Annotated in this window: 63 protein-coding genes and 1 tRNA gene (2 of these 64 running past the window's edge); 34 read left to right on the top strand and 30 right to left on the bottom strand. The window is 64.4% G+C overall.

From position 1 onward, the window contains the following. From BMI89_RS09640 to dxs, 9 genes are all read left to right on the top strand, one after another. On the top strand, positions 1-462 hold the 3' portion of the coding sequence (locus BMI89_RS09640; RefSeq protein ID WP_078570750.1) for an acyl-CoA thioesterase. 72 nt of this gene lie to the left of the window's left edge; 462 of the gene's 534 nt are visible here — the last part of the coding sequence; the start codon falls outside the window, past its left edge; the stop codon is at positions 460-462. Between the two features lie 103 nt (positions 463-565). Beyond that, positions 566-1921 (top strand): MFS transporter, encoded by a 1356-nt coding sequence (locus tag BMI89_RS09635; protein WP_078570749.1) that lies wholly within the window; start codon positions 566-568, stop codon positions 1919-1921. Beyond that, complete coding sequence (gene mepA, locus BMI89_RS09630) at positions 1918-2814, top strand: penicillin-insensitive murein endopeptidase (RefSeq protein ID WP_078550882.1); 897 nt, start codon at positions 1918-1920, stop codon at positions 2812-2814. Before BMI89_RS09635 ends, mepA begins: the two co-directional genes overlap by 4 nt. Then, positions 2787-3716, top strand: coding sequence for an esterase-like activity of phytase family protein (locus BMI89_RS09625; RefSeq protein WP_078570748.1), 930 nt, complete (start codon positions 2787-2789; stop codon positions 3714-3716). The genes mepA and BMI89_RS09625 overlap by 28 nt, the downstream gene beginning before the upstream one ends. An 87-nt stretch (positions 3717-3803) precedes the next feature. Continuing rightward, the gene (locus tag BMI89_RS09620; protein ID WP_078570843.1) at positions 3804-4436 is read left to right on the top strand and encodes a queuosine precursor transporter; all 633 of its coding nucleotides are present in this window, start codon (positions 3804-3806) and stop codon (positions 4434-4436) included. A 349-nt stretch (positions 4437-4785) separates the two neighbouring features. Then, positions 4786-5181 carry a c-type cytochrome gene (locus tag BMI89_RS09615; RefSeq protein ID WP_078522294.1) on the top strand — a complete coding sequence of 132 codons (396 nt, stop codon included), beginning with the start codon at positions 4786-4788 and terminating at the stop codon, positions 5179-5181. A 125-nt stretch (positions 5182-5306) separates the two neighbouring features. Then, positions 5307-5543 carry an exodeoxyribonuclease VII small subunit gene (locus BMI89_RS09610; RefSeq protein ID WP_078522293.1) on the top strand — a complete coding sequence of 79 codons (237 nt, stop codon included), beginning with the start codon at positions 5307-5309 and terminating at the stop codon, positions 5541-5543. Continuing rightward, on the top strand, positions 5544-6410 hold the full coding sequence (locus tag BMI89_RS09605; protein ID WP_078570747.1) for a polyprenyl synthetase family protein: 867 nt from the start codon (positions 5544-5546) through the stop codon (positions 6408-6410). A gap of 19 nt (positions 6411-6429) precedes the next feature. Further along, entirely contained in the window at positions 6430-8352 is a 1923-nt protein-coding gene (gene dxs, locus BMI89_RS09600) for a 1-deoxy-D-xylulose-5-phosphate synthase (protein WP_078570746.1), read from the top strand. Positions 8353-8394: 42 nt separating this feature from the next. Here dxs and BMI89_RS09595 read toward each other — a convergent pair whose 3' ends face one another. The 5 genes from BMI89_RS09595 to mbfA all read right to left on the bottom strand — a co-directional run bounded on the left by BMI89_RS09595 (position 8395) and on the right by mbfA (position 12323). Further along, positions 8395-9012: an HAD family phosphatase gene (locus tag BMI89_RS09595; protein ID WP_078570745.1), complete on the bottom strand. Its 618-nt coding sequence runs from the start codon at positions 9010-9012 to the stop codon at positions 8395-8397. Next, positions 9005-9463: a YaiI/YqxD family protein gene (locus tag BMI89_RS09590; protein WP_078522289.1), complete on the bottom strand. Its 459-nt coding sequence runs from the start codon at positions 9461-9463 to the stop codon at positions 9005-9007. The genes BMI89_RS09595 and BMI89_RS09590 overlap by 8 nt, the downstream gene beginning before the upstream one ends. After that, on the bottom strand, positions 9460-10290 hold the full coding sequence (fghA, locus tag BMI89_RS09585; RefSeq protein WP_078570744.1) for an S-formylglutathione hydrolase: 831 nt from the start codon (positions 10288-10290) through the stop codon (positions 9460-9462). The genes BMI89_RS09590 and fghA overlap by 4 nt, the downstream gene beginning before the upstream one ends. A gap of 10 nt (positions 10291-10300) precedes the next feature. After that, positions 10301-11218 carry an AEC family transporter gene (locus BMI89_RS09580; protein WP_078550887.1) on the bottom strand — a complete coding sequence of 306 codons (918 nt, stop codon included), beginning with the start codon at positions 11216-11218 and terminating at the stop codon, positions 10301-10303. A 127-nt stretch (positions 11219-11345) separates the two neighbouring features. Then, positions 11346-12323, bottom strand: a complete 978-nt coding sequence (mbfA, locus tag BMI89_RS09575; protein WP_078550888.1) for an iron exporter MbfA — start codon at positions 12321-12323, stop codon at positions 11346-11348. 155 nt (positions 12324-12478) lie between these two features. On the opposite strand from mbfA, the gene BMI89_RS20840 reads away from it, so the two are divergent. Then, on the top strand, positions 12479-12643 hold the full coding sequence (locus tag BMI89_RS20840) for a hypothetical protein (RefSeq protein ID WP_157771528.1): 165 nt from the start codon (positions 12479-12481) through the stop codon (positions 12641-12643). Here BMI89_RS20840 and BMI89_RS09570 read toward each other — a convergent pair. Further along, positions 12640-13545: a rhodanese-related sulfurtransferase gene (locus tag BMI89_RS09570; RefSeq protein WP_078570743.1), complete on the bottom strand. Its 906-nt coding sequence runs from the start codon at positions 13543-13545 to the stop codon at positions 12640-12642. The genes BMI89_RS20840 and BMI89_RS09570 overlap by 4 nt on opposite strands. Positions 13546-13660: 115 nt before the next feature. On the opposite strand from BMI89_RS09570, the gene pncA reads away from it, so the two are divergent. Together pncA and pncB are read left to right on the top strand one after the other, a co-directional pair. Further along, a complete protein-coding gene (gene pncA, locus BMI89_RS09565) occupies positions 13661-14260 on the top strand; it encodes a bifunctional nicotinamidase/pyrazinamidase (RefSeq protein WP_078570742.1) in 600 nt (199 codons plus the stop codon). Between the two features lie 3 nt (positions 14261-14263). Beyond that, on the top strand, positions 14264-15571 hold the full coding sequence (gene pncB / locus BMI89_RS09560; RefSeq protein ID WP_078570741.1) for a nicotinate phosphoribosyltransferase: 1308 nt from the start codon (positions 14264-14266) through the stop codon (positions 15569-15571). Between the two features lie 4 nt (positions 15572-15575). Here the strand turns inward: pncB and BMI89_RS09555 are convergent, their stop codons facing one another. From BMI89_RS09555 to dapF, 7 genes are all read right to left on the bottom strand, one after another. After that, positions 15576-17057, bottom strand: coding sequence for an inorganic phosphate transporter (locus tag BMI89_RS09555; RefSeq protein WP_246832006.1), 1482 nt, complete (start codon positions 17055-17057; stop codon positions 15576-15578). A gap of 90 nt (positions 17058-17147) precedes the next feature. Next, positions 17148-17591: an NUDIX hydrolase gene (locus BMI89_RS09550; protein WP_143593872.1), complete on the bottom strand. Its 444-nt coding sequence runs from the start codon at positions 17589-17591 to the stop codon at positions 17148-17150. Then, complete coding sequence (locus BMI89_RS09545; RefSeq protein WP_078570739.1) at positions 17588-18565, bottom strand: phosphotransferase; 978 nt, start codon at positions 18563-18565, stop codon at positions 17588-17590. Before BMI89_RS09545 ends, BMI89_RS09550 begins: the two co-directional genes overlap by 4 nt. Further along, a complete protein-coding gene (locus BMI89_RS09540) occupies positions 18562-19824 on the bottom strand; it encodes an aminotransferase class III-fold pyridoxal phosphate-dependent enzyme (protein ID WP_078570738.1) in 1263 nt (420 codons plus the stop codon). Before BMI89_RS09540 ends, BMI89_RS09545 begins: the two co-directional genes overlap by 4 nt. Further along, positions 19814-20236 carry an alternative ribosome rescue aminoacyl-tRNA hydrolase ArfB gene (gene arfB / locus BMI89_RS09535; protein ID WP_078570737.1) on the bottom strand — a complete coding sequence of 141 codons (423 nt, stop codon included), beginning with the start codon at positions 20234-20236 and terminating at the stop codon, positions 19814-19816. The genes BMI89_RS09540 and arfB overlap by 11 nt, the downstream gene beginning before the upstream one ends. Before the next feature lie 41 nt (positions 20237-20277). After that, positions 20278-21540: a tRNA (N(6)-L-threonylcarbamoyladenosine(37)-C(2))-methylthiotransferase MtaB gene (gene mtaB / locus BMI89_RS09530; RefSeq protein WP_078570736.1), complete on the bottom strand. Its 1263-nt coding sequence runs from the start codon at positions 21538-21540 to the stop codon at positions 20278-20280. Next, on the bottom strand, positions 21537-22337 hold the full coding sequence (dapF, locus tag BMI89_RS09525; RefSeq protein WP_246832005.1) for a diaminopimelate epimerase: 801 nt from the start codon (positions 22335-22337) through the stop codon (positions 21537-21539). Before dapF ends, mtaB begins: the two co-directional genes overlap by 4 nt. 142 nt (positions 22338-22479) lie before the next feature. On the opposite strand from dapF, the gene BMI89_RS09520 reads away from it, so the two are divergent. Next, positions 22480-22555: transfer RNA gene (locus BMI89_RS09520), tRNA-Lys, on the top strand. A 76-nt stretch (positions 22556-22631) separates the two neighbouring features. Here BMI89_RS09520 and fliP read toward each other — a convergent pair. From fliP to fliF, 4 genes are read right to left on the bottom strand one after another with little or no spacing between them, the layout of a single operon-like run. Continuing rightward, the gene (gene fliP, locus BMI89_RS09515; RefSeq protein ID WP_078570841.1) at positions 22632-23372 is read right to left on the bottom strand and encodes a flagellar type III secretion system pore protein FliP; all 741 of its coding nucleotides are present in this window, start codon (positions 23370-23372) and stop codon (positions 22632-22634) included. 37 nt (positions 23373-23409) lie between these two features. Then, entirely contained in the window at positions 23410-23688 is a 279-nt protein-coding gene (locus BMI89_RS09510; protein ID WP_078522277.1) for a FliM/FliN family flagellar motor C-terminal domain-containing protein, read from the bottom strand. After that, a complete protein-coding gene (locus BMI89_RS09505; protein WP_078570734.1) occupies positions 23681-24277 on the bottom strand; it encodes a hypothetical protein in 597 nt (198 codons plus the stop codon). Before BMI89_RS09505 ends, BMI89_RS09510 begins: the two co-directional genes overlap by 8 nt. Continuing rightward, on the bottom strand, positions 24277-25902 hold the full coding sequence (fliF, locus tag BMI89_RS09500) for a flagellar basal-body MS-ring/collar protein FliF (RefSeq protein ID WP_078570733.1): 1626 nt from the start codon (positions 25900-25902) through the stop codon (positions 24277-24279). Before fliF ends, BMI89_RS09505 begins: the two co-directional genes overlap by 1 nt. Before the next feature lie 122 nt (positions 25903-26024). Between fliF and BMI89_RS09495 the strand changes: the two genes are divergently transcribed. The 10 genes from BMI89_RS09495 (at position 26025) to BMI89_RS09450 (ending at position 35877) form a co-directional block, all read left to right on the top strand. Continuing rightward, on the top strand, positions 26025-26516 hold the full coding sequence (locus tag BMI89_RS09495) for a flagellar basal body-associated FliL family protein (protein ID WP_078570732.1): 492 nt from the start codon (positions 26025-26027) through the stop codon (positions 26514-26516). A gap of 11 nt (positions 26517-26527) precedes the next feature. Further along, positions 26528-26881 (top strand): hypothetical protein, encoded by a 354-nt coding sequence (locus BMI89_RS09490; protein WP_078570731.1) that lies wholly within the window; start codon positions 26528-26530, stop codon positions 26879-26881. Further along, positions 26878-27480 carry a hypothetical protein gene (locus BMI89_RS09485; RefSeq protein ID WP_078570730.1) on the top strand — a complete coding sequence of 201 codons (603 nt, stop codon included), beginning with the start codon at positions 26878-26880 and terminating at the stop codon, positions 27478-27480. The genes BMI89_RS09490 and BMI89_RS09485 overlap by 4 nt, the downstream gene beginning before the upstream one ends. Positions 27481-27557: 77 nt before the next feature. Continuing rightward, positions 27558-28427 carry a flagellar motor stator protein MotA gene (motA, locus tag BMI89_RS09480; RefSeq protein ID WP_078570729.1) on the top strand — a complete coding sequence of 290 codons (870 nt, stop codon included), beginning with the start codon at positions 27558-27560 and terminating at the stop codon, positions 28425-28427. Continuing rightward, a complete protein-coding gene (locus tag BMI89_RS09475) occupies positions 28424-30733 on the top strand; it encodes a hypothetical protein (RefSeq protein ID WP_078570728.1) in 2310 nt (769 codons plus the stop codon). The genes motA and BMI89_RS09475 overlap by 4 nt, the downstream gene beginning before the upstream one ends. An 84-nt stretch (positions 30734-30817) precedes the next feature. Then, positions 30818-31564, top strand: coding sequence for a transglycosylase SLT domain-containing protein (locus BMI89_RS09470; RefSeq protein WP_078570727.1), 747 nt, complete (start codon positions 30818-30820; stop codon positions 31562-31564). Continuing rightward, entirely contained in the window at positions 31564-33648 is a 2085-nt protein-coding gene (gene flhA, locus BMI89_RS09465) for a flagellar biosynthesis protein FlhA (protein ID WP_078570726.1), read from the top strand. Before BMI89_RS09470 ends, flhA begins: the two co-directional genes overlap by 1 nt. Further along, positions 33645-34433, top strand: a complete 789-nt coding sequence (locus BMI89_RS09460; RefSeq protein WP_078570725.1) for a flagellar biosynthetic protein FliR — start codon at positions 33645-33647, stop codon at positions 34431-34433. The genes flhA and BMI89_RS09460 overlap by 4 nt, the downstream gene beginning before the upstream one ends. Further along, on the top strand, positions 34430-35521 hold the full coding sequence (locus tag BMI89_RS09455) for a flagellar type III secretion system protein FlhB (protein ID WP_078570724.1): 1092 nt from the start codon (positions 34430-34432) through the stop codon (positions 35519-35521). Before BMI89_RS09460 ends, BMI89_RS09455 begins: the two co-directional genes overlap by 4 nt. Further along, complete coding sequence (locus BMI89_RS09450; protein WP_078570723.1) at positions 35509-35877, top strand: hypothetical protein; 369 nt, start codon at positions 35509-35511, stop codon at positions 35875-35877. Before BMI89_RS09455 ends, BMI89_RS09450 begins: the two co-directional genes overlap by 13 nt. Before the next feature lie 42 nt (positions 35878-35919). On the opposite strand, the gene BMI89_RS09445 is transcribed toward BMI89_RS09450, so the two are convergent. Genes BMI89_RS09445 through BMI89_RS09405 form a run of 9 tightly spaced genes read right to left on the bottom strand, consistent with a single transcriptional unit; the run spans position 35920 to position 40499 of the window. Then, complete coding sequence (locus BMI89_RS09445) at positions 35920-36453, bottom strand: flagellar basal body-associated FliL family protein (RefSeq protein WP_078570722.1); 534 nt, start codon at positions 36451-36453, stop codon at positions 35920-35922. 9 nt (positions 36454-36462) lie between these two features. Then, complete coding sequence (flgH, locus tag BMI89_RS09440) at positions 36463-37188, bottom strand: flagellar basal body L-ring protein FlgH (protein WP_078570840.1); 726 nt, start codon at positions 37186-37188, stop codon at positions 36463-36465. Positions 37189-37198: 10 nt separating this feature from the next. Beyond that, positions 37199-37624 carry a flagellar basal body P-ring formation chaperone FlgA gene (flgA, locus tag BMI89_RS09435; protein WP_078550909.1) on the bottom strand — a complete coding sequence of 142 codons (426 nt, stop codon included), beginning with the start codon at positions 37622-37624 and terminating at the stop codon, positions 37199-37201. Next, a complete protein-coding gene (gene flgG / locus BMI89_RS09430; protein WP_078570721.1) occupies positions 37624-38409 on the bottom strand; it encodes a flagellar basal-body rod protein FlgG in 786 nt (261 codons plus the stop codon). The genes flgA and flgG overlap by 1 nt, the downstream gene beginning before the upstream one ends. Before the next feature lie 15 nt (positions 38410-38424). Next, complete coding sequence (locus tag BMI89_RS09425) at positions 38425-39141, bottom strand: flagellar hook-basal body complex protein (protein ID WP_078570720.1); 717 nt, start codon at positions 39139-39141, stop codon at positions 38425-38427. A 1-nt stretch (position 39142) separates the two neighbouring features. Continuing rightward, entirely contained in the window at positions 39143-39409 is a 267-nt protein-coding gene (locus BMI89_RS09420; RefSeq protein WP_078522260.1) for a flagellar biosynthetic protein FliQ, read from the bottom strand. Further along, a complete protein-coding gene (fliE, locus tag BMI89_RS09415) occupies positions 39409-39699 on the bottom strand; it encodes a flagellar hook-basal body complex protein FliE (RefSeq protein ID WP_078570719.1) in 291 nt (96 codons plus the stop codon). The genes BMI89_RS09420 and fliE overlap by 1 nt, the downstream gene beginning before the upstream one ends. An 18-nt stretch (positions 39700-39717) precedes the next feature. Then, complete coding sequence (flgC, locus tag BMI89_RS09410; protein ID WP_078570718.1) at positions 39718-40110, bottom strand: flagellar basal body rod protein FlgC; 393 nt, start codon at positions 40108-40110, stop codon at positions 39718-39720. Between the two features lie 2 nt (positions 40111-40112). Further along, complete coding sequence (locus tag BMI89_RS09405; RefSeq protein ID WP_078522259.1) at positions 40113-40499, bottom strand: FlgB family protein; 387 nt, start codon at positions 40497-40499, stop codon at positions 40113-40115. An 80-nt stretch (positions 40500-40579) separates the two neighbouring features. Between BMI89_RS09405 and BMI89_RS09400 the strand changes: the two genes are divergently transcribed. After that, on the top strand, positions 40580-41905 hold the full coding sequence (locus BMI89_RS09400) for a FliI/YscN family ATPase (RefSeq protein ID WP_078570717.1): 1326 nt from the start codon (positions 40580-40582) through the stop codon (positions 41903-41905). Between the two features lie 3 nt (positions 41906-41908). Here the strand turns inward: BMI89_RS09400 and BMI89_RS09395 are convergent, their stop codons facing one another. After that, on the bottom strand, positions 41909-42667 hold the full coding sequence (locus BMI89_RS09395; RefSeq protein WP_075775250.1) for a TSUP family transporter: 759 nt from the start codon (positions 42665-42667) through the stop codon (positions 41909-41911). A 168-nt stretch (positions 42668-42835) separates the two neighbouring features. On the opposite strand from BMI89_RS09395, the gene BMI89_RS09390 reads away from it, so the two are divergent. From BMI89_RS09390 to BMI89_RS09375, 4 genes are all read left to right on the top strand, one after another. Next, complete coding sequence (locus BMI89_RS09390; RefSeq protein ID WP_078570716.1) at positions 42836-43729, top strand: type II CAAX endopeptidase family protein; 894 nt, start codon at positions 42836-42838, stop codon at positions 43727-43729. Positions 43730-43795: 66 nt separating this feature from the next. Beyond that, entirely contained in the window at positions 43796-44740 is a 945-nt protein-coding gene (gene accD / locus BMI89_RS09385; protein ID WP_078570715.1) for an acetyl-CoA carboxylase, carboxyltransferase subunit beta, read from the top strand. Positions 44741-44831: 91 nt separating this feature from the next. After that, a complete protein-coding gene (locus BMI89_RS09380; RefSeq protein ID WP_078570714.1) occupies positions 44832-46103 on the top strand; it encodes a folylpolyglutamate synthase/dihydrofolate synthase family protein in 1272 nt (423 codons plus the stop codon). Between the two features lie 92 nt (positions 46104-46195). Then, positions 46196-47218 (top strand): LLM class flavin-dependent oxidoreductase, encoded by a 1023-nt coding sequence (locus BMI89_RS09375; RefSeq protein ID WP_078522254.1) that lies wholly within the window; start codon positions 46196-46198, stop codon positions 47216-47218. Here BMI89_RS09375 and zapE read toward each other — a convergent pair. Further along, positions 47215-48306: a cell division protein ZapE gene (zapE, locus tag BMI89_RS09370; RefSeq protein WP_078570839.1), complete on the bottom strand. Its 1092-nt coding sequence runs from the start codon at positions 48304-48306 to the stop codon at positions 47215-47217. The two genes, BMI89_RS09375 and zapE, sit on opposite strands and share 4 nt — an antisense overlap. Before the next feature lie 77 nt (positions 48307-48383). Between zapE and BMI89_RS09365 the strand changes: the two genes are divergently transcribed. The 4 genes from BMI89_RS09365 to lpxK all read left to right on the top strand — a co-directional run bounded on the left by BMI89_RS09365 (position 48384) and on the right by lpxK (position 51785). After that, positions 48384-49205 carry a sugar phosphate isomerase/epimerase family protein gene (locus BMI89_RS09365; RefSeq protein ID WP_078570713.1) on the top strand — a complete coding sequence of 274 codons (822 nt, stop codon included), beginning with the start codon at positions 48384-48386 and terminating at the stop codon, positions 49203-49205. A gap of 87 nt (positions 49206-49292) precedes the next feature. Beyond that, entirely contained in the window at positions 49293-49550 is a 258-nt protein-coding gene (locus tag BMI89_RS09360) for a DUF4170 domain-containing protein (protein WP_078522252.1), read from the top strand. A 7-nt stretch (positions 49551-49557) separates the two neighbouring features. Next, positions 49558-50796: a glycosyltransferase N-terminal domain-containing protein gene (locus tag BMI89_RS09355; protein WP_078570712.1), complete on the top strand. Its 1239-nt coding sequence runs from the start codon at positions 49558-49560 to the stop codon at positions 50794-50796. Beyond that, positions 50796-51785 (top strand): tetraacyldisaccharide 4'-kinase, encoded by a 990-nt coding sequence (gene lpxK / locus BMI89_RS09350; RefSeq protein WP_078570711.1) that lies wholly within the window; start codon positions 50796-50798, stop codon positions 51783-51785. Before BMI89_RS09355 ends, lpxK begins: the two co-directional genes overlap by 1 nt. A 48-nt stretch (positions 51786-51833) precedes the next feature. On the opposite strand, the gene BMI89_RS09345 is transcribed toward lpxK, so the two are convergent. Beyond that, on the bottom strand, positions 51834-52511 hold the full coding sequence (locus BMI89_RS09345; protein ID WP_078522249.1) for a DsbA family protein: 678 nt from the start codon (positions 52509-52511) through the stop codon (positions 51834-51836). Next, entirely contained in the window at positions 52512-53060 is a 549-nt protein-coding gene (locus tag BMI89_RS09340) for a DUF721 domain-containing protein (RefSeq protein WP_143593871.1), read from the bottom strand. Positions 53061-53144: 84 nt separating this feature from the next. Between BMI89_RS09340 and mutY the strand changes: the two genes are divergently transcribed. Together mutY and BMI89_RS09330 are read left to right on the top strand one after the other, a co-directional pair. Next, a complete protein-coding gene (mutY, locus tag BMI89_RS09335; protein WP_078570710.1) occupies positions 53145-54197 on the top strand; it encodes an A/G-specific adenine glycosylase in 1053 nt (350 codons plus the stop codon). Between the two features lie 58 nt (positions 54198-54255). After that, positions 54256-54436, top strand: partial view of an alkane 1-monooxygenase gene (locus BMI89_RS09330; RefSeq protein WP_078570709.1) — the start only. Its footprint extends 962 nt past the window's final position; the window shows 181 of its 1143 coding nt (coding positions 1-181); it begins with the start codon at positions 54256-54258; its stop codon lies off the right edge, out of view.

Genomic DNA, 54436 nt, shown 5'->3' with positions numbered 1-54436 from the left:
ACCCATGTCAGCCAGCATATCTGCTGGCCGTGGGACATCGACCTGTGGATGGAGCTCAACAACGGGCGCACGCTGACGCTTTTTGATCTGGGGCGGATCCCGCTCGCGATCCGTACCGGGCTCTGGAATGCGCTCAAGCGCAACAAATGGGGCATCGTGGTCGCCGGTAACACCACGCGCTATCGCCGCCGGGTGCAGGCGTTTCAGAAATTCGAGATGCGCTCGCGTTGCCTCGGCTGGGACGATCGCTGGATCTGGCTCGAGCATGCGATGTTCACGAAGGACGGAGATTGCACCTCGCATGTGCTGATCCGCGGCGCGGTGACCTCCAAGAAAGGTATGATCCCGCCCGCGCAGGTTCTGGCCGAGATGGGGCAGGACGCGACTTCGCCGCAGCTTCCCGAATTCGTGACCGCCTGGGCCGAAGCCGATCACAAGCGCCCCTGGCCGCCGCAGATGTAACACTGCCGCCAGCGCGGCATGGCTAACCCGTCGAAACCCTTGCCAGATCGTCCCTTTTCGGGCTTGATCGCCGCAATTAATGGCGCGGCGGGGAGAGGGCGACATGATCACGGCGAAGAAACGCATCTGGGGCTGGTGGTTCTTCGACTGGGCGAGCCAACCCTATAACACGCTGCTGGTCACCTTCATCTTCGCTCCCTTCGTGAAAGACCTGATGGGCTCGGGCACGGCGGCGCAGACCGTCTGGGGCTATGGCGTCGGCATCGCCGGGATCCTGATCGCGCTCGGCTCGCCCTTCCTCGGCGCGGTCGCGGACCGCTCGGGACGGCGGATGCCGTTCATCTGGGTCTTCTCGGTGATGTATGTGCTGGGCGCATGGGGCCTGTGGTACGCGGTGCCGGGCGATTTCAAGCTGATGGCGATCATGATCAGCTTCGCCATCGGCATGATCGGCATGGAATTCGCGACCACCTTCACCAATGCGATCCTGCCTGACCTCGGGCCCCGCGAGGAAATCGGGCGCATCTCCGGCTCGGGATGGGCGTTCGGCTATATCGGCGGGATGATCACGCTGTTCATCATGCTTCTGCTGCTGCAGGCGAGCCCGACGACCGGCAAGACGATGCTGGGGATCGACCCGCTCTTCGGTCTCGACGTCGCCACGCGCGAGGATACCCGTGCGGTCGGGCCGCTCACCGCAATCTGGTATGCGGTCTTCATGATCCCCTTCTTCTTCTGGGTGCGCGAGCCGCGCAAACCCGACGCGCTGCCCATCGGCACGGCACTGCGCGGCGCTTGGCCCGAACTGCGCGCGACGCTGAAGGCGCTGCCGCGCCGGCGCTCGCTGACCTCGTTCCTGCTCAGCTCGATGTTCTACCGCGACGCGCTCAACGGCATCTACACCTTCGGCGGGCTCTATGCGGCGGGCGTGTTGAACTGGTCGATCACGCTGATCGGCCTGTTCGGCATCCTCGGCACGATCACCGGGGCGACCTTCGCATGGCTCGGCGGCAAGGCCGATGACCGCTGGGGGCCGCGCACGGTCATCATCACCTCGCTTGTGATCCTGACGCTGGTCGTGATCGGCATCGTGATGATCTCGCGCGAAAGCGTCTTCGGCATGGCCGTCACCCCCGACAGCAAACTGCCCGACATCGCCTTCATGGTGCTGGGCGGGATGATCGGGGCCTGCGGCGGGGCGCTGCAATCGGCCTCGCGCACGATGATGGTGCGTCAGGCCGACCCGGAAAAGATCACCGAGCATTTCGGCCTCTACGCGCTTTCGGGCAAGGCCACCGCCTTCATCGCCCCGCTCGCCATCGGGATCACGACGCAGATAAGCGGAAATCAGTCGACGGGCATCACACCGATCATCGTTCTTTTGCTTTTGGGGCTGGTCCTGCTAGGATTCGTGAGAAGTCACGGAGACCCTGCGCCCGAAGGACCCCCCACATCATGATCGCGAAATTTCTCGTCGCCGCTCTTTCTTTCAGCCTTATTTCTGCGCCCACATTCGCCGAACCGCTCGCCCGCCAACTTTTCGGCTCCAAGGCGAACGCTTCGGCGCAGGCGCCTTCGGCCATCGGGTTTTACTCGCGCGGCTGCGCCGCAGGCCTGCAGCGCATGCCCGAGAGCGGACCGACCTGGCAGGCGATGCGCCTGTCGCGCAACCGCAACTGGGGCCAACCCGCGATGCTGACCTACCTGCAGGACCTGTCGCGCTATGCCGCGTCGCTGCCGGGGTGGAACGGGCTCTATATCGGTGACATTTCCCAGCCGCGCGGCGGTCCGATGACCGGCGGCCATGCGAGCCACCAGATCGGGCTGGATGCAGATATCTGGATGCTGCCCGCGACGAACCTGAATCTCAGCCGCACCCAGCGGGAGAAAATCTCCTCGATTTCGGTGCGCACCGCCGATCAGCGCCACACCAATTCCAACTGGACGCCGCAGCATCTCGCGCTGATGCGCCACGCCGCTGCCGATCCGCGCGTCGACCGTATCTTCGTGGCCGCCGCCGTGAAGATCGCGATGTGCAACACGGTGCCGCGCAACGATCGCGCATGGCTGCAGAAGATCCGTCCGATGTATGGCCACAACACGCATTTCCACGTCCGCCTGAAATGCCCGCCCGGTGCGCGCTATTGCGAGACGCAGAAACCGACCGTGGCGCAGCTCTCGAAGGGAGGCGATGGCTGTGACGACACGCTGAACTGGTGGGTGACCGATTACCTCAACCCGCCGAAGACCGCGGCCAAGCCCAAGCCGAAAGGGCCGCCGAAGAAAAACGCGAAAACCTACGTCATGTCGGACCTGCCCAACCAATGCCGCGCCGTTCTTACCTCGCGCTGATTGCAGGTGCGGGGCTGGCCATTCTCGGAGGGCTCGCGCCCGCCGGGCCGCATCCTCGCGCGCAATTCCTGCAAAGCTATCACTGGACCATGCCGGGCGTGTTCGTCTTCGGCGGGTTTTCAGGGCTTGAGCTGGGGCCGGACGGAGGCGATTTCGTCACCCAGTCGGACCGCACGACCATCTGGCGCGGGCATCTCGATCGCGACGCAGCTGGCCAGATCAAGGACGTGAGGGTCACCCAAGGGCCGAACTGGCTGCACAGCTCCAAGGGCGCGGCGCTGACCCGTCATCTGGGTGACAGCGAAGGCTTGGCGCTGGCCCCGGACGGCTCTGTCTATATCTCCTTCGAGGGGCTCGCGCGGGTGTCGCATTTCCCGACCGATGGCGGTCCGGCCGAATTGCTGCCGCGCCCGGATGCCTTTGCGAAGATGCAGAACAACTCCTCGCTCGAGGCGCTGGCGATCGACGATCAGGGCACGCTCTACACGATGCCCGAACGCTCGGGCGCGAAAGACAGGCCCTACCCGGTCTGGCGCTATCGCGACGGGAAATGGGATCAACCCTTCGCCATCCCGCGCTCCGAGAACTGGCTGCCGGTCGGTGCGGATTTCGGCCCCGATGGCCGCTTCTACCTGCTGGAGCGCGACTTCTGGGGGCTACTGGGCTTTCGGACGCGCGTTCAGGTCTTCGACATCAACGGCGACTCGATCTCGGGCGGCGAGGTTCTTCTGGAAACCGGCGCCGGGCGTCACGACAATCTCGAAGGCCTCGCGGTCTGGCGCGACGACAGCGGCGCGATCCGTCTGACGATGATTTCCGACGATAATTTCCGGTTCCTGCAGCGCACCGAGATCGTGGAATACGTCCTGCCTGAGACGCGCCGCACCGCCAAAAAGGATTGACGCAACGCGTTCGAGCGCGTATCGCGCGCCCTTGCCCGGAGGGTTCCGGGCCATGTCTCCGCTACCATGTAAAAACGGTTGAACATCATGACCCGCTATATTCCTGGCATCATTGCCATGGCCATCATCGTCGTGGCCTCGAACATCCTGGTGCAATTCCTCGTCGGCGACTGGCTGACCTGGGGCGCCTTCACCTACCCCTTCGCCTTCCTCGTCAATGACGTGATGAACCGCGTCTACGGCCCGGGCGCCGCGCGCCGCGTGGTCGCCGCCGGCTTCGTCGTGGGCGTGATCTGCTCGCTCATCGGCAGCCAGATCATGCTGCAGGGCGACGGCTACACCTATCCCGCCGTCACGCTGCGCATCGCGCTCGGCTCCGGCGCGGCCTTCCTCGTGGCGCAGATGACCGACATCTTCGTCTTCGACAAGCTGCGCGACGGCGTGTGGTGGCGTGCCCCCGCGATCTCGACCCTGATTGGCGCTTCGCTCGATACGCTGATCTTCTTCTCGATCGCCTTCTCGAGCGCGCTGATCTTCCTCGAGCCGTCGAATGACGTGTCCTGGGCGAACGAAACCCTGCCCCTGTTGGGCTTCGGGCCGACGGTGCCGCTCTGGGTGTCGCTGGCCACCGCAGACTGGCTTGTAAAACTTGCCCTGACTTTGATCGCACTGCTGCCTTTCAAGGCACTTGTTACGAAACTTTCTCCAAGACTTGCGTAATTTTTCTTGCCACACACAAAATCTGTGGCACGCTGTGGATAACGGCAACGCATGAAAGGAGGTGGTCCAGTGTCTAGAGTGATAGTGGAGAGAGGTGTCGGGACAGTGAGGGGGGCCGTGGCCTGAGGGCAAACCCTGGGGCAAAGAACCCTGACTGGGACGGCTGGATCCTTCGGACCCTAACCGGACCATCTCCGTAGATCTCGGAGGGCCATCTCGAACAGAGATGGCCCTTTTCGTGGGGCGTTCCTTAGCAAAAAGGAGCGCCCTTCGTCATTGACGTCGATCATCGACTCGGCCTCATTTCGCGCCCAACCTTCCTATGCGTCAACTTGTGTGGGAGGACACTATGCGCTTCACTTACCTCATCGCTGCGGCCTGTCTCGCCGCGACCCCGGCCATCGCTCAGGACGGCGATGTCGGCAAAGCTCTCTACGGCCAGTATTGCGCCAGTTGTCATGGCGACGATGGCACGGGCACCGGGCCGATGGCCGAATATCTGAACGTGAAACCCGCCGATCTGACCGGCCTTGCCGCCGCGAATGATGGCGAGTTCCCGATGCTCAAGGCGATCCACATCATCGACGGACGCACGGGCGTGCGGGCGCATGGCGGGCCGATGCCGGTCTTCGGCGATGTCTTCATGGAACAGGGCGGACACGGTGCGCCGTATTACACCGACGTTCTGGCCACCCGCGGGCGCGTCCTTTCACTCGCGACATATCTCGAGTCGCTTCAGAAATAGGCGATAAGACGTTCACGATAGCACCGGTCTCGCGGGGTGATCTCGACTCCGCGAGCCGGATATGGTTTGCAGGAAACCGGGCGTCAGAGCCTTATTGGACGACATATCACCGGGAATGCAGATTGATGAGCGATATTGACGCGTTGAGCTTCGAAGAGGCGATGAAGGCTCTCGAGGAAGTCGTGGGCAAACTGGAACATGGCGACGTGCCCCTGGACGAGTCGATCAAACTCTATGAGCGCGGCGCCAAGCTGAAAGAGCATTGCGCCAAGCTTCTGAAAGAGGCCGAGGCGCGCGTGGAGAAAATCACGCTCAATGCCGACGGCGCTCCGAAAGGCACGACCCCCGCCGAAGGTCTGTAAATGTTCGCGCCCCGCTTGAAAGAGGTGCAGACGACCGTTCAGGTCGCGCTCGATGCCGCTGTGGCGCGCCAGCCCGAGGGGCCGCTGCGCGCCCCGATGCATTACGCGCTGCAGGGCGGCAAACGCCTGCGCGCCTTCCTCGCAATCGAAAGCGCCGCGATCTTCGGCATCCCGGAGGCGCAGGCGATGCCCGCCGCCGCCGCGGTCGAGGCGCTGCACGCCTATAGCCTCGTGCATGACGACCTGCCCTGCATGGATGACGACGATCTGCGCCGCGGCCAGCCGACGATCCACGTGAAATGGGACGAGGCCACCGCCGTGCTGACCGGCGACGTGTTGCAGACGCTTGCGTTTGAGCTTTGCGCCGACCCCGTCCTCGGCCCGGCAGAGCGGCGCATCGCGCTGAGCCTCGCGCTTGCGAAAGCCTCCGGCGCGGCTGGGATGGGCCACGGTCAGGCGCTCGACATCGCGGCGGAAAGTGCCACCGATCCGCTCTCGCTCAGCCAGATCACCGCGCTGCAGGCGGGCAAGACCGGGGCGCTGATCTCATTCGCCTCGCGCACCGGCGCGATCCTCGCGGGCGAGGACGAGGGCCCCCTCAGCGATTTCGCCGATGCGGTCGGTCTGGCCTTTCAAATTCACGATGACATCCTAGATGTGACGGGTTGCGAAAAGGCCGCCGGGAAACGGGTCGGCAAGGATGCCGAGGCCGGAAAAGCCACCTTCGTTTCGCTGCTCGGCCTCGCCGGTGCGCGGCTTCGGGAGGGCGAGCTGATCGAGCAAGCCATAGACGCGCTTTCGCCTTACGGCGAGGAAGCGGAAAACTTGCGGGCCGCTGCGCGTTTCGTTATCTCCCGCGAGATGTAGCGCGCCTGGGGGGCAGCCAATGAGCGATAACCCGAACGACCAAACGGCCACACCGCTCCTCGACAAGGTGCGACTGCCGTCCGATCTGAAAGGCCTTTCCGATCCCGAGCTGAAAACGCTCGCCACCGAGTTGCGCGCTGAGACCATCTCGGCCGTGTCGCAAACCGGCGGGCATCTGGGGGCAGGTCTGGGCGTGGTCGAGTTGACGGTCGCGCTACATGCCGTGTTCGACGCGCCGCGCGACAAGATCGTCTGGGATGTCGGCCACCAGTGCTACCCCCACAAGATCCTGACCGGGCGCCGCGACCGCATCCGTACGCTGCGCACCAAGGGCGGGCTGTCGGGTTTCACCAAACGCTCGGAGTCGCCTTACGACCCGTTCGGCGCGGGCCATAGCTCCACTTCGATTTCGGCCGCGACCGGCTTCACGATGGGCCGCGAGCTGGGCGCCGAAACGGGCGACGCGATTGCCGTGATCGGTGACGGCGCGATGTCGGGCGGCATGGCTTTCGAGGCGATGAACCACGCGGGCCACTTGGGCAAACGCATGTTCGTCGTGCTCAACGATAACGAGATGTCGATCGCCCCGCCCGTCGGCGCGCTGTCGAGCTACCTCACCCGGCTTTATTCAGAGGCCCCGCTGCAGGACCTGAAATCCGCCGCCAAAGGCGCGGTCGGTCTGCTGCCCGTTCCGTTCCAGGAAGGTGCGCGCCGGGCGAAGGAAATGCTCAAGGGCATCGCCATGGGCGGCACCCTGTTCGAGGAGCTGGGCTTCTCCTATGTCGGCCCGGTCGATGGCCACGACCTCGATCAGCTGCTGCCGCTGCTGCGCACGCTCAAGGCCCGCGCGACCGGCCCGGTCCTGATCCACGCGGTGACGAAAAAGGGCAAGGGCTACGGCCCGGCCGAGAACCGCCCCGATGGCGGCCATGCCACCGCGAAATTCGATCTCAGCACCGGCGAGCAGAAGAAATCGCCCTCCAACGCGCCAAGCTACACCAAGGTCTTTGCCGAAAGCCTGATCAAGGAAGCGGCGAAGGACGAGAAGATCGTCGGTATCACCGCCGCCATGCCCGATGGCACAGGGCTGAAGCAATTCGCGGGCGTCTATCCGCGCCGCTGTTTCGACGTGGGCATCGCCGAGCAACACGCCGTCACCTTCTCCGCCGGGCTCGCGGCGTCCGGTATGAAACCGTTCTGCGCGATCTACTCGACCTTCCTGCAGCGCGGCTACGATCAGATCGTGCATGACGTCGCGATCCAGCGCCTCCCCGTGCGCTTCGCCATCGACCGCGCCGGTCTGGTGGGCGCGGATGGCGCGACCCATGCGGGCTCGTTCGACGTGGGCTTCATGTCGTCCTTGCCCGGCATGGTCGTGATGGCCGCCGCCGACGAGGCCGAGCTGGTCCATATGGTCGCCACCGCCGCAGCATATGATGACGGCCCCATCGCCTTCCGCTATCCGCGCGGTGAAGGCATGGGCGTCGACATGCCCGAAGAAGGCGTTCCGCTGGAAATCGGCAAGGGCCGGATGATCGCGGAAGGCGCGCGCGTCGCGATCCTGTCCTATGGCACCCGTCTGGCCGAAGTGCTGAAAGCGCGCGAGGCGCTGCAGGCCCGCGGCCTTGCGCCGACCGTCGCCGATGCACGCTTCGTCAAACCGCTCGACACCGATCTGATCGACCGGCTGGTCGCCGGACACGAGGCGCTGATCTGCATCGAGGAAGGCGCGATCGGCGGCTTCGGCAGCCATGTCGCGCAATACCTGTCGGATCAGGGCGTCTTCGATCACGGGTTCAAGTTCCGCTCGATGGTCTTGCCCGACACGTTCATCGACCACGCCTCGCCCGAGGACATGTATCACTCGGCAGGCATGGATGCGCCGCAGATCGAGGCGAAGGTGCTCGAGCTTCTGGGCGTCGCAGTCGCGAAACGCGCCTGAGATAAGTTTTTCTTATTTTCGGGGTCGCTGCATAAGTTGAACTTATGCGGCCTCCGCCTCCTCCAGCAGCCCTTCCTCGACCAGCCGCCGCGCCCAGCCCTCCGGCCCGTCGAAGAGATGCGTTTTCCAGCCGAAGGTATGCGCCGTCGCGATATTGTCGGCGCGGTCATCGGTGAAGATCAGATCCGAGCCGGACAGCTCCGACGCGTCCTCGACCATCTGATAGATCTTCGGGTCGGGCTTCGTGACGCCCATATGGCCCGAGATGAAATCCCGGTCGAAATCGCGCAGAAACGGATAATGCGTGGCCGCGAAATCGTAGCTTTGAATTCCGAAATTCGTCAGAGAGAAAACCGGCATCCCCTTGGCCTGCAAGGATTTCATCAGGCGCAGCGAATGTGGGATTTCGGGCGCGGCCATCTCGATCCAGTCATCGTGCCAGCGCCGGATCGCATCGCGCCAGCTTGGGTATTTCTCGGCCCATGCGTAGATCGTCTCGCGGAACGGCGCGCCGCGGTCGATCTCGTCATTCATCCCGTGCAGATCGACCTCCGCGAACATCTGCTCGCGGGTCTCGCGCGGCATGATCCGGTCGTAATGCCGCTCCGGCTGCCATTCGATCAGCACGTTACCGATATCGAAGATAACTGCCTTAACCATTCTTAACCTCTCTTGCTGCCGCCCGCGCGACCCGGTCGAGCGCATCCGAGAACCGCGCCCGGTCGGCCTTCGAAAACGGCTTGCCGCCGCCCTGCCGGAACGGATCGGCGGAGCGCAGATCCGCCATCAAATCCCGTGTTGCCAATACGTTACCGATATTGGCAGGGGTCAGCGCCTCACCATCGGGGCGCAGCACCCGCGCGCCGGCCTCGACGCATTTCGCCGCCAGCGGAATGTCATTGGTGATCACCACATCGCCGACCGTCGCGCGCTCCGCGATATACATATCGGCCACGTCCGGCCCCTGATCGACATAGACCATCTCGACCAGCGGATTGGGCGAGGGCCGCAGCCCGCCATTGGAGACAAGCATCAGCTTGACGCCGAGACGGGTCGCGACCTTCTCGGCCTCGGCTTTCACCGGGCAGGCATCCGCATCGACCCAGATCACGCCCAGAGCGCCTCGGCGTGGAACTCGATGTGATCGGGGATGAAGGTCGAGACGAAATAGTAACTGTGATCGTAACCTTCCTGAATCCGGAAGGTGCCGGGCTGACGCCGCGCTGCCATCGCTTCGGCCAGCGCCTCGGGTTTCAGCAGATCGAGGAACTGGTCCGAGCCGCCCTGATCGATCAGCATTTCGCCCGCAAATCCGCGCTCGCGGACCAGTAGCGTCGCGTCATGCGCGGCCCAAGCGGACTCGTTGTCGCCCAGATAGGCGCTGAATTGCTTGCGGCCCCAGTCGCTTTGCGTCGGGTTCGCGATCGGCGCGAAGGCCGAGACCGAGCGGAAACGCTCGGGCAGCGACATCGCCAGCGTCAGCGCACCGTGCCCGCCCATCGAATGGCCGGTGATCGCCTGCCGCTCGGGATCGATCTCGAAGGCAGCGTCGATGGCGTTCGGCAGTTCCTCGGCGATGTAATCCCACATCCGGAAATGCGGCGCCCACGGGTCCTGCGTCGCGTTGACGTAAAAGCCCGCGCCCTGACCCAGATCGTAATCCTCGTGATTGGCCACGCCCTCGCCGCGCGGCGAGGTGTCGGGGAACACGAGCGCGATTCCGTGCTCGGCTGCGAACGCCTGCGCGCCCGCCTTGGTCATCGCGTTCTCATGGGTGCAGGTCAGCCCCGAGAGATACCACAGCACCGGCACCGGCCCGTCCTCGGCTTCGCGCGGCAGGAACAGCCCGAAGGTCATTTCGCAATCATTGACCTTCGACGCGTGCGAATAGACGCCTTGGACGCCTCCGAAACAGCGGTTTTCCGAGATCGTTTTCATCAAAGCCTCCTTAGCCGTGAACCCAATGGATGACCGCCGGAACCGTGAGGATCGAAACGGCGGTCGAGACGAGGATGGCGGCCGAGACGCGCTGCGGCGCCACCCCGAAATGCTGCGCCAGAATATAGACATTGCCCGCGACGGGAAGGGCGGCGGCGGCGATCATCACGCCTGCCGCGAAGGGATCGACATCGAAGATCAGCAGCGACGTGATCGCGATGGCGGCCGGGTGCAGGAAGAGCTTGCCGAAGGACAGCCAGACCGCCGGCGCGGGCTTTTCGGCCGATTTGCCCGCGAGCGAGGCGCCGATGGCGAAGAGCGCGCCCGGCGTCGCGGCGGCGCCGAGGATCGTCATGAACTCCGAAAGCGGGCCCGGCATCGGCAGCTTCAGCCCAGCCCAGGCGAGCCCCGCCACCATCGAGACGATCATCGGGTTTTTCACCAGCCCCAACGCGATCGGCGCGAGCGAGACCTTCCCGTGCCGCGCGGCGGTGATGAAGATCGTGATGATCGAGGAGAACACGATCAGATCGCAGCTCAACACCATCAAGACCGGCCCCACCGCTGCCGGTCCCAGCAGCACCACCAGCATCGGCACGCCGAGAAAGCCGGTATTGCCGGTCATCGAAGTATGCGCCTCCATCGCCGAGAGCGCGGTGGGCAGCTTGCGCGCCTTGGCAACGGCGAAAGTGATCAGCCAGACCGCGCCGGAGCCGGTGAGATAGGCGAGGATGAACTGCGGATCGACGAGCGCGGCCAGATCGAGATTGGCGGAGAATTTGAACAGCATCGCCGAGAGCGCGAAGTAGAAGACGAATTTCGTCAGCCACGCGGTCGCCTCGGCGGTGAAAAAGCGGATCTGTCCGGCGAACCAGCCAAGCCCGATCAGGGCAAAAAAGGGCAAGGTCTTCAGAAAGATCTCAAGCATGGCCAAGGGCTAGCATGCGGTTTTGGCAAGTGCCAGCTATGGAATGAGGTCTGCGCGCCCGTGGCGGGGTCGGGAAGCCTCCGGCGGGGATATTTTTGCCAAGCCGAAGGCAAAGCGCAGGGCGGCGTCAGCCGCCGCCGATCAAGACGCCGGCTGCGAAGACCAGCGCGCCGCCGAGCACGACCTGGAAGGCCGCGCGCAGGAAGGGCGTTTCCATGAAGCGGTTCTGGATCCAGGCGATGGCCCAGAGCTCGATGAACACGACGATGATCGCGATGGTGGTGGCGGTCCAGAAATCGGGGATCAGGTAGGGCAGCGCGTGGCCAAGGCCGCCCAGCATGGTCATCACGCCCGAGGCGATGCCGCGTTTGATCGGCGAGCCGCGGCCCGAGATCACGCCGTCATCATGCGCGGCCTCGGTGAAGCCCATCGAGATGCCCGCGCCGACCGAGGCCGCAAGGCCCACGAGGAAGGTGGTCCAGGGGTTTTGGGTCGCGAAGGCGGTGGCGAAGATCGGCGCGAGGGTCGAGACCGAGCCGTCCATAAGCCCGGCGAGACCCGGCTGCACCCAGGTCAGGATGAACTGGCGGTGGGCCTGACGGTCTTCCTCTTCCTTTTCGCTCTCGGGCAGATGCGTGCCGGTCAGCTCTTCGGCCTTCTTCTCGTGGCCGAGTTCGGCCGCGGCGAGATCGCCCAGCAACTCGCGCGTGCTGGCATCCGAGCTGCGTTGGGCGGCCAGCGTGTAGAACTTGCCCGCCTCGCGCTCCATCGCCTCGGCCTCGCCGCGGATCGTGTCGAGCGAGAGGTTCTTGGTCAGCCAGATCGGTTTGCGGTTGTAGAAGCCCGCGACATGTTCCCGACGGATCAGCGGGATCACATCGCCGAAGCGCTCCGTGTGCCGGGCGATCAGGAGGCGGCGATGCTCATCCTCCTCTTTCGCCATCTCGTCGAAGATCTTCGCGGAAGCCGGATATTCGGTGCGCAGATGTTCGGCATATTGGCGATAGATGCGCGCGTCGTCCTCCTCGGAGGAGATCGCGAGCGCAAGCACTTCCTGTTCAGTGAGATCGTCGAAACGGCGGCGTGACGCGAAACCGGGAAGCATGGGAGGCCCTCTTTTTTAGAACGGTTCTAAAATATGCAGAGTTGCGTCCAGCGCAAGGCAGTATTTCGAACTGATTAGTTCATTTGGACTTGATTTCCGAACCGAACGGTTCATATTCAATTCCGAACCAAGTAGTTCAGTTATGGAGAACCGCTATGAAACGTCTCGCTTACGCCCTTGTTCTGTCTGTGTTTGGCGCAACCGCCGCATCGGCTGGCGTCGGGGATTTCTCGCTGCCGCGTCTGGACTTCCCGACCACCGGGGCTCCGACCGTCACGCAAGGCTGCAACGATCTGACGCAGGTCTGCGCGGATAATTAATCGCGTCCGAGATGCGCTTCGCCCCGCTCGGCGGCGAGGCGCATCTGACGTTCGCGCTCGCGGAAGCGGTCGCGATCGGCATCGGAATACTCGCCGATGCAGCGGTGACAGGAGACGCCTTCCTCGTAATCGGGATGGCGTTTGTCTTCCGCGGAGACCGGGCGGCGACAGGCGTGACAGCTGTCGTAATCGCCCTGTTTCAGCCCGTGGCGCAGGCTCACGCGCTGATCGAAGACGAAGCAATCGCCCTGCCAGAGCGAGCCGTCTTCGGGCATGTCTTCGAGATATTTCAGAATGCCGCCCTTGAGGTGATAGACCTCGGGCACCCCTTCCGAGAGCAGGAAATTCGTCGATTTCTCGCAGCGGATACCGCCCGTGCAGAACATCGCGACGCGCTTGTTGTGGAAGCGATGCGCGTTGTCGCGCCACCATTGCGGAAATTCGCGGAAGGATTTCGTGCCCGGGTCGATGGCCCCCTCGAAAGTGCCGATCTCGATCTCGTAATCGTTGCGGGTGTCGATCACGACCGTGTCGGGCGAGGAGATCAGCGCGTTCCAGTCCTGCGGCTCGACGTAATGGCCGACGCGGGCTTTCGGATCGATATCGGGCTCGCCCATCGTGACGATCTCACGCTTGAGCCGAACCTTCATCTTGCCGAAGGGCATCTCGGCCGCCGCGCTTTCCTTCCATTCCAGATCGGCACAGCCCGGCAAGCTGCGGATATGCGCCAGCACCGCGTCGATCCCTTCGCGGGTTCCCGCGATGGTGCCATTGATCCCTTCGCGCGCGATCAGGAGCGAGCCTTTCACGCCATTCGCGCAGGCGATCTTCGCCAGCGGGGCCTTCAGGGCCTCGGGGGACTCGAACCGGGTGAAATGGTAAAGGGCGGCAACGGTGAACATGGGCCCCGCATTAGCGCCGTGCGGGGGCGTTAGGCAAGAGCCGTTGCGCATGCGTGCCGTTGACCACAGGGGGTGCGCGGCCTACCCATGGGAAAACCCTGCGGGAGGTAAAGTGATGACCAAAGCCCTGATCGTGATCGACGTGCAAAACGATTTCTGCCCCGGCGGCGCGCTGGCGGTATCGGGGGGCGACGAGATCCTTCCGCGCGTGAACACGCTGATGACCGAGTTCGACACCGTGGTGCTGACGCAGGATTGGCATCCGGCGGACCATTCCTCTTTCGCGAGTCAGCACGAAGGCGGCGCGCCCTTCACGCAGGTGCATATGGAATATGGGCTGCAGACGCTTTGGCCCGATCATTGCGTCCAGGGCAGCAAAGGTGCGGAGTTCCATCCCGATCTGGCCGTGGACCGGGCGCAGCTGATTATCCGCAAGGGGTTCCGGCGCGGCGTCGACAGCTATTCGGCCTTCTTCGAGAACGACCACAAGACGCCGACCGGGCTTGCGGGCTACCTGCGTGACCGGGGCGTCGAGGATCTGACCTTCGTGGGGCTCGCCACCGATTTCTGCGTGGCGTGGTCCGCGCTGGATGCGGCGAAGCTGGGTTTCCGCGCGACGGTGATCGAAGGCGCCTGCCGGGCGATCGATCTCGACGGCTCGCTGCAGGAGGCGCATAGCGAAATGCGCTCTGCCGGTGTGAAGCTGGAGGCCTGATCCATGGTCGACATCGCGAGCCGCGTCTATAACCACAAGTGGAAGATCGACCCGATCGTGCGGTCTCTGATCGACACGGATTTCTACAAGCTGTTGATGTGTCAGTCGATTTTCCGCAACAAGCCGGAGACGCGGGTAAAGTTCAGCCTGATCAACCGCAGCAAGTCGATCCGGCTGGCGGAGTTGATCGACGAGGCGGAACTGCGCGAGCAGCTGGATTATGCGCGCTCGCTGAAACTGTCGCGCGGGGAGAGCACATGGCTGCGCGGCAACACGTTCTACGGCAAGCGGCAGATGTTCCGCTCGGATTTCATGGAGTGGTTCGAGGGCTATCAACTGCCGCCCTACCATCTGGAAAAGCGCGACGGGCAGTACGAGCTGACCTTCGAGGGCAAGTGGCACGAGGTCATGCTCTGGGAGATTCCGGCGCTCGCGATCCTGATGGAGCTGCGCGGCCGCGCGGTTCTGAACACGATGGGGCGGTTCGAGCTGCAGGTGCTCTATGCCCGCGCGATGACGAAGGTCTGGGAGAAGATCGAGGCGCTGCGGGAGCTGGACAACCTGCGGATCGCGGATTTCGGCACCCGGCGGCGACACAGCTTCCTGTGGCAGGACTGGTGCGTGCAGGCGATGCTCGAAGGGCTGGGCGATGTTTCCGAAGGGGGCGCGTTCACCGGCACGTCGAACTGTCTGGTCGCGATGCGCCGCGACATCGAAGCGGTGGGCACCAACGCGCATGAGATGCCGATGGTCTATGCGGCGCTGACCGATAGCGATGCGGAACTGGCGAAGGCGCCTTACAAGGTGCTGGCCGATTGGCACGAGGAGCATGACGGCAACCTGCGCATCATCCTGCCCGACACCTATGGCACGAAGGGTTTCCTCGACCACGCGCCAGATTGGCTGGCGGGCTGGACCGGCATCCGCATCGATTCGGGCGACCCGGCGACGGGGGCCGAGATCGCGATCGACTGGTGGAAAGCGCGCGGCGAAGACCCGCGCCAGAAGCTGGTGATCTTCTCTGACGGGCTGACCGTCGACAAGATCCGCGAGTTGCACGCGCAGTTCGCCGGTCGGGTGAAGGTCAGCTTCGGCTGGGGCACGCTGCTGACAAACGACTTCCGCGGGCTGGTGCCGAATGACACGCTCGCGCCGTTCAGCCTCGTGTGCAAAGCCGTCGAGGCGGATGGGCGCCCGACGGTGAAACTGTCGGACAATCCCGCGAAGGCGATGGGCCCGGAGGACGAGATCGCCCGCTACAAGCGCGTCTTCGAGGTCGGCGAGCAGCAGGCGATGAAGGTCATGGTCTGAGCGGTCAGGTGATCGCGTTCAGGATCAGGTAGACCACCGCTGAGAGCGCGGCCGAGGCCGGCACGGTAACGATCCACGCCGTGGCCACCGTCATCATATGCGAGCGGCGCACCAGCAGGCGGCGCTTGCGCTCTTCCGGAGGGACGGGTTTGCCCTTGCGGATGCCCAGCTCGCGGGCGCGTTTCTCGGCATGCCATTCGCGGTAGAACCCGACGCCGAAGATGCCGCCGACCGCGATATGGGTCGAGGAGACCGGCAAGCCCAGCCACGACGCCACGATCACCGTGATCGCCGCCGAGAGCGCCACGCAGTAGGCGCGCATCGGGTTGAGCTTGGTGATCTCGTTGCCGACGAGGCGGATCAGCTTGGGCCCGAACAGCAGCAGGCCGACGGAAATCCCCAGCGCGCCCACGGCCATCACCCAGAACGGGATGCCGACCTCTGCGGCGATGTCGCCCTGCTCGACCGTGTGCACGATGGCCGCGAGCGGGCCGACCGCATTGGCGACGTCATTCGCACCATGGGCGAAGCTCAGCAGCGCGGCAGAGACGACGAGCGGCAGGCCGAACAGCGTCTTGAGCGACTTCTTGCGGTTCTCCATCCCCTCGGACTGGCGGCGGATCATCGGGATCGTGACGAGCCATCCAATGACACCGACGACGAGGCCGATCAGGACCGCTTCGACAATCGTGATCTTGAACAGGTGCTTGAGGCCCTTGAGCGCGAGATAGGCAGCAAAGGCCCCCGACATGATGCCGATCAGGATCGGCACCCATCGGCGCGCGGCGGCGATCTTGTCATCGACATAGATCACCTTCGTCTTGATCAGCGCGAGGAAGGCGGCCGCAATCACGCCGCCCATCACCGGAGAGATCACCCAGCTTGCCGCGATCTTCGCCATCGAGACCCAATCGACCGCCCCGAAGCCCGCAGCCACGATGCCCGCGCCGACGACGCCGCCGACGATGGAATGGGTGGTCGAGACCGGCGCGCCGAGCCATGTCGCGAGGTTCAGCCACAGGGCCGCTGCCAGCAGGGCCGCCATCATCGCCCAGACGAAATGCCCGGAATCGGGCAAGGCGGTCGGATCGATAATGCCCTTCGCGACGGTTTTGACGACATCGCCGCCCGCGACGAGCGCGCCCAAGCTTTCGAAGATGGCGGCGACGATCAGCGCCCCGATCAGCGTCATCGCGCGCGAGCCCACGGCGGGGCCCATGTTGTTGGCGACGTCATTGGCGCCGATGTTCAGCGCCATATAGGCCCCGATCGCAGCGGCGGCGATCACCACCAACTGGCCGGGCTGCCCGCCCACCAACACAGCGGCCACCAGACCGACGAGCACGATAAAGGCCAGCGCGATCCCCGGCGCGACCATGCCGCGCGCCACGAATTGCCCGGCACTTTCGACGCGCCCGATCCGCTTGAGATCCTTGTCGAGCGTTTTCCACTGATTGACGCGGGACTCGTTGTCTTGATTGGCCACCGTCACGAACCTGTCATCTAATTGTCAGAAGTCCGCGCGGGCCTAGCGGGTTTGACCCGCTGTGACAAGGCATTCGGTCAATGCCGGGGCTCAGAGCTTGCGCAAAAGCTTCTGCAGCCCTTCTTCCGCGACCAGCTTCGCGGCCTGCTTGGGCGCGAACCATTTGCGCTTGCGCTGATGCTCTTCGGGAAAGGACTTCATCAGGGTCTCGACCCGCATCGGGAAGACGACGACATCGGTGGGCGTGGCCAAGCCGCTATCGAGAACCTTGTCGTAGCGGAATGCCCCGGCGGGCTCCTTGTCGATCTTGCCGACGGCCCCGGCTTCTTCCCATGCCTCCTGCTTGGCCGCGCCGGACAGCGAGCGTCCGCGCATCGGCCAGCCTTTCGGGATCACCCAGCGCCCGGTGTCGCGCGAGGTGATCAGAAGGACCTGGGTCTTGCCGTCTCGGATTCGCAGACAGAGCGCCCCGACCTGCAAAGAGGCGGGGCGATACCCCAGCAAGCCCTTCGCGACGGATTTCGCCCATTTCATCGACTGGTCTCCCATGGCGGCGTACGGTTCTCCAAATGCTGTGCGAGTTCAAGCGCACGTTCTAAATATAGTCTTTGGCGCGGATCGGAACCCGGTGCTCGGGTCACAATCCAGCCAGCAGACGCGAAGGCTCTCAGCGCCACGAAAAGCGGCAGAAGTGCCTCCTGATCGGGCGGAAGCGGACGCAGGCTGCGATAGCCCTCGACGAGCCCCGCCGCCTGTTCGCCCCAAAGCGGGTCGCCCCAGCCCTGCACCAGCGCCGTCGCAAGGTCGTAAAGCCTATAGCCCGGCCCGCAATCGTCGAAGTCGATCAGAGCCAGCCCGTCCGGGGTCGATAGCACGTTCTCACGCAAGCAATCGGCGTGGATCGGACCGTAATCCTGCGCCTGCGCCAAGAGCGCACGCGCAAGATCGCGGCCCGAAGACAGCGTTGCGGCCTCAACTTCCGAAAGCTGAGGATGTTCCCAGAAACGTCCCCAAAGCGGACGCTCCCCCAGAAACCCCTCGCCATCCCACGGGTTCCGGTCGAACCCGTCGGGCGGGGCGGCATCGCTGCTGATGTGCAGCTGCGCGATCAGACGACCCAGTGCATGAGCCTCGGCGCGCACGGCCTCGGGCGAACCGGAAAGCGGCTGATCGCCCGCGCCGATCGGCGCGCCATCCAGCCACTCCACGCAGGAGGTGACGCGGTTGCGCACGCTTCCCGTCAGCGCCCCGTTCATCGCGCGCACCGGGCGCGGCACCGGCATCCCCTGATCGGCGAGGCTTTCGCACCAGCGCAACTCGGCCTCGATCCCTGCGCGGCCCTGATAGCCGGGACGGTGCAGCCGCAGCGCGACATGGCGGCCATCCTTCAGATGCGCCTCGAAGACGATATTCTCGCGGTTCTTCACCAGACGCGGCGGCGCGCTCGCCTGCCCCCAGGAATAGAGGGCGGAGTCCGCCATCGCCTGTGCGGTCTCGTCCGAAATCATGCAGGAAGCTCCTCGAAACTTTGCGCAAGTTTCTCCAGCATTTCATCGGCATCGGTGCGATTGAAGACCATCGGCGGGCGGATCTTGAGAATGTGTTGTGCCCGGCCCACCCGGCCCATCAACACATGGCGCTCGCGCATCGCCTCGACGATCCGGCCCGCGGCGTCGCTGGCGGGTTCGCCGCCCTGCGCAAGTTCGATCCCGAGGAAAAATCCCAAGCCGCGCGCCTCAGTAATCAGAGGATGGGACAGATCGCGCAGCCCTTGCAGAAGGTAGTCGCCAACCTGCGCCGCGTTCTCCTGCAAGCCTTCGTCTTCGATCACGCGCAGGGTCTCCATCGCCGCAGCGACCGAGACGGGATTGCCGCCGAACGTGTTGAAATAGCCGAAGGCCTCGCGGAAGGCGGTCATCACATCGGGCTTCGCCACCAAGCCCGCGACCGGATGACCATTGCCCATCGGTTTGCCCATCGTGACCACGTCTGGCGTGAAGCCCAGCCATTCGTGGCCCCAGAAATGCGAGCCGATCCGGCCGAATCCCGGCTGTACCTCGTCGCTGAGGATCAACCCGCCCGCGCGGCGGATCACCTCGACGGTCGGGTCGAGGAAACCAGGTGCGATGCCGGGCATCCCCTCATTGGCGAAGATCGGGCAGAGCATGAACCCCGCGAAGCCGTGGCCGCTCTCTTCCAGTTCGGCAATCGCCTGCGCCACATTTGCGGCGAAAGCCTCGGGCTGCGCTTCCAGCGATCCGCCCAAAGGCGCAAGACTGTCGGGCGCGGGCACCCGGCGGATATGGTCGGGCCAGCCTCCGATCGGCGGGCGCCGGGTCGAGAGATGCGCCACGGCGGTGGTGTTGCCGTGATAGGTGTTGTCGGTCGCGATGAAGCCGCGCTTGCCGGTCACCGCCTGCGCCATACGAAGCGCGACGTCGTTGGCCTCCGACCCGGTGCAGGTCATCAGAAGCTGGCCGTCAAAGCCGAACTTGGCCAGCAGCGCCTCGGCATAATCGAGGATACCCTCATGCAGGTAGCGGGTGTGGGTGTTCAGCGTGGCGGCCTGTTCGCAGATCGCCTTCACGATGCGTGGGTGGCAATGGCCGCAATGGGCGACGTTGTTATAGGCGTCGAGGTAACGCTGGCCGTCGGCGTCGAAAAGCGAGCTGCCCTCTCCCCGCACGATCTCGACCGGACGCGCATAGAAGGTCGGCACGTTCGGCCCCAGAAGCCGCTCGCGCCGCGCCAAAAGATCATTCCCCATCCGAGACCTTCCCGCGCAGCGCTTTCTTCTCGCCGTGAATCGCCTTCGCCTTCAGCCGCCGCTTCTTCGAGCCGAGCGTGGGCCGGGTCGGGATGCGTTTCTTGGGCTTTTCGCAGGCCTTGCGGATCATCTCGGCCAGACGGTCGCGCGCGATCTCGCGGTTGCGCGCCTGACTGCGCGTGTCCTGCACCAGCAGCAAAAGCGCACCGTCGCTGGTCCATCTGCGCCCCGCGATCCGGCGCAGGCGGTTCTTCACCGGTCGCGGCAGATGCGGCGAGCGTTCCGCCTCGAAGCGCAGCTCCACCGCGGTCGAGACCTTGTTCACATTCTGCCCCCCCGGACCTTGCGCCCGGGTGAAGGTTTCGGTGATTTCCCAATCCTCGATGGTTATCTGATCGTTGATCCGCAGCATGGCCACAAGCTAGCTCACGCTGCGAAAAACGAAAGCCCCCTTTACCCCGCCAGCAACCGCGACCCGTCATGGCCGGTGATGCGCACGGTCATCAGCGTGCCCTCGGGCTGGTCGCTCTCGAATGCCACCTCGGCAAAGCCTTCGGTGCGCGCGACGCGCGGGGTCTCGGTCAGCACGAGCTGTTCGGTGCCGACCTGCGCGTCGAGATGGGCGGCCAGCGCGGCCTCGCCCTTCGCGCGCAGCCGGGCCGCGCGCTCCTTGACGATCGGGCCCTTCACGGCGGGCATCCGCGCGGCGGGGGTGCCCTTGCGCGCGGAATAGGGGAAGACATGCAGGAAGGTCAGCCCGCAATCATCGACGAGCCGCAGGGAGTTCTCGAACATCTCCTCGGTCTCGGTCGGAAAGCCCGCGATGATGTCCGCGCCGAAGACGATCCCGGGGCGCAGCTTGCGCGCTTCTTCGGTGAAGGCGATGGCATCGTCGCGCAGGTGACGGCGCTTCATCCGCTTGAGGATCATGTCGTCGCCCGCCTGAAGGCTGAGATGCAGGTGCGGCATCAGACGCGGCTCGGTGGCTATCGCCAGCATAAGGTTCTCATCGGCCTCGATCGAGTCGATGGAAGAGATGCGCAGGCGCGGCAGGTCCGGCACGAGGCGCAGGATTCGCATCACCAGATCGCCCAGACGCGGCTCGCCCGGCAGGTCCGCGCCCCAGGAGGTCAGATCGACCCCGGTCAGGACGACCTCGTTGAAGCCGCGATCCACGAGGCGCTTGATCTGCTCGACCACGACGCCCGCGGGGACGGAGCGCGAATTGCCGCGCCCGAAGGGGATGATGCAGAAGGTGCAGCGGTGATCGCAGCCGTTTTGCACCTGCACATAGGCGCGATGGCGGCCGAACCCGTCGATCAGGTGGCCGGCTGTTTCCTTCACCGACATGATGTCGTCGACCATCACGCGCTCGGTCTCGCCGATGAAATCGGGGCCTTGCGGAGCGAGCTGCGCCCAGGTGTCTGCCTGCATCTTCTCATGATTGCCGATGATCTTGGTGACCTCGGGCATCGCGGCGAAGGTCTCGGGCTCGGTCTGCGCAGCGCAGCCGGTCACAATCACCGGCACATCCGGGTTCTCGCGCGAGAGACGGCGGATCTCCTGCTTGGCCTTGCGCACCGCCTCGGCGGTCACGGCGCAGGTATTGACGACCACGGCCCCTTCGAGCCCGGCGCCTGCAGCCAATTCCTTCATCGCCTCCGTCTCATAGGCATTGAGACGGCAGCCGAGGGTCGAGAAAACGGGCGGTTTCATATCGCGTCCAGAAAATCTTGGGTGAGGGTCGCATCGAAGACATGCGCGGTGGGGCCGGTCATCCAGACGCCATCGTCGCGCCAGTCGATCTCCAGCTGGCCGCCATCGACATCGACGAGGACGCGCTTGCCGGTGAGCCCCCGCAGATGCGCGGCGACGGCGGTGGCGCAGGTGCCCGAGCCGCAGGCCAGCGTGATGCCGGTGCCGCGCTCCCAGACGCGCATCCTCAGATGGTCGGGACCGATCACGCTGGCGAATTCGACATTGGTGCGCTCGGGGAACAGGGGATCATGCTCGATCACCGGGCCTTGGCGATCCACTTCGACCGCCTCGGCGTCGTCGACGAAGAAGACGCAATGCGGGTTACCCATGCCAACCGCGATCGGGTCGCCGCCAAGCGGCAGATGCGCCGGATCGATGCCGGGCAGAATCGGAATTTGCGCCGCTTCGAGAATCGGCGCGCCCATATTGACCGAGACCATCCCGTCCTCGCGCCGCACCGCGGCAAGCTGGCCCCGTTCGGTCAGGAGCGTGACATCGGTCCGGTCGAGCTGGCGCATCATGTAATCGCTCACGCAGCGAGTCGCATTGCCGCAAGCGCCGGCCCGCGTGCCGTCGGAATTCCAGAATTCGAGCGTGAAATCAGCCCCTTGTGCAGGGCGGATCACGGCAAGCTGGTCAAATCCCACGCCGCGATGCCGATCCCCGAGCGCACGCGCGAGCGCAGGCGTAACCGGATCATCGCCCTCACGGGCGTCGATCACGACGAAGTCATTGCCGAGCCCATGCATCTTCATGAAGGGCAGTCCGCTCTGTGTGCGCTTTGTATTCATGGCGCGCGATATACGCCCGCGCCAAGGTTTTTTCCAGATGTGCAATTTTTGTGAATTTTTTGCCTTGACCCCCCCGGCGGGGGTTTGTAGAGACGCGCCCTGTGATGGGCCGTTAGCTCAGTTGGTAGAGCAACTGACTTTTAATCAGTGGGTCGCAGGTTCGAATCCTGCACGGCTCACCATCACCCTCAGAAACCCGGGCTTCGGCCCGGGTTTTTGCGTTTCTGGGCCTGCGGTTATGCGGCCCAGCCTCCGGCGTCAGAAATAACTGCGCACCAAGGCCCCCGAGAGCAGCACCCAGCCGTCGGCCACCACGAAAAAGGCGAGCTTGAACGGAAGCGCCACGACCGCGGGCGGCACCATCATCATCCCCATCGACATCAAAACCGCCGAGACGACGAGGTCGATGATCAGAAACGGCAGGTAAACGAGGAAGCCGATCTGGAAGGCGCGGGTGACTTCGGACAGCATGAAAGACGGCACGAGAGTCGAGAGCGGCGCGCCTTCAAGGCTTTCCGGTGCGGGCGTGCCGCTGCGCAACTCGGCCAAGGCTGCGAAGGTGTCGGGGTTCGTGCGCCCGGCCATGAAAGTGCGGAAAGGCTCGATCCCCTTGGTGAACGCCTCCTGCCAGTCGATCGCGCCGTCGATCAGGGGCTGGCCCGCGACGCGCCAACTCTCGAGGAAGACCGGCTCCATGATGAACCATGTCAGGAACAGCGCGAGGCTGATGATCAGCATATTCGGCGGCGATTGCTGCAACCCGAGGGCTTGGCGCAGAATCGACAGCACCGTGACGATGAACGGAAAGGCCGTGACCATGATCGCGAGCCCGGGCGCGAGGCTGAGCAGCGTGATCGCCGCAATGATCAGCAAGGAGCGACCCGCGAGGCTGTCGCCTTCCCCGACAGAGAGCGTAATGTCCTGAGCCTGCGCGGGTAGCGCCGCGAGCGTTAAGGTTAATGCGGCGAGCGGGACGAGCCAAAGCGCAGGCAGGCACATCTTGGCGGTGCCGGGAGAGATCGGGCGGGGGCGCATTTCACAACCCGTTTTGCAGATCGGCCACCTCGGTAAGCCGCACCGCAAGCTGCCCGTCGCTGCCATCGATCTCTGTCAGTTCGCCGCGCGCGATCAGCTTATCCCCGACATACAGCTCCACCGGGTCCTCCACTTTCCGGTCGAGCGGCAGCACGGCGTCGCGCTTCAGGCGCAGCAAATCGCGCACCAGCGGGCGGGCCTTGCCAACCGAGATGGTGATCTCGATCGGAACCTGCGTAAAGGGATTGGCGGTCGAAGCGTCCGGCGCGGTCTCATTCATCGGGCTTTTCCTTCGCGGTGGCGGTGAAATAGGTCGTGACCGCGCGCGAAATGGCGGCGGTGACGGCGTCGAGATCGACGCGGGTCTCGGTATCGGCGAAGCGCAGATAGACCTGGCCCTCGCCAAGGCTGGGCTCTGCCGCGAAGACGAGTGGCAAGTCTGCACGTGGCGCGAGCGCCTCTTGAACCTGCGGCAATGCGATCGGATTGCCGACCACCGTAATCGGCGTCGCGCAGAGATCCTCGGCAATCGGCATCAACTGCTCGGCCACGACGGGGCCAAGCGACGCACGCGAAAGCTCGGGCAACAGCTTGCCGCAGATCTCGACCAGAAGCGGCTGGAGCGCGTCGAGCATGTGCTGGCGCGCTTCGTGATAGGTGAAGCCCAGCGCCTTCAGGTTGCGCCCCAGATCGGCGTGAAGTCGCGCGGTTTCCGCATTTTGCGCGGCAACGGCATCGTCCCACCCGGCCTGATATCCGGTCTCGAAGGCGGCCAGCTTGGCCTCTTCCAACTCGGCCGGCGGGAGCGCGATTTCACCCGCCTCTGCCGAGTTCGGCTCAAAGGATTCCAGTTTAAGCCTTTGCCCCATCATGTGTTCTCCGACGGCTCTTCCATCCAGCTACGCAGGATTTCGACGGTTTCCGCCTGCCGCTCTTCAATCATCTTCTTCAATCGGTCGACGGGGTCGGCGGGACGGTCCAGATCGAAATCCGCATGTGTCGCCATCGGCAGGTCACCGAGGTCGAAATCGGACACCAGCTGCATGTTCATGTCCGGCATGTCTCCGTCGTCGATCTCACCGGTGAGCGCCGTCGACGCCGTGGCGCCCTCCTCCGAGGCGCTGGGCGCGGGCAACTCCGCCGCGCCTGCACGTGATTTCTGCAGCAGGATCGGGCGCGCGACGAAAAGACCAAGCACGAGCGCGACGATCGCAAGGACCGCGATCTGGATGATCTGCGTCAGATCGAGCGCCATGCTGTCGATGAAGCCGGGCCCTGCGACGGTTCCCGCGTCTGGCAGCGCCTCGAACTGCATCGACCGCAGGGTGATCACGTCGCCACGCGCCTCGTCGAACCCGACCGCCGAGGCGACGAGTTCGCGCAGATCGGCCAGTTCGGCATCGCTGCGTGGTTCCCAGCTTGGCGTTCCATCCGGGTTGATCCCGCGCACCCCATCGACGAGCACGGCCACGCTGAGCCGCTTGAGTGCGCCGGGCGCGCGCAGCAATTCGCGGCGCGTCTCCGACACCTCGAAATTGGTGCGCGCGCGGGTCTCGCTCGTGCGGCTTTGCGATTTTCCGGTCGCGCCGGTGCCGTTATCGGGCAAGTTCGAGGCGACGGTCGTTGCCGGTGGCGTGGTCGAGTCGGAGGTCTTCGAGGTCTCCGACGTATCGGTAGAAATCGCCACGCGCCCCTCCGGATCGAAGCGCCTTTCGGTGATCGCCTCGCGCTCTGTCGCAGTGTCGAGCGCCACTTCGACCACGACGTTTCCGGGCCCCACACGCGGCTCGAGCAGCCGTTCGACATTCTGCTTCAACGCTTGCGCGCGATCCTCCCCGCTGCCGGGCAGCGCGGGATTGTCGTTAAAGGGGATGAGCCCCCGCACCGAGTCGATCACCGAGACATCTTCGGGCGTCATGCCGGTCACCGCCGAGGCCACGAGGTAGCGCACCGCCTTCGCCTGCGCGCCGCTCAAGCCCCCGAGCGTCGGCGTGATCGTCACCGAGGCGGTCGGCTCGGGCGTCCCGCGAAACGGCATATTCGTCGGATGCGCGATATGCACCCGTGCCGATCGGATCGACGGCACGGCGGCGATCGTTCGCGCCAATTCCCCCTCTTTCGCGCGCCAATAGGCGGCGTCGAACATCTGCGAGGTCGTGCCGAAACCCGACAGCGAATCGAGCAGTTCATAGCCCGCCCCGCCGGTTGCGGGCAGACCTTGCGAGGCAAGCGTCATCCGCAATTCGTCGCGCTGCGGTGCGGCCACGAAAATCGAGTCGCCACGCACCTCATAGACTACGCCGCGCTGTTCGAGCGCCGAGATCACCTCCCCCGATTCCGCGCTGCCAACCCCCGCGTAAAGCAGCGCAAACGTAGGCTTCGACGCGATCGACCCGATGGCGAAAACCGTGGCGATCATGGCGATCACCCCAAAAACTGCGGCGAGTTTCCTGCGCATATCCAAGCCGGCCCAAGTGTCGATGAGTTGCTGCAAGACGAACCTCCAGAGAGCGGGCGTTCTACCCGGGCGTCGCAGGCACCATCCCTTAATGCGATTAACAATCGGTTAGTCCGACTCGGGTATTCCAAGTCTCGAACCGCAACAGCGAGGCCCCTATGACGGACGCCACTGCAGAGGCCGAAGAGCCACCAAAAAAAAAGTCCAAGCTGATGCTCCTGATCGGTCTGGTACTCATGCTGTTGCTGGGCGGCGGGGGGTTCTACACGGTCTATTCGGGGCTGATTCTTGCGCCTCCGGACACGGCGCACGGCGCCGCCGGACCGGAGGCGCACACGCCCGAGGCGCTTCCCGATATCGCCTATGTCGCACTCGAACCGCTCGCGATCACGCTGAGCGGGGCATCCGCGCGCCACCTGCGGTTCGCGGCCGAGCTTGAGGTGCCCAGCGCCTATCAGCACGACGTGGAGCTTTTGAAGCCGCGCGTGATGGACGTGCTGAACGGGTATTTGCGCGCGGTCGATGTCAGCCTTCTGGAGGATCCAAGCGCGATGATTCGCCTGCGCGCGCAGATGTTGCGGCGGGTGCAACTGGTCACCGGAGACGGGCGCGTGCGCGACCTTCTGGTCATCGAATTCGTGCTGAACTGAAGGAGAGAGCGATGCAATTCCTTGCCGAAACCATATCCGGACTCGCGGCCTTGGCGGCGGCGATTTATTGCTTCGTGCTCGCGCGCAGGCTCAAGCGGTTCAATCAGCTGGAGACCGGGATGGGCGGGGCGATCGCCGTGCTGTCCGCACAGGTCGATGACATGACGCGCGCGCTCGAGCGGGCGCAGGCGACCACGGGCACCTCCGAGCGGCAATTGCGTGCCCTGACGGAACGCGCGGAAGCAGGTGCAGAGAAGCTCGAACTGCTTCTGGCCTCGCTGCACGATCTGCCCGATGACGGTGAACCGCGCCGCCGTGTGCTGCGCCGACGGCACCGGGAAACGGATATGGAGGCGGCGCAATGAGCCGTCTGCCCAAGCGCAAACCTGGCCGTCGAAAATCCCGCCCGGGCCGCGGTGCGCTCTGGATCATCGCCGCGCTTTTCGTCCTGTCCGGCGGATTGCAGCTTGCTCAATTTGGAGCCTGGGCGCGCGAGGCGACCGGCCCCGCGCATGAGACCGAAGCGGCGAAACCGGAAGACGATTGCATCGACGACGCGGGGTTCATGGCAATGCTTGCAGATCTCAAGGTGCGAGAGGAGAAACTCGTCGAACAGGAGGGGTTGCTCAGCGACCGCCGCAATGCGCTCGCTCTCGCGGAAACCCGGTTGGAAGCGCGTCTGAATGATCTCGTCGCGGCGGAAGAGGCGCTGTCCAAGACCGTGGCCGTGGCAGATGGCGCGGCCGAGAAAGATGTCGGAAAGCTCGTCGCCCTTTACGAGAACATGAAGCCGAAACAGGCCGCCCCGCTTTTCGCCGAAATGGACCCGAATTTCGCCGCAGGTTTTCTCGCACGGATGCGTCCCGCTGCTGCAGCCGCGGTTATGGAAAGCCTCGAGCCGAAAACGGCCTACGCGATCAGCGTCCTGATGGCGGGTCGCAACGCAGGCGCGCCCCGCGACTGAGGCAGACGTTAAGGGTCTTGGGCATTTCTTAAACCGAATCATTTAAAGTCGCCCAAGAGAAACGGAAGGGGCTTTCCATGATCGGCATCATCGGCATCGTGATCATCTTCGCGATGGTTTTCGGCGGCTATGTCGCGGCGGGCGGGAAGATGGGGATCATCCTGAAATCCCTGCCCTTCGAGATGATCATGATCGGCGGCGCCGCCGTCGGCGCCTTCGTTCTGTCGAACGACATGGCCTCGATCAAGCACACGCTGAGGGATGTCGGAAAGGTTTTCAAAGGACCGAAATGGAAGCCCGACGACTACCGCGATCTTCTTTGCCTGTTGTTCGAACTGATCCGGCTTGCCCGTCAGAACCCCGTCGCGATCGAAGAGCATATCGAAGACCCGGAGAGTTCTTCGATTTTCGGGAAGTATCCGAAAATCCTGCACGATCACGAGGCGATCGACATCATCTGCGATACGATGCGATCGGCCTCGATGAATTACGACGACCCCATGCAAGTGGAAGAGGTGCTCGATAAGCAGCTCGAGGCGAATTACCACCACGCCATGCATTCGAGCCACGCGATGCAGTCCGTTGCCGACGCGATGCCCGCGCTCGGGATCGTCGCGGCGGTGCTCGGGGTCATCAAGACCATGGGGTCGATCGACCAGCCCCCCGAAATTCTCGGCAAGATGATCGGGGGCGCGCTTGTCGGGACCTTTCTCGGCGTGTTCCTCGCCTACGGGTTCATCGCCCCCTTTGCGAGCCGGATGAAGGGGGTGATCGACGAAGACAGCCACTTCTACAAACTGATCCGCGAGGTGTTGATCGCCAACCTGCACAATCACGCAACCAATATCTGCATCGAAGTCGGTCGCCAGAACACGCCCCACCACATTCGCCCAAGCTTCTCCGACCTCGAGGAGGCCTTGAAGTCGGTGAAATCGGAGGCGGCATGAGGTTCTGGATCGCGCTTCTTTTGCTGCTGCCCTTCACTCCGGCTTATGCCACGCCAATTCCGGTTAAATCGGGCGAGCATGACGGCTTTTCCCGCCTCGTGGTCTATCTACCCGCATCGGCCAGTCGGGCTCTTGCTCCCGTAGATGGAGGTTTTCGCCTCGCGACCGACGCACCAGATCCGCAATATGCGCTTAAGAACGTGTTCGAGTTGATCCCGCGTGACAGGTTGAAAGCGCTCATGGCTGAGCCCGATGGCACGCTGATTCTGAAACTCGCACCCGGAATCGTTCCCGAAACCTTTACTCTCGAAAGCGGTGCATTCGTCATCGACCTCAAGGATGCCCCCCCAGCTCAAGCCGCGCTGGCGTCAGCTGCGGCTGTGCGCGATCGGGCCAAATCTTCGCCAACGAATGCGCCGCGGCCATCCTCCCCGCCCCGGCTTAGAACCGTTCAGCCCGTCGCGATTGGACGGGACTATCTCGACCTCTTCTGGCAGCCGCCGCATATGCGCGAAACCACCGCTGCGCCGGTGACGATTTTGGATAGCGCGCCTAAACCGCAAATCCCGCCGAAACCGGATCCGCGACTTGATGGCATTGAAGAGAGCCTCTTACGCCAGATTTCGCGGGCGGCATCGCAGGGGCTCGTCTCGGCTCAGGTGAAGCCTTCGAAGTCCCAGCCCTCTAGGAGCGGGCAACAAGTAAACTCTCCGGCAAGCGAGACGCCCACGGAGAGCGCCGACGATCCGATGGGTCCACCCGCGCCGACACTGCCGCCGCATCTCGCCGTCGATTCGATGACCGTGATCGATCGAGATCATCTCGTCACGCCACCCCAGACGCAACTGGAGGTATCCGAATGCCCTCCCGATCGATATTTCGACCTCGCGAGCTGGATCGACGAGCGCCCGGCCTTCGCGCAGATCAGCGATGCACGCCGTGATCTTTTGGGTGAATTCGACGTCCCCAACCCGCGTAAGGTGATGGCTTTGGCAAGGCTATACATCGCCTTCGGCTTCGGGACGGAGTCCCGCGCGCTTTTGCGCGACATGGGCAACGATGGTCCTAGCAAAGATGCTCTGCTCTTTGTCGGATCGGTTCTCGATCAGGACCCTGCCGCCGCCGCATCGCCGCTCGCGCGGCTCACAGATTGCGATGGTGCGGTCGCGCTATGGGCTTTCCTTGCATCAGACCCGCCGCCCGAAAAACGAGATGTCGAATTCGCCGCGCTCCGCCGAAATTTCGAAGCACTTCCGGCGGATCTGCGACGGTCTCTGGCACCAAACCTTGTGGCTCGGCTCACGCAGATTGGGGCAGCGGATGTGGCGAGGTCTCTCGAACCTGCGGTCAGCCGAATAACCACGGAGGATCGAACTGCGCTTGATACAGTGGAGGCGGAAATCCAAGCGCAAGATGCGGATCCACAAGCTTTGGGTAACCTTGAGGCGCTTTCGAAGACGAATTCAGAGCAGGGGTTGCGCGCGTTGATCCTATGGCTCAACGGCCAGATCGATGCGGGCGGAGAGGTCGATCCGGCAGCTCTCGCCAATGCAGAGGCGCTCGCCTTCGAACTCGCCAAAGCGCCGGAGGCACCGGAGTTGCGGCGCATCGCTGCGATCGGACACGCCGCGAATTCCGAATTCCCTAAAGCCTTTGAGATTTATGCCGATGCGGCCACGATCGCGGACCCGAACGGCACGCTCGCGGCAATATTCACACGGTTGGTTGGTCAAGCCAGCGACGCGGTTTTCCTTCGCACCCTCTACGACGAATTGCCACTTGCCGAGGAAGTCGCACAGATACCGGACCTGCGACAAGAATTGGCCGAACGCGCAATCTCTCTGGGAATGCCGGCAGTCGCCGTGCGCCTCCTCGGCAAGGCCGCGCCATTGACGGAGCAGGACAAAACGCTGCTCGCTCGGGCAGCGCTTCTTGAACTGGACCCTGCAGCTGCCCTCGCCCATCTGAAAGACCTCGGCGGCCAGCAAGTCGAGCAACTCCGGGCGGAGGCTTTATCCCGGCTTGGTCGACACGACGACGCGCGCGCCGCCTACCTTCGCGCGGGCAATCCAGAAGATGCGCGCGCACAAACCTGGCATAAGGGCGACTGGTCAAACCTGGAGACTTCACCCGATGCGGTGGAGAAGCAGTTTTTGGAAACCTTCGGTGCGGCGCCTTCGCCTGGGGCGGAGGTCCAAGGCGGCCCGATCACTCAGGCGCGCAGCCTCTTGGAGCGAAGCCAAGCCGAGCGGGAAACGCTGTCGAAAATGCTCGACCGTCTTGCCCTGCCGACCGCACAGGAATGACGCGCACAAACGGCGCAAACGGTTTCTAAATCTTTGGCTGCTAGGTCTGGGTTTGCAAGAATTGCACTGCAAAGGGAAAATCCCATGCCTTGGTTTCGGCGGGCTCTCTATGTCCTCTGTCTAACCCTCGTTCCGCTATCCGCGGCGGGGCAACCCCAGCTATGCGAGGCCGCCGCGAAGCAAGCCTCGCGCGAAAGCGGTGTTCCTTATGCGGTGCTCATGGCGATCTCGCTAAATGAGACCGGACGAAAAGGCGCGGGTGGCTTCGAGCCGTGGCCGTGGACCGTGAATATGGAAGGCGCTGGGCATTGGTTCGACCGCCGGGATTTGGCGCTGGCTTACGTTTTCAAGGAATTCAAACGCGGCGCGCGAAGCTTCGACGTCGGCTGTTTCCAGATCAATTTCAAATGGCACGGGCAGCATTTCTCATCGATCGAAGACATGTTCGACCCGTTGGAAAACGCTCGATACGCGGCACAATTTCTGAAATCGCTCTATGCAGAAAGCGGTGACTGGAAGAAAGCGGCGGGCGCCTATCACTCGCGCACGCCCGAGCATGCGAACAGCTATTCGACACGCTTTGCCCGCTTTTTCGCGAAACTCGAAGGCAGGAGCGGCCCGAAAGACGTGATGACCACTTCCGCCGCCGCGGCCAGTCCATTGCCTGATATTCCCGACATTGTGCTGGCACAAAGCGCGTCCCAAAGACAACGCGGAGGGAACGGCTACCCGCTTCTGCTCAGGTCGAAAGACGCAGAGCCGCCCCGACCGGGCGGTGCCCCGGGCGCCTCCCTGTTCGCGCGTGCCGCGCGGAAAGCGCGAGGGATGTGATGGCGACCCCGCTCGTGCAACGCGCGTTTCAGCCAACGATCCTGCTGGCGCTCGCGCTGATGGCGGTCATCGCGATGATGATCCTGCCGGTGCCCTCCTGGATTCTCGACATCGGTCTCGCCACCTCTTTCGCCCTCGCGATCCTGATCTTCACGGTCACCCTGTTCATCGAACGTCCGCTCGATTTCTCCGCCTTTCCCACCATTCTCCTTGCGACGCTCATGCTGCGGCTGTCGCTCAACGTCACCTCGACGAAACTCATCATCGGAAACGGACACACTGGCACGGGTGCGGCGGGCGGCGTTATCGAAGGGTTCGCGAATTTCATCATGAGCGGCTCGGTCCTGATCGGGCTGGTCGTGTTCTGCGTGATCCTAATCGTGAATTTCATCGTGATCACCAAAGGTGCGGGGCGCATGGCCGAGGTCGGCGCGCGCTTCGCGCTCGACGCGATGCCGGGTAAGCAGCTTGCGATCGACAGCGACATGAACGCGGGCGCGATCAACCATGCCGAAGCGCGAGAGCGGCGCGAACGCGAGCAGGCGGAAACCACCTTTTTCGGCTCGCTCGACGGGGCATCCAAATTCGTCAAAGGGGACGCAGTTGCCGGGCTGTTAATCACGATGCTCAACCTCGTCGTCGGGTTGCTTATCGGCACCGTCGTGCATGGAATGCCGCTCGATCGCGCGCTTGAGACCTATGCGATCCTCACGGTCGGCGACGGCCTCGTCAGCCAGATACCGGCGGTCATCATCTCGATCGCAGCGGCCATTTTGCTATCGCGCGGCGGGGCGAAAGGCTCCACTGATCTGGAATTGTTCCGCCAACTTGGTAAATACCCGGCCGCCCTGACCACCGTTGCGGTCTTGATGGCGCTTTTCGGTCTCGTGCCGGGCCTCCCCTTCGTGCCTTTCACCGCGGGGGCCGTCATCCTCGGCACGGCAGCCTATATGCTGCGGCGCGCCGAACGGGCGCGTGCACGGCGCGAGGCGATGAAAATGCCTGCGCCAGAGACCGGGCCGAAGCAGAAATCCATGGGTGACGTGCTCGACATCGACGATATCCATGTCGAATTCGCCCCGGATCTGGTCAAGATGGCGCTCGATCCGGCGACGGGTCTGGACGCGCGCATCTCCAACATGCGCAATCACGTCGCGGCGAATTTCGGATTGATCCTCCCTGAAATTCGGCTGACCGACGACGCCACTTTGCCGCCCGGTCATTACCGCATCCGCGTTCAGGGGGTGGAGCAGGCGCGCGATCGGCTGATGCCGGAGCATGTTCTTGCGCTGATCGCGGACAATCGCGATTTTCTGCCTGACGGCGAGGAGGTCCGCGAACCGGTGTTCCACGCGCCCGCGCTTTGGGTGCCCGCCCATCAGCAGGAAGACGCGGCGCTTGCCGGCTCAACCGTGGTCGGGCCGACGGAGGTGCTCGCGACGCATCTTCTCGAAGTGATCAAGGCGAATTTCTCGCGGCTGATGACGTTGCGGGCGCTGCGTCGGCTGCTCGACGAAGTCGCGAACCTCTCCGATCCGACGCGCGCACAAGCCAATCGACGCGTTCTCGACGAGCTCATTCCCGACAAGGTGCCGGTCGATCTGCTGCTTTCGGTGTTAAGGCTACTGCTCGATGAACGAGTCTCGATCCGCAACCTTCTGCTGATCGTCGAGGCAATCTCGGAGGCGCGCCACCTGCAAAGCCCCGAGCCGATCTGCGAACATGTGCGGCAGCGCCTCGGCTTCCAGCTCGTTGCCGATCTGCGTCGCGAGGACGGCACGATCCCCCTGATTCAGCTGGCGCCCGATTGGGAGGAACGCTTCGGAAAATACACGATCGGGGGCGAGGCGGGCAGTGATGTCGCCTTGCCACCTGACCTGTTCAACAAGCTGGCGGCGAATATCGCCGAGAAACTCGCCGGGGCGGCTCAGGCGGGGACCTTCCCGGCACTGGTCACTTCAGGGCGCAGGCGGCGGTTCTTGCGCACGGTCATCAACGCCAAAGGGCTGAACGCGCCGGTCCTGAGCTACGAAGAAATCGGCCTGGAGGCGCGGCCCGCGATGGTCGGACAGGTCCCCGCATGAGCCCGTCGCTTCTCGATCTGCTCAGCGAGATCCTGCAACAAGCACGAAGCTTTTTGTTCATGGGTTTCATTGTCTTGCTGCGGGTGGGCGGGATTGTCGCCATGGCCCCGGGCTTTGGCGAGACGAGCCTGCCGGCGCGGATCAAGACGGGGGTCGCCCTCGCGATAACCCTGGTGACGGTTCCGGCCCTCGCACCGACGCTCGCCAGTTTCGACCAGGGGACGGCTTTGCCGCTGTGGCTGGCCTCGGAAATCGCGATCGGCCTCTTTCTTGGCTTCGGATTGCGCGCCTTTGTCTTCGCTCTGCAAATCGCAGGCACAATGGCGGCGCAGTCGAGTTCTCTCTCGCAGCTGCTCGGCGGAATGGGCGGAGAGCCGCAACCCGCGATCGGGAACCTGCTGCTGATCGCAGGGATCGCGGTGCTGATGAGCCTCGGGTTTCACGTCCAGCTCATCGAGTTTCTGATCGGAACCTATCAGGTGTTACCGGTGGGCGAATGGCCCGATCCGGATGCGCTGCGGCGCTGGGGCGTCTCGGGTGTCGCGCATGCGTTTTCGCTCGCCTTCAAGCTCGCCGCCCCCTTCGCGGTCACCGGGCTGATCTACAACGTCGCGCTTGGTGCGATTAACCGAGCCATGCCGCAGCTGATGGTGGCGTTCGTCGGCGCCCCGGCACTCACGGCAGGCGGCCTGATCCTGCTTGCCCTCTGCGCGCCCACTGCCATCGCGATCTGGCGCGAAGCGGTCATGGCCTTCCTCGGCAACCCGTTCGGAGCCGTGCAATGAGCGAAGACGAAGCCGGCGAAAAGGAATTCGACCCGACACCGCATAAGCTGGACGCGGCACGGCGCAAGGGCGATCTGGTGCGCTCGACCGAGATTTCCGTGGCCGCCGTCTATGGCAGCTTTCTTGCGACGCTGCTCGGCCTTGGCATCTACAGCGTGACGCGGTTCGGCAGTGGCGCGATGGCGATGCTGGATCGCGCCGATGAGATGGCCGCGCAGTTTCTTGGTGGCGGCACGGCCTTGGGCGGGCGGATCATCGGCACGCTGCTCCTGCCGCTCGCGCCGTTTTTCGTGGTGCCGATGATCGCCGCGCTCGTCGCCTACTGGGCACAGCGCGCGATCGTGGTCGCGCCCGACAAGATCCAGCCAAAGCTCAGCCGGATCAATCCGTTGAAAAATGCTGCGCAGAAATTCGGACGCAGCGGGCTGTTCGAATTCGCCAAGAGCGCGACGAAACTCGCCGTGATCGCGACGATTCTTTTCATTTACCTCAGGGCGCGCGCCGATCTGATTTTGCTCACGCAGCGTCTCGAACCGGTGCAGATCGTGGGTCTGCTGTTTCGGATGATCGCCGAGTTTCTGATGATCGTCACCGCCCTCGCCGCCACGATGGGCGCGCTCGACTATCTTTGGCAGCGGTCCGAATTCCTACGCCGCAACCGGATGACGCGCAAGGAATTGACCGACGAAATGAAGCAATCCGAAGGCGATCCTCATCTGAAGGCACAGCGACGTCAGAAGGGGATGGAGCTTGCGATGCGGCAATCGGTTCCCGACACCGCCAAGGCCGATGTCGTGATCGTCAACCCAACCCATTACGCGGTGGCGCTGAAATGGGATCGCGCCTCGGGGCGTGCGCCGGTCTGCATGTCGAAAGGGGTCGATGCGATCGCGGCGCGGATCCGCGAGATCGCGGCGGAGAACGCGGTGCCCGTGCATTCGGACCCGCCGACCGCGCGGGCGCTGTTCGCAGCGATCGAGATCGGCGAGGAAATCCGGCCGGAGCATTACAAACCCGTCGCCGCCGCGATCCGCTTTGCGGAGAAGATGCGCAAGGCGGCACGCGGAGGTGCGGCATGGCGCAAATGAGCAAATTGCAGGTAAAGCGGCTGGCGGCACTCGCCCGATTGACCCGTATGCAGCGGGAGGCGGAGCTTGCAGCGCTCGCACGGCTGAACGCCCGGGCGCGCGCGCTCGATGCGCGAATTGCCAGCTTCCAAACGGAGGAGCGGTCGACCCGGGAGACGCTCGCGCAGGAACCAGCCTCCGGGCAGAACACCCTCGCCTATCTGCGCTACCTGTCGCTGGAAGACACGCGGCTCCGCACCGCGCGGAAAGATCTCGACCCCGCGCTTGCTGCGCAGCATGGCGCAACCGCGCGCGCGGTCGGCCGCCATGACGTTGTCACGAAACTTGGTCACCCGAAACGAGGCGCGCCGCGCTGAGGCACGGGATCTCTCGTCTCTCACAGATATCGCGGATCGGACCTAGCTGTCCTGACGCACGATATCGGAGACTAGAACCGCAAGGACACCGGGACCTAGAATGCTACGCGCGGTCTCGGTCAGGGCACGACGCAGGCGCGACATGTTCGCGGAATCCGTGAACAAGCCCTGAAATCCGCCCGTATTCGCGTGATCGAACAGCACCTGCAGGAAGGCGTCGCGCAGTTTCGGCTCGGCGCGATAGACGGCCTCGGTCTCACCGACCTTCACCTCGAGACTGAGCGACAGGATCACCATGCCGGAGATTCGCGACTCGGTGACCAGCGGCACGATGAACTGGTTGTTGAGCTTGACGAATTCGGAGGTGACATCGCCCTCGCCCCCATGATCGGCGGCGGCCGGGGCCCCATGAGCCTCTGGTGCGGCGCCGTGATCTCCTTCCGCTGCCCCCTCCGCAGCGGCCGGGTCGGTGGGATGTTCTGCGGGCGGAGGGGCTGGGCGCAGGTAATACCCTGCCGCGCCGCCACCGGCGAGGCCGATCAGACCGAGGAGAAGCGGGAGGAGTTTACCAAGCATTACGGAACCTCAGAAGGGCAGGAGAATATCGGCGATCTGCTGGCCGTAGCGCGGCTGCTGCACATCGGTGATCTGCCCGCGCCCGCCATAGGAAATCCGCGCGCCAGCGATCTTGTCATAGGTGATCTCGTTCTGGCGGCTCACATCGGCGGGGCGCACGAAACCGGTGACGATCAGCTCGCGCACCTCGAAATTCACCCGCACCTCCTGGCTGCCCTGAATACGCAACACGCCATTCGGGAGCGTCTCGATGATCGTTGCGGCCACGCGCAGGGTCAGTTTCTCGTTGCGCGATACCTGCCCGTCGCCGGAATAGGTCGAATTCGAATTGGTCGAGACGGCGTCGGCCATGCTCGCCCCGTCTGGCAGACGCCTGTCGATGCGCTGGGGAATGCCGAGCATGGAGGTCACCCCCATCGTATCCGATCCGCTGCGCGAGCGGCCCGTCGAATTCGAGATCTCGGCCTTATCGTTAATCTCAATCACGACGGTGAGGATATCGCCCCGCTTGGCGGCGCGTGGGTCGCCCAACAGCGAGTTGAGCGCACCTGACCAAAGAGAGGCTTCTTGTTCGGGGCTGCGCGCCTCCGTCGTGACGGGCAGTGGTGAGGAGGCCATGGCGTAGAACTCGTTCCCGCCTTCCATCGGCGTGAATCCGGGCGCCTTACCGACCTGCTCGAGCCGCCCGCAGGCGATGAGCGTGATCGACAAAAGCAACAGGGCAGGAGATTTCATCGCGAATTCCTCATGGGGCAACATGGGCAGTTCCGTCAGCGCCAAGCGTCGCGGAGACCACGGTTTTCGAAGCGGCGTTCATCACGCGGATCGTCTCTCCGATGCCAGCGCGATCGAGCGCGCGGCCTTCGGTTCGGATCTCCAACGAGCCGCGGCGGAACAGGAGCGGGATGATCTGATTGCGCTCGACAATGGCGGGCTGCCCCAGATCGCGGGCTCGGATCGGGCGACCGGCATAAATCACCCCGCGCGTCTCGAGGCCGATCGCCTCCTCCGGCCCGGTCAACGCCCCGACCACCTCGCCCGGTTGCAGCCCGACATCTGCGGGGGCGACGATTGTCCGGGCGCGCATAGTGTGCAGCGCGACGAGCGTGTCCGCCAAGACCTTGCCCGGCAGAAGACCGGATACCGCAATCAGGATCGCCCACCTCAGCATCACCGCACCTGCGTCGTCGCGCCAAGCATCTGATCGGCGGCGGAAATGACCTTCGCGTTCAACTCGTAGCCGCGCTGCGCCTTGATCAGCTCTGTGATCTCGCGCACCGGATCGACCGAGCTTTCCTCCAGATACCCCTGCCGCAGCGTGCCCAACTCATCCGCGCCGGGCGTATTCACATTGGGCGGCCCCGAGGCCCCGGTTTCGAGAAACAGGTTCGAGCCAATCGCCTCCAGCCCCTTTTGGTTTGAGAAATTCGCCAAGGTGAACTGCCCCAGAAGCTGCGGCGCGACCTGATCGGCGAAATAGGCATAGACCTCGCCCTCCGCGTTGATCGCAACGGCGCGCGCGTCGTTCGGAATGGTGATCTCGGGCACGACCGGATAGCCGTCCGACGTCACGATCTGTCCGGTGCCGTTGCGCTTGAGCCCACCGTCGCGCGTGTAGGCGGAGATGCCAGAGGGCAGCGTCACCTCGAGATAGCCATTGCCGTCGATCGCGAGGTCCAGATCGCCGCCCGTCGCGCTGAGCGAGCCTTGCGCGATGTTGACCGTCACGGCGGTCGGGCGCACGCCGAGGCCTAGCTGTACCCCGGCGGGAATGGTCGTGCCATCGGTCGCGTTGATCGTGCCGGGGCGGGTCGTCTGCTGGTAATGCAGATCGGCGAACTCGGCGCGGCGCGCGTTATAGCCAGTGGTCGACATGTTCGCGAGGTTGTTGGAAATCACCTCGACGCGCGTCTGCTGCGCGCTCATGCCGGTGGCTGCGATCTGAAGAGCTCTCATGTCATGGGCCTCCTGTTAGCGGGCGAGCGTCTGGATGACGCCGCGGATTCGTTCGTCTTCGCGTTCGAGAAAGGCCTGGCCCATCTCGTAGGCGCGCTGGACCTCGATCATGCGCGCAATCTCGGTGATCGGATCGACGTTACTGTCTTCGAGATACCCCTGCATCAGAACCGCGCCCTCCACCGGTTCGGCCCCGGCCTCTGCGGTGAAGCGGGTGCCGCCGACATGGCGCAATTCATTGGGATCGGTGGGAAGGTAGACGCCGACCTGCGCGATCGGCTGGCCGTTGTCTGAGAGCGTGCCATCGGCGGCGAGCGCGACCGAAGTCGCCCCCGAGGGGATTGCGACCGGCGTACCGCCGGAATCGAGCAGCCGGAACCCGTCGGGCGTGAGCAACTCACCTTCAGCCGACGGGATAAAACTGCCAGCCCGCGTGAGCTGATTGCCCTGCGGGGTCTCGATCATGAAGAACCCCTCGCCCTCGATTGCGAAATCGAAGGTGCCGCCTGTCTGGGTCAGCCCGCCTTGGCTTCGATCGATAAGACGACCATGCGCCCGCGCCATCGACAGCGAGGGTTCGTTGCCCTGAAGCCCAGAGAGATATTCGGAGAAGATCACGCCCTCGCGCCGAAAGCCTGTGGTCGAGACATTCGCGATATTGTTCGCAACGGTCCGCATTTCGTGCATCAGGCCGGATTGCCGCGTGAGGGTGGTATAGATCGCGTTATCCATCTTAGCCCCCGGCGACGATCGGCAGGATGGTGCGGGTAAAGAACTCCACCAGCTTTTCCGACATGAAGCTCATCGACACCCAGAACACGACGAGCATCGCCCCCACTTTGGGCACAAAGGTCAGCGTCATTTCCTGCACCGAGGTCAGCGCCTGAAAGAGACCGATCGTGACCCCGGCGACCAGCGCGACCGACAGAAGCGGCGCCGCGATCAGCACGGCAATCCACAAGCCCTGCCGGAGCGTGTCGAAGAAAATCGCGTCCTGCATCAGACCGGCATCCTGAGAATTTCCTGATAGGCCTCGACGACCTTGTTGCGGACGGTCACCGCCGCCTCGATCGCGAGTTCCGTCTGGGCGAGCGCCTGCACCAGCGCATGCGGGTCGGCCTGCCCCGCCATCGCGGCTTTGGCAGTATCTTCGCCCGCCTTGACCGCATCGACGAAGGAAGTCGCCGCCTGTTCGAAAAGGGAGCCCGGCCCGGAACCGCCCGCTTCCGGCGGGACAGCAGCCCGGGCCTGGGCGTAGCTTTGCGTTGCAAGGGAGGTATTAAAATCCATTCTAGATCTCCTCGGTCCTTAGCGGCGAAGCAATTCGAGCAGGGAGGCCGACATTTGCCGGGCCTGATCGAACATGCGCAAATTCGCCTCGTAGCTGCGCTGCGCTTCGCGCGCGTCAGCGATTTCGACCACCAGATCGACATTCGAGCCGTCGTAGTAGCCGTTCTCGTCGGCCATCGGATGGCCAGGTTCGTAGATTTGGGTGAGTTCGGATCGGTCGAGCCGCACCGGGCCAAGGGTGACCTCTCCGGTCGGGGCGCCATCTGAGACGACCTTCTCGAAAGCCGCGATCTTGCGGTGATATCCGGGCGTATCGGCATTCGCGATGTTCTCGGAGCTGTGCCGAAGCCGCATCGCCTGCGCCTTCATGCCCGAGGCGGACAGCGCCATGGATTGGGTGAAATCGCTCATCTTCAGCCCCTCCCGAGCGAACTGCGCAGGATGTTGAGCGAGGAGCGGTAGATCGCGAGCGACAGATCATGCTCGCGTTTCACCTCGACCGAGCGGACCATCTCTTCTTCCAGCGAGACCGAATTGCCGTCGGGCGAAGTGACACCGGGGGAGGCGATCACCTCGGGCGCGGTGGTGATCGTTGCCGAGGCGTCGATGTGACCGGACCGCGTCGCCCTCAGAGCACCGCCACCCTCGCTGCGATAGAGGTCTTCGAAAGCCGGCAGGTCACGCGCCGCATAGCCGGGCGTGTCCGCGTTGGCGATATTCTCCGCAACCGCGTTCTGGCGGGCTGCGGCGTGGGTGGCCATCGCACTGGCCATTTTCATGATCTCAATCTTCTCGAACATCGGGGCTTCTCCTCCGAGCTATCAACCAAGCTTTAAGAGCGAATCGTTTAGAAAACGTTTCGAGAACATCGGAGGCCAGAATGGCATTTGCGGGATTCGACCTGTTGCGCGCCGAAATGCGCGGTATCGCCAGCGCCCATGCGGTCGGGCGCGTACGCGAGGTGCGGCGCGGGATGATCGAGGTCAGCGGTCTGGCCCGTTCGGCGGCCCTCGGCGACCGCGCGACGATTCGCTGTCAAAGCGGACGCGAGATCGGCGCAGAGGTGCTGTCGCTGACACGCGGGGCGGTCACGGTGCTGCCCGACGGCGCCGCCGATGGCGTGGCGATCGACGACGAGGTGGAGCTGCTCGGTCAGGGCGGGATCGCCCCGCATGACAGCTGGGTCGGGCGGATCATCGACCCGTTCGGAAAGCCGCTCGACGGTCGGCCACTAATCCATGGCGCGCGCGAGCGCGAATTGCGCGCAAGCCCGCCGCCGGCCGCCCAGCGCAAGCGGTTGGGCGGCCGGTTGGAGACGTCGCTTGCCGCCTTCGACACGATGCTGCCGCTGGTCCAAGGCCAACGGGTCGGCCTTTTCGCGGGCTCGGGCGTCGGGAAATCCTCGCTATTGGCGAGTTTCGCGCGCGGGGTCTCTGCCGATATCGTCGTCATTGCGCTGATCGGCGAACGCGGCCGGGAATTGCGGGAATTCGTCGAAAAGACCCTTGGCCCGGCGGGAATGGCCCGCGCGGTAATCGTCGCCGCAACCTCGGATCAGTCGCCGCTGGTGCGCCGTCGCTGCGCCTGGACTGCGATGGCCGTGGCCGAGCATTTCCGCGATGCGGGCCAGCATGTGCTGTTCCTCGCCGACTCGATCACGCGCTTTGCCGAAGCCCATCGTGAAGTCGCTTTGGCGGGGGGCGAGCCCGCCTCGCTGCGCGGCTATCCGCCCTCGACCTCTTACCAGATCATGGCCTTGGGAGAGCGCGCGGGCCCCGGCGCCGAAGGTCAGGGCGACATCACCGGCGTTTTCTCGGTTCTGGTGGCCGGTTCCGATATGGACGAGCCGATCGCCGATATCCTGCGCGGCGTGCTCGACGGGCATGTGGTGCTGGAGCGCGAGATCGCGGAGCGGGGGCGCTTCCCGGCGATCAATATGCTGCGTTCGGTCTCGCGCTCGCTGCCCGACGCGGCTGATCCCGAGGAAAACCGGCTTATCGGCAAGGCGCGCAGCCTGCTTGGCGCCTATGACCGGGCGGAAATGATGATTCAGGCGGGGCTCTATGCGGAAGGCTCGGACCCGCGCATCGACGCGGCGATCAAGGTCTGGCCCGAGCTGGATGCCTTCATTGCCGAACCCGCCCCCGACGGCATCGCGGGCAGTTTCGCGCGGCTGCGCACGATCCTCTCGCAGGTGCCGGGATAGAGCTTACATCAGGTCCCAAAGCAGCTTCGCGGCCAGCAGCGTCGAGGTCGTCACCAGCAGCGGTTTGATCAGCCGTGCGCCCACCCGCATCGCAAGCCGCGAGCCCAGCCGTGCCCCGGCGATCTGCGCCAGCCCCATCGCGATGCCGAGCACCCAGAGCGGCGAGCCGACCAGCAGGAACCCCGTCAGCCCCCCGATATTCGACGAGAAGTTCAGCAGTTTCGTATGCGCCGTCGCCTTCAGCACGCCGTAGCCTGCCAGCGTCACGAAACCGATCATGAAGAACGACCCCGTCCCCGGCCCGATCAGCCCGTCGTAAAAGCCGATCACTGGCACGAAGGCAGCGGTGAACAGGCCGGGTCGAATGCGCTGCACCCGATCCGTGTCGTCCAAACCGGGCCGCAAAGCGAAAAACGCAGCAATCGCGACGAGGATGAACGGCAGTGCGATCTCGATCTTGTCGGTCGGAATGCGCGACACGAGAAGCGCCCCGGCCAGCCCGCCAAGGAACCCGATCACCGCGGCCAGCAGCTGTTTTCGCAGCACGACATGGCCCGAGGCCGCGTAGGAAATCGCCGCGGTCGCTGCCCCGAACGTGCCCTGAATCTTGTTCGTCGCGAGCGACTGCACGGGCGGCACGCCCGCCAGCAAAAGCGCCGGCACCGTGATCAACCCGCCGCCGCCCGCGATGGAATCGACCACCCCTGCCGCGAAGGCCGCGCCGATCAGCATCACCACCAGATCGAGAGGAAGTTCAAACATTTGCACCCCGGTCAGAAGACAGCCGCCTCTTGTCCTGCCCGCGCCGCGAAAAGTAAAGCCGTTGCCTCACCGGGGCCGCAGCCGCTATCACCGAAGCGCAGCCTTGCGGAAGACCCAGATGACCCAATCGCCCCTTGCAGCCGCCCCGCTACTTGCGAGCCCCGCCCGGTGATCGCGCGCACGAACCGATATGCGCCGCTCGACGCGTTCGCGGCCCCCGCGAAACCCTATGCGCAGATCTGGCGCGGGATGCTGGGTCTGGGCGTGATCGTCGCCTTCTACCTGCTCAGCGGCTGGGCGATGATCCTGTTCTTCTCTTCGATGCTCGACGATTTCTCGATGCTTCGGCTGTTTCAGGAAATCGCCCATGGCTCGACGCCGCGTGGCCTCGCCATCCTGCTGGCAAGCTTCGCGCCGCTTCTGATCGCGACTTTCGTCGTCAGCCGCCACCTGCATCACCGAGCGCCCGCAACGCTGTTCGGACGGCGGAGCTTCGCCACCTTCACGAAGGTGCTGCCGGTTCTGCTGCTCTTCGCTCTTTTCTCCTTCGGGCTGACCCAGCTCAGCGAGTCCACGGCACGCTCCAACCCGCTGCTGCATGTGCTGAGCTGGGCGCCGATCGCGCTGCCGCTTCTGTTCGTTCAGATCGCGACCGAGGAGGTGCTGTTTCGCGGCTATCTCCTGCAGCAACTCGCGGCGCGCTGGCGCAGCCCCCTGATCTGGATGGTTCTGCCCTCGGCTCTGTTCGGCGCACTACATTATTCGCCCGGCGCCTATGGCAGCAACGCGCTCTGGCCCGCGCTCTGGGCTTTCGGCTTCGGCTGCCTCGCGAGCGACCTGACCGCGCGGACCGGCAATCTCGGCGCAGCCCTTGCGCTGCATTTCGCCAATAATTTCGGCTCGCTTTTCCTCGTCGGCTTTTACGGTCAACTCGACGGGCTGGCGCTCTACACGATCGTGATCAACACACGCGACCTGTGGGACCTCTTGCCGTGGCTTCTGCTGGACATGCTGCACCTGCTGATCGCGTGGTTGTTGATCCGCCTCACCCTCCGCGTCTGATTGCAATTCGTGCAGGGGCGGCGTATTTCAAGCCAAACCGACCCGCCCCAGCGAGAGGCTCATACGATGAACTGGATCACCAATTACGTCCGTCCTCGGATTAACTCGCTGTTTTCGCGCCGCGAAGTGCCCGAGAACCTTTGGACGAAATGTCCCGAATGCGGGACGATGCTGTTCCACCGGGAGCTGTCGGACAATCTGAACGTCTGCACCAATTGCGACCATCACCTCGCGATCACGCCCCGCGTGCGCTTCGAGGCGCTGTTCGACGGCGGCATCTTCTCCGAAGTGAAAGTGCCCGAACCGATCACCGATCCGCTGCATTTCAAGGACCAGAAACGCTATCCGGACCGGATGAAGGCGGCGCAGAAATCGACTGGTGAGAAAGAGGCGATGCTGGTGGCCGAGGGCGAGATCGGCCGCACGCCGATCGTCGCGGCCGCGCAGGACTTCACCTTCATGGGCGGTTCGATGGGCATGTATGTCGGCAACGCGATCATCGCGGCGGCCGAACGCGCAGTGAAGCTCAAACGCCCGCTGGTGCTGTTCTCGGCGGCTGGCGGCGCACGGATGCAGGAAGGTATCCTGTCGCTGATGCAGATGCCGCGCACCACCGTCGCCGTGCAGATGCTCAAGGAAGCGGGCCTTCCCTATATCGTCGTGCTGACCCATCCGACGACCGGCGGCGTGACCGCCTCCTACGCGATGCTGGGCGACGTGCATATCGCCGAACCCAACGCGCTGATCTGCTTCGCGGGCCCGCGCGTGATCGAACAGACGATCCGCGAGAAACTGCCCGAGGGTTTCCAGCGCGCCGAATACCTGCTCGATCACGGGATGCTCGACCGCGTGACGCATCGCATGAAGATGCGCGACGAGCTGATCACCATCCTGCGCATGCTGATGAACCTGCCGCCTGCGGTGAAGGGCGATCTGCCCGCGCCGGAGAAGACGCCCGAGGAAGCGGTCGCAGAGGCGGCTCCCGAGGCCGAGGCGAAGCCCAAGACCTGATCTTCGACTTGGCTGAAATATCCCGGGGGGCGGCATCAGCCGCGGGGGCAGCGCCCCCTCCCCGGTCCGCCATCTAAGGCCGGAGGGGCCAATGACGCAAAGCTCCGATGATATTCTCGACCGCCTGATGGCGCTGCATCCCAAGGTCATCGACCTGTCGCTCGACCGGATGGAGCGGCTGCTGGCCGATCTCGACCATCCCGAGCGCGACCTGCCGCCGGTGATCCATATCGCGGGCACCAATGGCAAGGGCTCGACTCAGGCGATGATCCGGGCCGGGCTGGAGGCTGCGGGCAAGCGCGTCCACGCCTATACCTCGCCGCATCTGGCACGCTTCCATGAACGTATCCGGATCGCCGGAGAGCTAATCTCCGAGACCGATCTGGCCGCGCTTCTCGATGAGGTCGAGGCGGCGAATGGCGGCAAGCCGATCACCTTCTTCGAGGTGACGACGGCGGCGGCGCTTCTGGCCTTCGCGCGGACCCCTGCGGATTACACGCTGCTGGAAGTGGGGCTTGGCGGGCGGCTCGACGCGACCAATGTTGTCGACACCCCCGCGCTGAGCATCATCACGCCGGTCTCGATCGACCATCAGCAATTCCTCGGCGAAACGCTGGCCGAGATCGCGGGCGAGAAGGCCGGGATCATCAAGCGCGGTGTGGCCTGCGTGGTCGGCCCCCAGCAGGAGGCCGCGCTCGACGTGATCGAGGCGCGGGCGGAAAAGCTGGGCGCGCCGCTTCTGGTGCATGGCCAGCATTGGCAGGTCTGGGAAGAGCGCGACCGGCTGATCTTCCAGGACGAGAACGGGCTTCTCGATCTGCCGCTGCCGAACCTGCCCGGCCCGCATCAGATCGCGAATGCCGGGGCGGCGCTCGCGGCGTTGCGGCATCTGGGCTTTGACGAGGCTGCCTGCGAGGCGGCGGTGACGAAGGCCGAATGGCCCGCGCGGATGCAACGGCTGCGTCACGGACCGCTGGTGGACGGTGCGCCCGAGGCCGAGGTGTGGCTCGATGGCGGGCATAACCCGGCGGCGGGCGACATGATCGCAAAGACGCTCGGCGCGCTTCCGAAACGCCCGACCCATCTGATCTGCGGCATGCTGAATACCAAGGACGTGACCGGCTATCTGCGCCCCCTGGCCCCCCACGCAGCGAGCCTTCTAGCCGTTTCCATCCCGGGCGAGGCGAACACCCTCCCAGCGGAAGACACCGCCGAAGCGGCGCGCGCGGTCGGCATGGAGGCCCGCCCGGCGGCCTCGGTCGGCTCGGCCATCGCGGGGATCGTCGCGATTCATCCCCATGCCCGCATCCTGATCTGCGGCTCGCTCTACCTCGCGGGCCGGGTGCTGCGCGAGAACGGCTGAGGCTGCGGCCTCGCACGGACTCTGTGCGAGGATACCGGTGGCTGACCTGCGCCTGCGCGCCTATCTTCGCGTGAACAGGAAAGGAGACCACCATGCAGCTTGAGCTTGGGATCGACACGTTCGGCGATGTGACGCGCGGGGAGGACGGCCTGCTGCGCAGCCATGCCGAGGTGATCCGCGACACGTTGGCCGAAGGCGAGCTCGCCGATCAGGTCGGGCTCGACTATATCGGTCTGGGCGAACATCACCGCCCGGATTTCGCGATCTCCTCGACCGAGCCGATCCTCTCGGCGATCCTTGCGCGCACCGAGAAGATCAAGGCGGGCACCTCGGTCACGGTGCTGTCCTCGGACGATCCGATCCGCGTGTTCCAGCGTTTCGCGACGCTGAACGCGCTCGCGCCGGGACGGGCCGAGATCACCATCGGGCGCGGCTCCTTCACCGAGAGCTTTCCGCTCTTCGGGCTCGACCTGAACGATTACGAGGCGCTGTTCACCGAGAAATCGCAGATCCTGCATCTGCTGGCGACGCAGGAGAAGGTCAGCTTCGATGCCCAGATGCGCCCGCCGCTTAAGAACGTCACCGTCTATCCGCGCCCCGAGGCGCCGCTGCAGATCTGGCGCGGGGTCGGCGGGTCGCCGCAATCGGTGGTCGAGACCGCCGCGATGCAGATGGATCTGATGCTGGCGATCATCGGCGGGGATTCGACCCGGTTCAAACCGCATGTCGATCTCTATCACCGCGCGCATGACCAGATGGGCACCAAGCCCGGCAAGATCGGCGTCCACTCTCCCGGCCATATCGCCGAGACCGATGAGATCGCGCAGGAAGAGTTCTACGAAGGCTATGCGCGGATGCATGACATGATCGGGCGCTCGCGCGGTTGGCCGCCCTTCCGGCGCGAGGCCTATCTGTCGGAGATCGAGCATGGCTCGCTCTATGTCGGCAGCCCGGAAACCGTAGCGCGCAAGATCGCGCGGACGGTGACGGCCTTGGGCCTGTCGCGGTTCACGCTGAAATATAGCGGCGGGCCGCAGAACCCCGCGCATCTGCGCAAGACGATCGAGCTTTACGGCACCAAGGTCCGCCCGCTTCTGGCGGAGATGCTGGCTTAAGCCTCAGCCGCCCAGCCGTCTGCCTGCATCTCGCGCAGGCGGCTGGCGGTGCGCTCGAATTCGAACGTGCCTTCGCCTTCGACATAAAGCCGCTCGGGCTCGTCCGCGGCCGAACAGATCAGCCGGACCTTGCCCTCGTAGAGCGAGTCGATCAGCGTGACGAAGCGCTTCGCTTCGTTGAAGTTCGAGGCCGAGAGCAGCGGAATATCGTCGAGCAGCAGCACCTTCACCGCATCCGCGATGGCGAGGTAATCGGCCGGACCCAGCGGCTGCGCGCAGAGATCCCAGAAGCTCGCACGTCCGACCCCATTGTGGAAATGCGGGATTTCGACCGTGCGGCCTTTCACCGGAATATCGAGCTTGCCGTGATGATCGCCCCCGGTCAGCTCATCCCAAAGCGCATCCATCTTCGCGCGCGCCTCGCGGCCCGCAGGCGTGAAATAGACCTGTTGGCCTGCGAGACGGTTCTGCCGGTAATCGTTTTCGGAGGCCAGTTCGTAGATGTCGAGCTTCTCGCGGATCAGCCCGATGAAGGGCAGGAAAAGCTGGCGGTTGAGCCCGTTCTTGTAGAGGTCTTCGGGCACCCGGTTCGAGGTGGTGACGATGGTCACGCCGCGCTCGAACAGCGCCTCGAACAAACGGCCCACGATCATCGCGTCGGCAATATCCGTGATCTGCATCTCGTCGAAGCACAGCAGCCGCAGCGAGCCCGCCACCTCTTCGGCCACGGGGCGCATCGCATCCACCGTGTTGGCGCGGCGCGCATCGTCGAGCTTGCCTTGGACTTCCTGCATGAAAGCGTGGAAATGCACCCGGCGTTTCGGCACGTCGGTCTGGCCGAAGAACAGGTCCATCAGCATGGATTTCCCGCGCCCGACACCGCCCCAGATATAGAGGCCGCGCACGCCTTCGACCGGCTTGATCTTGCGCTTGAAGAGCCCGCGTTTCACCGGCTCGGGCGCAGGCGCCTCTTCCAGCGCGCGGCGCACGCGCTCCAGTTCGGGCAGAATGGCGCGTTGGGCGGGATCGGGGTTGAGGTCCCCGTTCTCCACCATGGACTCGTAAAACTCGGGCAGGCTGCGTTTCATGACGTTCCGATATAGCGCGCTCACGGGATTGAAAAGCCCCGTGGCTTGCGCGAGCATTCGATCCGGAGGAGGACCCCATGGCCAAGGAATTACCGCTGCTCGGCGCTGCGCTGAGCCTCGATATGCTCGCGCATCATCGCGACTGGATTCTGAACGACCAGCGCGATCTGGAATTGCAGAGCTTCTGCTGGCCGAACGCCACGGATGCGGATCTGCGCAAGATGGTCGCGCGGACGAAGGAATTGCTCGACGGCTATACCGGGCGGCTGGGGCTGCACGGGCCCTTCACCTCGTTCAGTATCGACTGCGCCGATTCCGAGATCATCGAGGTCATCCGCGCCCGGATGCTGCGGGTGCTGGAAATCACGGCGGAGCTGGGCGGAGATCAGATGGTGATCCACTCGCCCTATACGCTGTGGAAGGAAGCCGATCTGGAGCAGAACCCCGCGAACGCGTTCATTCAGGTCGAACGCGTGCGCTATGTCCTGACCCCGGTGATCGAACGCGCCGAGGAGCTGGGCGTGACGCTGGTCATCGAGAATTGCGAGGACATCACGCCGAACCTGCGTGTCGAACTGGCCGCGAAGATGAAGAGCAAAGCGGTGAAGGTCTCGCTCGATACGGGCCATGCACAGTTCATGCATCGCCGCTGCGGCGCGCCGCCGGTCGATGTGTTCGTCCATGCGGCAGGCGCGGCGCTGGAGCATGTCCACCTGCAGGATATCGACGGCTATGGCGACCGGCACTGGCACCCCGGCGAAGGCACGATCGCGTGGCACTCGGTCTTCAAGGCGCTTGGCAAGCTGCCGAAGATGCCGCGCCTGATTTTGGAAGTGAACGACGAGATTGGCGTGCGAAAAGGCGCGGAATATCTGGAGTCTCAGGGACTGGCGCGGTAACGGCTACGTGCGGCCCCGGCCCTCTCCTTGTGAAGCGTGGGGGCAAAGCGTAATCTCTGCGCCGCAGAAAAGCCGACAGGAGTTCTTATGGCCAAACCGACCCCGCAACGTCTTCACCTCGTCTTCGGCGGCGAGCTGGTGACCCCGAGCCGCACCGAATTCAAGAATGTCGACGATATCCATATCGTCGGGATGTATCCGAACTACGCCTCCGCCTATGCCGCGTGGAAGGCCGAGGCGCAGCGCACCGTCGACGACGCCCATACCCGTTACTTCATCGCGCACCTGCATCGCCTGCGCGACGAAGAGCTCGAAGTGTCGACCACCGAAGAGCTCGGCAACTAAGGCTGGCATGGCGCGCTCTCTTCCTCTCTGGCTCAGGCTGCAACTCTCTGCCTTGCGTCCTGCGGGACCCAAGGCGAAAGCCGCGGTCGAGGCCGGTCAGGGGGAGGAGCGCGCCGACGCCCCGCTGCTGTGGATCTGGGCTGCGGGGACATGCGCGGAGGCCGCCGGGCTGGTCGCGCGCAGGGTGGCCGCGCGGATGCCCGATATCCGCATCGCGATGACGGTGCGCGGCGCGGAAGACCCGCCCGACGGTCTGCCCGAAGAGGTCTATTTCCGGCCCACCCCCGAGGATCGTCCCGCGTCCGTCCGTCTGGTCTTGGATGCATGGCGCCCCGATCTCGTGCTCATCATGGACGACACGCTGCCCGCCGCCCTGATCGCGGAGACGCAGAAACGCGGCATTGCCAGCGTTCTGGCCGATGCGAAACTCGGCGGTGAGGATGGGCTGCGCCTCGATGACGTCTCGCTGACATTGCTGGGCCGGATCGACCGCATCTACCTGCGCGATGAGGCGAGCCTCGAACGGGTGGGCGACAAACTGAATGGGCCGGTCATCGTGGTCAATGACGGCGCGCTCGGCGAACCGCCGCAGCCGCTTTACGGCTCCGAAGCAGAGCGCACCTCGATGGCCGAGTCGATGGGCGCACGCCCGGTCTGGCTGGCCGCTGCCGTACCGGAGGCCGAGATCGGCCCGGTGACGGCGGCCCATCGCTACGCCCAGCGCCATGCGCATCGGCTGCTGCTTCTGCTTGCGCCGGATGACGAATCCCAAGGCGAGGCCCTTGCCGCGCAGCTGACCGCCGAGGGCTGGTCGGTCGCGCGCCGGTCGCTCGAGGGCGAACCGGAACTGACGACCGAGATTTTCATCGCCGACGACGCGATGGAATACGGGCTTTGGTACCGGCTGGCCGCGCTCAGCTATATGGGCGGCACCTTGTCGGGGACGGCGCGGGCTCCGCGTTCCCCGGTCGAGGCGGCGGCGCTTGGTTCGGCGATCCTGCACGGCCCGAAACTTGCGCCGTTCCGCGAAGATTACCTGCGGCTCGAGGCTGCGAAAGCCTGCCGGGGCGTCGTGGTTCCTGAGGATCTGCCCGAAGTGGTCGCGGACCTGATCGCGCCGGAACGCTCCGCGCAGCTGGCCCATAACGCCTGGGCGGTGACCTCGGGCGGCGCCGGCGCGGTGGAGACCATCGCCCGCGATCTGGCCGAGATCCTGTCGGGCACCCAGCCCGCACGGGTGGCGTGATGGGCGCGCCCGGCTTCTGGTTTAATGCCCCCGCCGCGCCGGGCCTTCGCGCGCGGCTTCTGTCGCCGCTCGGCGCGATTTACGCAGCGATGACGAAGCGGCGCGTGGCGCAGCCGGGGCTGCGGCTCGACGTGCCGGTGATCTCGGTCGGGAACATCAACGCGGGCGGGACCGGCAAGACGCCGACAGTGATCTGGCTGGTTCAACGGCTGGCCGCGCGCGGTGTGACCGCCCATGTGGTCACGCGCGGCTATGGCGGATCGCTCGAAGGGCCCGTGCAGGTCGATGAGCGCAACCACCGCGCCGAAGAGACCGGAGACGAGCCGCTTCTGCTCTCGGCCTTCGCGTCGGTCTGGGTCGCGCGCGACCGGGCCGCCGGGGCGCAGGCGGCGGTCGCGGCCGGAGCGCAAGTGATCGTTCTCGACGACGCCCATCAAAACCCCGCATTGCACAAAGATCTCTCGATCGTGGTGGTCGACGCGCATAAGGGCTTCGGCAACGGGCGCTGCCTGCCTGCCGGGCCGCTGCGCGAACCGATCGAGGCCGGAATGGCCCGCGCAGACTTTCTGCTGTCGATCGGGCCGGAAGCTGCACAGGTTGAATTCGCTAATTTCTGGAGTTCCAGAATTTCGAAGCCACATCTGACGGGACAGCTCGCCCCGCTGCAGACGGGTATGGATTGGGAGGGCCTTCCCGTCCTCGCCTTCGCAGGCATCGGCCATCCCGAGAAATTCTTCGCCACCCTGCGCAACCTCGGGGCAAACCTGCTGCGCGGCGAGGCGCTCGAAGATCACCAGCCTTTCACGACCCGCTTGTTGCAGCGCATCGAGGCGGAGGCCGACATGCTCGGTGCGCAAATGGTGACGACCGAGAAAGACGCGGTGCGTCTGCCGGAAAGCTTCCGCCCGAAGGTGCTCGCGCTGCCGGTGCGGCTCGAGATCGACGACCCCACAGCGCTCGACGCAGCGCTCGACCGGCTCGGGATATGAAAAAGGCCGGCCCCGCGGGACCGGCCTTCGTAACATCTGTCGCCGAGATCAGTTGGCTTGCTTCGCCAGCTCGTCGTCGAGGATTTTCTTGAAGTCGTCCCAAGCCATGTTGGAATGCTTCTCGCCGTCGATGATGAAGGTCGGCGTCGCGTCAATCTTGTCGTCGCCCGCGTTCTTCTGGAAGGTCGCGACCATCCGCTCGGCGCGCTTCTCGTCGTTCATGCAGGCGGTGACCTGATCGTTGCTCAGCCCGGCCTGCAGGCCGATCTTGCGCAGGTTGTCCGCGATGGTCTGCGGCTTGCCGTCGCCGATCCAGTCCTTCTGCTTGTTATAGATCATGTCCGAGATCGCGTAATATTTCGGATCGCCACCGCATTGCGCGATCAGACCGGCCCAGACACCGAACTTGTCGAAATAGACTTCGCGCTGGATGAACTTCACCTTGCCGGTGTCGATGTAGTTCTTCTTCAGCTGCGGATACTCGACCTTGTGCCATTCGGCACAGTGCGGGCAGGTATAGGAGGCGTACTCGATCACGGTGACCGGCGCGTCTTCCTGACCCAGAACCACGTCGGGCAGAGTCTCGACATCTTTGTTCGCCGTGGCTTCCTGCGCTTGGGCCGCAGTGATCAGGCTCGCCTCGCTGTGTTGGCTGGCATACCAGCCGCCCGTCGCGAGAAGCCCCATGACAGCCGCGCCGCCGAGGATCGAAAGAGTTTTGCTCATCTATCTGCCTTTCTTGTGTGCAGCCCGCTCTGCGGACTTCGATAGAACGTTTCTTGCCAGTTCTTCCAGCGCCGATTTGAGATCGGCATCGCCACAATCGGCCACCTGCGCCTTCGCCTCTTCGGCGACGCGGGGGTCCGGCTTGCGGGGTTCGGGTTTGGGTTTCGGTGCGAATTGCGCCTGACCTTCGGCAAAGCCGGTCGGCGCGGTCTGCGTCAAAGAGATGCGCGAGATCGCGTTATAGCCGTAGCAGGCATTCACCTTGTCGCGGATTTGCGGCAACTGCATCTGAAGCATGGGCGCCGCCGCCCCGGTCGTCAGCAGGGTAAGGGTCGCGCCGAAGCCGCCTTTGGTGTAGCCGATCTTGACCGGGCGGCATTGCGCGGCGGTGTCCGGGCCCACCACTTCCGCCCAATGGGTCAGCAGGCGCGAGACCGCGAAACCGCGCGCTTCACCCGCGGCGCGGATACGGTTGCGCAGCAGCCCGCCCGCGGCTTCGAAGCCACGCATTCGCCGCGAAGGCGTCTTTTGCGGGTCGCTTTTTTTCATTCGTGGGCGGTTCCTCTTGATCCATCCCATTCTAGGAAGCACATCGGGCCGGGCCAACCGTTCGGCAAGAGGGGAGCATAAACATTGCGTGACGGTAAAGGGGCAATCGGCGAAACCCTGCTCACCTGGTACGATACACATGCCCGCGTCATGCCGTGGCGCGTGTCGCCTGCGGATCGTGCAGAGGGCGAACGGCCCGATCCCTATCGCGTCTGGCTCTCCGAGGTGATGCTGCAGCAGACCACGGTCGCCGCCGTGCGCGATTATTTCCGCCGCTTCACTGAGCGCTGGCCCGATGTGGGTGCACTCGCAGCAGCCGAGGATGGCGACGTGATGGCCGAATGGGCCGGGCTTGGCTATTACGCCCGCGCCCGCAACCTGCTGAAATGCGCGCGTGTCGTGGCAGGTGATCTGAACGGGCATTTCCCCGAAACGGCGGCAGAACTGCAAAAGCTGCCCGGCATCGGCCCCTACACCTCCGCTGCGATCGCCGCCATCGCCTATGACGAGCCTGTGGCCGTGGTCGACGGCAACGTCGAGCGCGTCGTCTCGCGGCTTTTCTCGGTCGACACACCGCTGCCCGGTGCGAAGACAGAGCTGACCGAATTGACGGCGCAAATCACGCCCGAGGACCGACCCGGAGATTTCGCGCAGGCGATGATGGATCTGGGCGCGACGATCTGCACGCCGCGCAATCCGGCCTGTGGCATCTGCCCGCTCATTGATTCCTGCACCGCCCGCGCTGCCGGGATCGCCGAGACGCTGCCACGCAAAGCCCCGAAGAAGGAAAAGCCCACCCGCCGCGGCTTCGCCTATGTCGTGATGAACGGCCAGGGCGACGTGCTGCTGGAGCGCCGCCCCGACAAGGGGCTTCTGGGCGGCACGCTGGGCTTTCCTGGCTCGGACTGGTCGGACGCGCCGACACCCGCCCCGCCGATGCAGGCCGACTGGACGCTCTCCCCGGTCGAGGTGCGCCACACCTTCACGCATTTTCACCTGATCCTGCAGGTCCACGTCACCCGCACGGAAGCCGGCGCCATGACCCCGCGCGCCGATTTCCGGCCCGGCGATTTGCCCACGCTGATGCGCAAGGTCTGGGATGCCGCCCAAAGCGCCGAATGGCCGCAACCCGAGTGATTGTATCGGGTTAGCGTTCCGCTAGTATGACCGCGCCCGCATCGCTCACGAGGCTCCGATGTCCAGCCGCGACGAAATCCGCCGCCCCTCTCACGCCCTGCCCTTCTGGCTGTCGCTCGGCACCGTGCCGCTGGCGGGGATCGAGGCGTGGTTCGGCGGTTGGACACTGATCCTGCTGCCCGCCTATGCGTGGTGGTTGACGACCGTGCTCGACCAGCTTCTCGGCCGTAACGAGGATC

Source organism: Thioclava sp. F36-7, from assembly GCF_002020075.1.
Classification (GTDB): Bacteria; Pseudomonadota; Alphaproteobacteria; order Rhodobacterales; family Rhodobacteraceae; genus Thioclava; species Thioclava sediminum.
Note: the sequence above shows the minus strand (reverse complement) of the source record. Positions and strands in the feature narration are given on the sequence as shown.

Coding starts and splice junctions, on each gene's coding strand:
- BMI89_RS09635 (WP_078570749.1), top strand. CDS start 566: ATGATCACGGCGAAGAAACGCATCTGGGGCTGGTGGTTCTTCGACTGG.
- mepA (WP_078550882.1), top strand. CDS start 1,918: ATGATCGCGAAATTTCTCGTCGCCGCTCTTTCTTTCAGCCTTATTTCT.
- BMI89_RS09625 (WP_078570748.1), top strand. CDS start 2,787: ATGCCGCGCCGTTCTTACCTCGCGCTGATTGCAGGTGCGGGGCTGGCC.
- BMI89_RS09620 (WP_078570843.1), top strand. CDS start 3,804: ATGACCCGCTATATTCCTGGCATCATTGCCATGGCCATCATCGTCGTG.
- BMI89_RS09615 (WP_078522294.1), top strand. CDS start 4,786: ATGCGCTTCACTTACCTCATCGCTGCGGCCTGTCTCGCCGCGACCCCG.
- BMI89_RS09610 (WP_078522293.1), top strand. CDS start 5,307: ATGAGCGATATTGACGCGTTGAGCTTCGAAGAGGCGATGAAGGCTCTC.
- BMI89_RS09605 (WP_078570747.1), top strand. CDS start 5,544: ATGTTCGCGCCCCGCTTGAAAGAGGTGCAGACGACCGTTCAGGTCGCG.
- dxs (WP_078570746.1), top strand. CDS start 6,430: ATGAGCGATAACCCGAACGACCAAACGGCCACACCGCTCCTCGACAAG.
- BMI89_RS09595 (WP_078570745.1), bottom strand. CDS start 9,012: ATGGTTAAGGCAGTTATCTTCGATATCGGTAACGTGCTGATCGAATGG.
- fghA (WP_078570744.1), bottom strand. CDS start 10,290: ATGAAAACGATCTCGGAAAACCGCTGTTTCGGAGGCGTCCAAGGCGTC.
- BMI89_RS09580 (WP_078550887.1), bottom strand. CDS start 11,218: ATGCTTGAGATCTTTCTGAAGACCTTGCCCTTTTTTGCCCTGATCGGG.
- mbfA (WP_078550888.1), bottom strand. CDS start 12,323: ATGCTTCCCGGTTTCGCGTCACGCCGCCGTTTCGACGATCTCACTGAA.
- BMI89_RS20840 (WP_157771528.1), top strand. CDS start 12,479: ATGAAACGTCTCGCTTACGCCCTTGTTCTGTCTGTGTTTGGCGCAACC.
- BMI89_RS09570 (WP_078570743.1), bottom strand. CDS start 13,545: ATGTTCACCGTTGCCGCCCTTTACCATTTCACCCGGTTCGAGTCCCCC.
- pncA (WP_078570742.1), top strand. CDS start 13,661: ATGACCAAAGCCCTGATCGTGATCGACGTGCAAAACGATTTCTGCCCC.
- pncB (WP_078570741.1), top strand. CDS start 14,264: ATGGTCGACATCGCGAGCCGCGTCTATAACCACAAGTGGAAGATCGAC.
- BMI89_RS09550 (WP_143593872.1), bottom strand. CDS start 17,591: ATGAAATGGGCGAAATCCGTCGCGAAGGGCTTGCTGGGGTATCGCCCC.
- BMI89_RS09545 (WP_078570739.1), bottom strand. CDS start 18,565: ATGATTTCGGACGAGACCGCACAGGCGATGGCGGACTCCGCCCTCTAT.
- BMI89_RS09540 (WP_078570738.1), bottom strand. CDS start 19,824: ATGGGGAATGATCTTTTGGCGCGGCGCGAGCGGCTTCTGGGGCCGAAC.
- arfB (WP_078570737.1), bottom strand. CDS start 20,236: ATGCTGCGGATCAACGATCAGATAACCATCGAGGATTGGGAAATCACC.
- mtaB (WP_078570736.1), bottom strand. CDS start 21,540: ATGAAACCGCCCGTTTTCTCGACCCTCGGCTGCCGTCTCAATGCCTAT.
- dapF (WP_246832005.1), bottom strand. CDS start 22,337: ATGAAGATGCATGGGCTCGGCAATGACTTCGTCGTGATCGACGCCCGT.
- fliP (WP_078570841.1), bottom strand. CDS start 23,372: ATGTGCCTGCCTGCGCTTTGGCTCGTCCCGCTCGCCGCATTAACCTTA.
- BMI89_RS09510 (WP_078522277.1), bottom strand. CDS start 23,688: ATGAATGAGACCGCGCCGGACGCTTCGACCGCCAATCCCTTTACGCAG.
- BMI89_RS09505 (WP_078570734.1), bottom strand. CDS start 24,277: ATGGGGCAAAGGCTTAAACTGGAATCCTTTGAGCCGAACTCGGCAGAG.
- BMI89_RS09495 (WP_078570732.1), top strand. CDS start 26,025: ATGACGGACGCCACTGCAGAGGCCGAAGAGCCACCAAAAAAAAAGTCC.
- BMI89_RS09490 (WP_078570731.1), top strand. CDS start 26,528: ATGCAATTCCTTGCCGAAACCATATCCGGACTCGCGGCCTTGGCGGCG.
- BMI89_RS09485 (WP_078570730.1), top strand. CDS start 26,878: ATGAGCCGTCTGCCCAAGCGCAAACCTGGCCGTCGAAAATCCCGCCCG.
- motA (WP_078570729.1), top strand. CDS start 27,558: ATGATCGGCATCATCGGCATCGTGATCATCTTCGCGATGGTTTTCGGC.
- BMI89_RS09475 (WP_078570728.1), top strand. CDS start 28,424: ATGAGGTTCTGGATCGCGCTTCTTTTGCTGCTGCCCTTCACTCCGGCT.
- BMI89_RS09470 (WP_078570727.1), top strand. CDS start 30,818: ATGCCTTGGTTTCGGCGGGCTCTCTATGTCCTCTGTCTAACCCTCGTT.
- flhA (WP_078570726.1), top strand. CDS start 31,564: ATGGCGACCCCGCTCGTGCAACGCGCGTTTCAGCCAACGATCCTGCTG.
- BMI89_RS09460 (WP_078570725.1), top strand. CDS start 33,645: ATGAGCCCGTCGCTTCTCGATCTGCTCAGCGAGATCCTGCAACAAGCA.
- BMI89_RS09455 (WP_078570724.1), top strand. CDS start 34,430: ATGAGCGAAGACGAAGCCGGCGAAAAGGAATTCGACCCGACACCGCAT.
- BMI89_RS09450 (WP_078570723.1), top strand. CDS start 35,509: ATGGCGCAAATGAGCAAATTGCAGGTAAAGCGGCTGGCGGCACTCGCC.
- BMI89_RS09445 (WP_078570722.1), bottom strand. CDS start 36,453: ATGCTTGGTAAACTCCTCCCGCTTCTCCTCGGTCTGATCGGCCTCGCC.
- flgH (WP_078570840.1), bottom strand. CDS start 37,188: ATGAAATCTCCTGCCCTGTTGCTTTTGTCGATCACGCTCATCGCCTGC.
- flgA (WP_078550909.1), bottom strand. CDS start 37,624: ATGCTGAGGTGGGCGATCCTGATTGCGGTATCCGGTCTTCTGCCGGGC.
- flgG (WP_078570721.1), bottom strand. CDS start 38,409: ATGAGAGCTCTTCAGATCGCAGCCACCGGCATGAGCGCGCAGCAGACG.
- BMI89_RS09425 (WP_078570720.1), bottom strand. CDS start 39,141: ATGGATAACGCGATCTATACCACCCTCACGCGGCAATCCGGCCTGATG.
- BMI89_RS09420 (WP_078522260.1), bottom strand. CDS start 39,409: ATGCAGGACGCGATTTTCTTCGACACGCTCCGGCAGGGCTTGTGGATT.
- fliE (WP_078570719.1), bottom strand. CDS start 39,699: ATGGATTTTAATACCTCCCTTGCAACGCAAAGCTACGCCCAGGCCCGG.
- flgC (WP_078570718.1), bottom strand. CDS start 40,110: ATGAGCGATTTCACCCAATCCATGGCGCTGTCCGCCTCGGGCATGAAG.
- BMI89_RS09405 (WP_078522259.1), bottom strand. CDS start 40,499: ATGTTCGAGAAGATTGAGATCATGAAAATGGCCAGTGCGATGGCCACC.
- BMI89_RS09400 (WP_078570717.1), top strand. CDS start 40,580: ATGGCATTTGCGGGATTCGACCTGTTGCGCGCCGAAATGCGCGGTATC.
- BMI89_RS09395 (WP_075775250.1), bottom strand. CDS start 42,667: ATGTTTGAACTTCCTCTCGATCTGGTGGTGATGCTGATCGGCGCGGCC.
- accD (WP_078570715.1), top strand. CDS start 43,796: ATGAACTGGATCACCAATTACGTCCGTCCTCGGATTAACTCGCTGTTT.
- BMI89_RS09380 (WP_078570714.1), top strand. CDS start 44,832: ATGACGCAAAGCTCCGATGATATTCTCGACCGCCTGATGGCGCTGCAT.
- BMI89_RS09375 (WP_078522254.1), top strand. CDS start 46,196: ATGCAGCTTGAGCTTGGGATCGACACGTTCGGCGATGTGACGCGCGGG.
- zapE (WP_078570839.1), bottom strand. CDS start 48,306: ATGAAACGCAGCCTGCCCGAGTTTTACGAGTCCATGGTGGAGAACGGG.
- BMI89_RS09365 (WP_078570713.1), top strand. CDS start 48,384: ATGGCCAAGGAATTACCGCTGCTCGGCGCTGCGCTGAGCCTCGATATG.
- BMI89_RS09360 (WP_078522252.1), top strand. CDS start 49,293: ATGGCCAAACCGACCCCGCAACGTCTTCACCTCGTCTTCGGCGGCGAG.
- BMI89_RS09355 (WP_078570712.1), top strand. CDS start 49,558: ATGGCGCGCTCTCTTCCTCTCTGGCTCAGGCTGCAACTCTCTGCCTTG.
- lpxK (WP_078570711.1), top strand. CDS start 50,796: ATGGGCGCGCCCGGCTTCTGGTTTAATGCCCCCGCCGCGCCGGGCCTT.
- BMI89_RS09345 (WP_078522249.1), bottom strand. CDS start 52,511: ATGAGCAAAACTCTTTCGATCCTCGGCGGCGCGGCTGTCATGGGGCTT.
- BMI89_RS09340 (WP_143593871.1), bottom strand. CDS start 53,060: ATGAAAAAAAGCGACCCGCAAAAGACGCCTTCGCGGCGAATGCGTGGC.